52 protein-coding genes, 2 pseudogenes and 1 riboswitch (1 of these 55 only partly in view) are annotated in these 57671 nt (G+C 59.1%); of the genes and pseudogenes, 25 read left to right on the top strand and 29 right to left on the bottom strand.

What is annotated here, in order from left to right; translation table 11 throughout:
- A riboswitch (FMN riboswitch) is annotated at positions 1 to 13 on the top strand (it extends 157 nt beyond the left edge of the window).
- Between the two features lie 103 nt (positions 14 to 116).
- Positions 117 to 626 (top strand): 6,7-dimethyl-8-ribityllumazine synthase, encoded by a 510-nt coding sequence (locus tag VC35_RS20895; RefSeq protein WP_046042328.1) that lies wholly within the window; start codon positions 117 to 119, stop codon positions 624 to 626.
- 121 nt (positions 627 to 747) lie between these two features.
- On the opposite strand, the gene astE is transcribed toward VC35_RS20895, so the two are convergent.
- The 7 genes from astE to VC35_RS20860 form a co-directional block, all read right to left on the bottom strand.
- Positions 748 to 1758, bottom strand: a complete 1011-nt coding sequence (gene astE / locus VC35_RS20890) for a succinylglutamate desuccinylase (RefSeq protein WP_046042327.1) — start codon at positions 1756 to 1758, stop codon at positions 748 to 750.
- Between the two features lie 12 nt (positions 1759 to 1770).
- Positions 1771 to 2061 carry a hypothetical protein gene (locus tag VC35_RS20885; RefSeq protein ID WP_046042326.1) on the bottom strand — a complete coding sequence of 97 codons (291 nt, stop codon included), beginning with the start codon at positions 2059 to 2061 and terminating at the stop codon, positions 1771 to 1773.
- 61 nt (positions 2062 to 2122) lie between these two features.
- Entirely contained in the window at positions 2123 to 3469 is a 1347-nt protein-coding gene (gene astB / locus VC35_RS20880) for an N-succinylarginine dihydrolase (protein WP_046042325.1), read from the bottom strand.
- A gap of 163 nt (positions 3470 to 3632) precedes the next feature.
- A complete protein-coding gene (astD, locus tag VC35_RS20875; protein ID WP_185754822.1) occupies positions 3633 to 5102 on the bottom strand; it encodes a succinylglutamate-semialdehyde dehydrogenase in 1470 nt (489 codons plus the stop codon).
- Positions 5099 to 6124: an arginine N-succinyltransferase gene (gene astA / locus VC35_RS20870; RefSeq protein ID WP_046042323.1), complete on the bottom strand. Its 1026-nt coding sequence runs from the start codon at positions 6122 to 6124 to the stop codon at positions 5099 to 5101. The genes astD and astA overlap by 4 nt, the downstream gene beginning before the upstream one ends.
- A 70-nt stretch (positions 6125 to 6194) precedes the next feature.
- Positions 6195 to 7214, bottom strand: coding sequence for an arginine/ornithine succinyltransferase subunit alpha (gene aruF, locus VC35_RS20865; protein ID WP_046042322.1), 1020 nt, complete (start codon positions 7212 to 7214; stop codon positions 6195 to 6197).
- A 211-nt stretch (positions 7215 to 7425) separates the two neighbouring features.
- Entirely contained in the window at positions 7426 to 8646 is a 1221-nt protein-coding gene (locus tag VC35_RS20860) for an aspartate aminotransferase family protein (RefSeq protein ID WP_046042321.1), read from the bottom strand.
- A 507-nt stretch (positions 8647 to 9153) separates the two neighbouring features.
- On the opposite strand from VC35_RS20860, the gene VC35_RS20855 reads away from it, so the two are divergent.
- Positions 9154 to 13986: a dermonecrotic toxin domain-containing protein gene (locus tag VC35_RS20855; protein ID WP_404942367.1), complete on the top strand. Its 4833-nt coding sequence runs from the start codon at positions 9154 to 9156 to the stop codon at positions 13984 to 13986.
- 17 nt (positions 13987 to 14003) lie between these two features.
- Here the strand turns inward: VC35_RS20855 and argR are convergent, their stop codons facing one another.
- The 6 genes from argR to acs form a co-directional block, all read right to left on the bottom strand.
- On the bottom strand, positions 14004 to 14984 hold the full coding sequence (argR, locus tag VC35_RS20850) for a transcriptional regulator ArgR (protein ID WP_046042318.1): 981 nt from the start codon (positions 14982 to 14984) through the stop codon (positions 14004 to 14006).
- 113 nt (positions 14985 to 15097) lie between these two features.
- Positions 15098 to 15862, bottom strand: a complete 765-nt coding sequence (locus tag VC35_RS20845; RefSeq protein ID WP_046042317.1) for an ABC transporter ATP-binding protein — start codon at positions 15860 to 15862, stop codon at positions 15098 to 15100.
- 37 nt (positions 15863 to 15899) lie between these two features.
- Positions 15900 to 16598, bottom strand: coding sequence for an ABC transporter permease (locus tag VC35_RS20840; RefSeq protein WP_046042316.1), 699 nt, complete (start codon positions 16596 to 16598; stop codon positions 15900 to 15902).
- Positions 16595 to 17284, bottom strand: a complete 690-nt coding sequence (locus VC35_RS20835) for an ABC transporter permease (RefSeq protein WP_046042315.1) — start codon at positions 17282 to 17284, stop codon at positions 16595 to 16597. The genes VC35_RS20840 and VC35_RS20835 overlap by 4 nt, the downstream gene beginning before the upstream one ends.
- Before the next feature lie 91 nt (positions 17285 to 17375).
- The gene (locus tag VC35_RS20830) at positions 17376 to 18152 is read right to left on the bottom strand and encodes an ABC transporter substrate-binding protein (protein ID WP_046042314.1); all 777 of its coding nucleotides are present in this window, start codon (positions 18150 to 18152) and stop codon (positions 17376 to 17378) included.
- A gap of 701 nt (positions 18153 to 18853) precedes the next feature.
- Entirely contained in the window at positions 18854 to 20809 is a 1956-nt protein-coding gene (acs, locus tag VC35_RS20825; RefSeq protein WP_046042313.1) for an acetate--CoA ligase, read from the bottom strand.
- Between the two features lie 429 nt (positions 20810 to 21238).
- Here acs and VC35_RS20820 point away from each other — a divergent pair, with 429 nt between their 5' ends.
- The 8 genes and pseudogenes from VC35_RS20820 (at position 21239) to VC35_RS20790 (ending at position 29384) form a co-directional block, all read left to right on the top strand.
- Positions 21239 to 21502, top strand: a complete 264-nt coding sequence (locus VC35_RS20820; RefSeq protein ID WP_046042312.1) for a DUF2790 domain-containing protein — start codon at positions 21239 to 21241, stop codon at positions 21500 to 21502.
- A 190-nt stretch (positions 21503 to 21692) separates the two neighbouring features.
- A pseudogene (locus tag VC35_RS20815) lies at positions 21693 to 21887 on the top strand (hypothetical protein); the annotation flags it as partial.
- 530 nt (positions 21888 to 22417) lie between these two features.
- Positions 22418 to 23665, top strand: coding sequence for a ribonucleotide-diphosphate reductase subunit beta (locus VC35_RS20810; RefSeq protein WP_046042310.1), 1248 nt, complete (start codon positions 22418 to 22420; stop codon positions 23663 to 23665).
- Positions 23666 to 23841: 176 nt separating this feature from the next.
- Positions 23842 to 25218: an AAA family ATPase gene (locus VC35_RS20805; protein ID WP_052960572.1), complete on the top strand. Its 1377-nt coding sequence runs from the start codon at positions 23842 to 23844 to the stop codon at positions 25216 to 25218.
- Complete coding sequence (locus VC35_RS29075; protein WP_080925350.1) at positions 25215 to 26030, top strand: retron system putative HNH endonuclease; 816 nt, start codon at positions 25215 to 25217, stop codon at positions 26028 to 26030. Before VC35_RS20805 ends, VC35_RS29075 begins: the two co-directional genes overlap by 4 nt.
- A 393-nt stretch (positions 26031 to 26423) precedes the next feature.
- Positions 26424 to 26957: a BRO-N domain-containing protein gene (locus VC35_RS20800; protein WP_046042308.1), complete on the top strand. Its 534-nt coding sequence runs from the start codon at positions 26424 to 26426 to the stop codon at positions 26955 to 26957.
- 116 nt (positions 26958 to 27073) lie between these two features.
- Entirely contained in the window at positions 27074 to 27787 is a 714-nt protein-coding gene (locus VC35_RS20795) for an HNH endonuclease (protein ID WP_046042306.1), read from the top strand.
- A 340-nt stretch (positions 27788 to 28127) separates the two neighbouring features.
- Positions 28128 to 29384, top strand: a complete 1257-nt coding sequence (locus tag VC35_RS20790) for an IS256 family transposase (RefSeq protein WP_046042305.1) — start codon at positions 28128 to 28130, stop codon at positions 29382 to 29384.
- 90 nt (positions 29385 to 29474) lie between these two features.
- Here the strand turns inward: VC35_RS20790 and VC35_RS20785 are convergent, their stop codons facing one another.
- Together VC35_RS20785 and VC35_RS20780 are read right to left on the bottom strand one after the other, a co-directional pair.
- Positions 29475 to 32978, bottom strand: a complete 3504-nt coding sequence (locus VC35_RS20785) for an alkaline phosphatase family protein (RefSeq protein ID WP_046042304.1) — start codon at positions 32976 to 32978, stop codon at positions 29475 to 29477.
- Between the two features lie 44 nt (positions 32979 to 33022).
- Positions 33023 to 34798, bottom strand: coding sequence for a SulP family inorganic anion transporter (locus VC35_RS20780; RefSeq protein WP_046042303.1), 1776 nt, complete (start codon positions 34796 to 34798; stop codon positions 33023 to 33025).
- Positions 34799 to 34916: 118 nt separating this feature from the next.
- Here VC35_RS20780 and VC35_RS20775 point away from each other — a divergent pair, with 118 nt between their 5' ends.
- The 3 genes from VC35_RS20775 (at position 34917) to VC35_RS20765 (ending at position 36581) form a co-directional block, all read left to right on the top strand.
- Positions 34917 to 35882 carry a hypothetical protein gene (locus VC35_RS20775; protein WP_046042302.1) on the top strand — a complete coding sequence of 322 codons (966 nt, stop codon included), beginning with the start codon at positions 34917 to 34919 and terminating at the stop codon, positions 35880 to 35882.
- A gap of 119 nt (positions 35883 to 36001) precedes the next feature.
- Positions 36002 to 36319 carry a helix-turn-helix domain-containing protein gene (locus VC35_RS20770; RefSeq protein ID WP_046042301.1) on the top strand — a complete coding sequence of 106 codons (318 nt, stop codon included), beginning with the start codon at positions 36002 to 36004 and terminating at the stop codon, positions 36317 to 36319.
- Positions 36320 to 36329: 10 nt separating this feature from the next.
- Positions 36330 to 36581, top strand: coding sequence for an XRE family transcriptional regulator (locus VC35_RS20765; protein WP_080925349.1), 252 nt, complete (start codon positions 36330 to 36332; stop codon positions 36579 to 36581).
- Positions 36582 to 36642: 61 nt separating this feature from the next.
- On the opposite strand, the gene VC35_RS20760 is transcribed toward VC35_RS20765, so the two are convergent.
- A complete protein-coding gene (locus VC35_RS20760; protein ID WP_046042300.1) occupies positions 36643 to 37701 on the bottom strand; it encodes an MBL fold metallo-hydrolase in 1059 nt (352 codons plus the stop codon).
- A 214-nt stretch (positions 37702 to 37915) separates the two neighbouring features.
- Between VC35_RS20760 and VC35_RS20755 the strand changes: the two genes are divergently transcribed.
- Positions 37916 to 38527 carry a TetR/AcrR family transcriptional regulator gene (locus VC35_RS20755; RefSeq protein ID WP_046042299.1) on the top strand — a complete coding sequence of 204 codons (612 nt, stop codon included), beginning with the start codon at positions 37916 to 37918 and terminating at the stop codon, positions 38525 to 38527.
- Positions 38528 to 38651: 124 nt separating this feature from the next.
- Positions 38652 to 39182: a DUF1003 domain-containing protein gene (locus VC35_RS20750; RefSeq protein WP_046042298.1), complete on the top strand. Its 531-nt coding sequence runs from the start codon at positions 38652 to 38654 to the stop codon at positions 39180 to 39182.
- A 6-nt stretch (positions 39183 to 39188) separates the two neighbouring features.
- Here VC35_RS20750 and VC35_RS20745 read toward each other — a convergent pair whose 3' ends face one another.
- Entirely contained in the window at positions 39189 to 40130 is a 942-nt protein-coding gene (locus VC35_RS20745) for a LysR family transcriptional regulator (RefSeq protein ID WP_046042375.1), read from the bottom strand.
- Positions 40131 to 40145: 15 nt separating this feature from the next.
- Between VC35_RS20745 and VC35_RS20740 the strand changes: the two genes are divergently transcribed.
- Entirely contained in the window at positions 40146 to 40853 is a 708-nt protein-coding gene (locus VC35_RS20740; protein WP_046042297.1) for a CTP synthase C-terminal region-related (seleno)protein, read from the top strand.
- Positions 40850 to 41173 carry an antibiotic biosynthesis monooxygenase family protein gene (locus VC35_RS20735; RefSeq protein WP_046042295.1) on the top strand — a complete coding sequence of 108 codons (324 nt, stop codon included), beginning with the start codon at positions 40850 to 40852 and terminating at the stop codon, positions 41171 to 41173. The genes VC35_RS20740 and VC35_RS20735 overlap by 4 nt, the downstream gene beginning before the upstream one ends.
- A gap of 71 nt (positions 41174 to 41244) precedes the next feature.
- Here VC35_RS20735 and VC35_RS20730 read toward each other — a convergent pair whose 3' ends face one another.
- Positions 41245 to 41571: a DUF2025 family protein gene (locus tag VC35_RS20730; RefSeq protein WP_046042374.1), complete on the bottom strand. Its 327-nt coding sequence runs from the start codon at positions 41569 to 41571 to the stop codon at positions 41245 to 41247.
- Between the two features lie 211 nt (positions 41572 to 41782).
- Between VC35_RS20730 and VC35_RS20725 the strand changes: the two genes are divergently transcribed.
- The 3 genes from VC35_RS20725 to VC35_RS20710 all read left to right on the top strand — a co-directional run bounded on the left by VC35_RS20725 (position 41783) and on the right by VC35_RS20710 (position 44673).
- Positions 41783 to 42910: a glycerophosphodiester phosphodiesterase gene (locus tag VC35_RS20725; protein WP_046042293.1), complete on the top strand. Its 1128-nt coding sequence runs from the start codon at positions 41783 to 41785 to the stop codon at positions 42908 to 42910.
- A 153-nt stretch (positions 42911 to 43063) separates the two neighbouring features.
- The gene (locus VC35_RS20720; protein ID WP_046042291.1) at positions 43064 to 43369 is read left to right on the top strand and encodes a PepSY domain-containing protein; all 306 of its coding nucleotides are present in this window, start codon (positions 43064 to 43066) and stop codon (positions 43367 to 43369) included.
- A gap of 281 nt (positions 43370 to 43650) precedes the next feature.
- Positions 43651 to 44673, top strand: coding sequence for a transporter (locus VC35_RS20710; RefSeq protein WP_046042288.1), 1023 nt, complete (start codon positions 43651 to 43653; stop codon positions 44671 to 44673).
- Positions 44674 to 44727: 54 nt separating this feature from the next.
- On the opposite strand, the gene VC35_RS20705 is transcribed toward VC35_RS20710, so the two are convergent.
- Entirely contained in the window at positions 44728 to 45162 is a 435-nt protein-coding gene (locus tag VC35_RS20705) for a multidrug/biocide efflux PACE transporter (RefSeq protein ID WP_046042287.1), read from the bottom strand.
- A gap of 92 nt (positions 45163 to 45254) precedes the next feature.
- Here VC35_RS20705 and VC35_RS20700 point away from each other — a divergent pair, with 92 nt between their 5' ends.
- Positions 45255 to 46109, top strand: a complete 855-nt coding sequence (locus VC35_RS20700; protein ID WP_046042286.1) for a LysR family transcriptional regulator — start codon at positions 45255 to 45257, stop codon at positions 46107 to 46109.
- Between the two features lie 101 nt (positions 46110 to 46210).
- Here the strand turns inward: VC35_RS20700 and VC35_RS20695 are convergent, their stop codons facing one another.
- From VC35_RS20695 to VC35_RS20685, 3 genes are all read right to left on the bottom strand, one after another.
- Entirely contained in the window at positions 46211 to 47446 is a 1236-nt protein-coding gene (locus VC35_RS20695; RefSeq protein ID WP_046042285.1) for an RNA polymerase sigma factor, read from the bottom strand.
- Position 47447: 1 nt separating this feature from the next.
- A complete protein-coding gene (locus VC35_RS20690; protein WP_046042284.1) occupies positions 47448 to 47792 on the bottom strand; it encodes a YciI family protein in 345 nt (114 codons plus the stop codon).
- Positions 47793 to 47870: 78 nt separating this feature from the next.
- Positions 47871 to 48296, bottom strand: coding sequence for a YybH family protein (locus VC35_RS20685; protein ID WP_046042283.1), 426 nt, complete (start codon positions 48294 to 48296; stop codon positions 47871 to 47873).
- Between the two features lie 141 nt (positions 48297 to 48437).
- On the opposite strand from VC35_RS20685, the gene VC35_RS20680 reads away from it, so the two are divergent.
- Positions 48438 to 48923 (top strand): GNAT family N-acetyltransferase, encoded by a 486-nt coding sequence (locus tag VC35_RS20680; protein WP_046042282.1) that lies wholly within the window; start codon positions 48438 to 48440, stop codon positions 48921 to 48923.
- A gap of 145 nt (positions 48924 to 49068) precedes the next feature.
- On the opposite strand, the gene VC35_RS20675 is transcribed toward VC35_RS20680, so the two are convergent.
- The 3 genes from VC35_RS20675 to VC35_RS20665 all read right to left on the bottom strand — a co-directional run bounded on the left by VC35_RS20675 (position 49069) and on the right by VC35_RS20665 (position 50871).
- Complete coding sequence (locus VC35_RS20675) at positions 49069 to 49557, bottom strand: GNAT family N-acetyltransferase (RefSeq protein ID WP_046042281.1); 489 nt, start codon at positions 49555 to 49557, stop codon at positions 49069 to 49071.
- A gap of 98 nt (positions 49558 to 49655) precedes the next feature.
- Positions 49656 to 50141 (bottom strand): GyrI-like domain-containing protein, encoded by a 486-nt coding sequence (locus VC35_RS20670; RefSeq protein WP_046042280.1) that lies wholly within the window; start codon positions 50139 to 50141, stop codon positions 49656 to 49658.
- A gap of 67 nt (positions 50142 to 50208) precedes the next feature.
- Entirely contained in the window at positions 50209 to 50871 is a 663-nt protein-coding gene (locus VC35_RS20665; RefSeq protein ID WP_046042279.1) for a LysE family translocator, read from the bottom strand.
- A gap of 139 nt (positions 50872 to 51010) precedes the next feature.
- On the opposite strand from VC35_RS20665, the gene alaC reads away from it, so the two are divergent.
- The gene (gene alaC / locus VC35_RS20660) at positions 51011 to 52228 is read left to right on the top strand and encodes an alanine transaminase (RefSeq protein WP_046042278.1); all 1218 of its coding nucleotides are present in this window, start codon (positions 51011 to 51013) and stop codon (positions 52226 to 52228) included.
- A gap of 238 nt (positions 52229 to 52466) precedes the next feature.
- Here alaC and VC35_RS20655 read toward each other — a convergent pair whose 3' ends face one another.
- Both VC35_RS20655 and VC35_RS20650 read right to left on the bottom strand, forming a co-directional pair.
- Positions 52467 to 53819 carry a GntP family permease gene (locus VC35_RS20655; RefSeq protein WP_046042277.1) on the bottom strand — a complete coding sequence of 451 codons (1353 nt, stop codon included), beginning with the start codon at positions 53817 to 53819 and terminating at the stop codon, positions 52467 to 52469.
- 81 nt (positions 53820 to 53900) lie between these two features.
- Entirely contained in the window at positions 53901 to 54434 is a 534-nt protein-coding gene (locus tag VC35_RS20650; protein WP_046042276.1) for a gluconokinase, read from the bottom strand.
- Positions 54435 to 54649: 215 nt separating this feature from the next.
- Between VC35_RS20650 and gntR the strand changes: the two genes are divergently transcribed.
- Entirely contained in the window at positions 54650 to 55681 is a 1032-nt protein-coding gene (gene gntR / locus VC35_RS20645) for an HTH-type transcriptional regulator GntR (protein WP_046042275.1), read from the top strand.
- A 159-nt stretch (positions 55682 to 55840) separates the two neighbouring features.
- Here gntR and VC35_RS20640 read toward each other — a convergent pair whose 3' ends face one another.
- The gene (locus VC35_RS20640) at positions 55841 to 56089 is read right to left on the bottom strand and encodes a DUF6124 family protein (RefSeq protein ID WP_046042274.1); all 249 of its coding nucleotides are present in this window, start codon (positions 56087 to 56089) and stop codon (positions 55841 to 55843) included.
- Between the two features lie 389 nt (positions 56090 to 56478).
- On the opposite strand from VC35_RS20640, the gene VC35_RS20635 reads away from it, so the two are divergent.
- Entirely contained in the window at positions 56479 to 57114 is a 636-nt protein-coding gene (locus VC35_RS20635) for a glutathione S-transferase family protein (protein WP_046042273.1), read from the top strand.
- Positions 57115 to 57187: 73 nt separating this feature from the next.
- Here VC35_RS20635 and VC35_RS30370 read toward each other — a convergent pair.
- Positions 57188 to 57595, bottom strand: a pseudogene (locus VC35_RS30370) (methyl-accepting chemotaxis protein); the annotation flags it as partial.
- Positions 57596 to 57671: the final 76 nt, after the last annotated feature.

The following is a 57671-nucleotide window of genomic DNA, read 5'->3' as shown; positions in this document are numbered from 1 at the left end:
AGAGAGAACGGGATTGACAACAAAGGGCCGTCCGCCGGCATTCGTGCAAGCGTGCGTACCCTCAGATCCCCTTCGATTCATAACGCCCTGTTTTTCACACAAACAGGAGTCAGAACATGCAACCCACCGCAATCGACAGCAAAAGCAAACACCATCACGGCGAGCGCGTTGCGTTCATCCAGGCCTGCTGGCACAAGGACATTGTCGACCAGAGCCGTAAAGGCTTCGTCGCCGAAATGATTGCCCAGGGTTATCAGGAATCCGACATCGATTTCTTCGAAGTCGGCGGTGCCTTTGAAATGCCCCTGCACGCCAAGTTGCTGGCCAAGACCGGTCGTTATTCCGGCATCGTCGCGGCAGCTCTGGTGGTGGACGGCGGCATCTACCGTCACGAGTTCGTCGCCCAGTCGGTAGTCAGCGGCCTGATGCAGGTGCAACTGGAAACCGAAGTGCCGGTGTTCTCGGTGTCCCTGACCCCGCACCACTTCCATGCCGGCGAAGAGCACCAGAAGTTCTTCTTCGAGCATTTCCTGCATAAAGGCCAGGAAGCGGCGAAGACTTGTGCGGATACGCTGCTGAAGATCCGCTCGCTGCGTCGCAGTGAGCCGCGTGCGGTAGCCGTGTAATCACCGCAAAAACCTGTAGGAGCGAGCCTGCTCGCGAAGGCGGACTGTCAGTCGACGAATATGTTGACTGATACATCGCTTTCGCGAGCAGGCTCGCTCCTACATTGGTTTTGTGTTGGGCTTATGCCAGGTTTTCGTCCGTGGTCGGCACGACCAGGATGCCGGCACGCAAACCATTCTTCACCTTGGGGTTCGGGAAGATGATCCGTGCGCCCTTTTCCTCAATGATCCAGCGGGTGTTGGCGATGTCTTCCGCCAGCAGGTAACCCACTTCCAGCTCCGAAAAGTTCTCGATGTCCGCCGGCAGGTTCAGGCGGAAGCTGTCGCTGTGCTTGATGATTTCTCGCGCCACGCTGTACAGCTGCAAACCGTCCAGCGCGCCCTCAGTCAGTTCTGGTTCGGTGCCCTCGATGATCTGCTTGAGACGCTTCTCCAGCAGAGAGACGTTGACCCCGTCGTTCTGACCGAACGGCCGCGCCTTGCCCAACTCCAGGGTGAAGGCCTCGGCACCCAGCTTGTCGTAGGTATAGGAACTGAAGACGATCGATGGTTTGTTCTGCAGCAACACCGCTTCCATTCCAGCAGCCCGCAGGCGCGCCAGTTCCTGACGCGAATGCTGGCGGTCTTCCTTCCACGGATACAAGGCGAACTGCTCGATTTTCGAGCCACGAATCGCCGTGTGCAGGTCGTAGTGCAGGCGCTGGCGATCCGGCAGGCTGAAGAAGCTGGCAGCCAAACGCTCCAGCTCACAGGCGCGCAGGGCTTCGCAACCGCTGCTTTGTTCGTGACGGCCATTGAACAGCCGATTGACGTCCTGCTCGACAAAACGCTCGCCCTTGCGAATCGCTTCGGGATTACCGAACAGGAACAGAATACGTGCGCGCGGCTTCAAGTCGCCGCGGGCAATGTCGTGCAACAGACGATCGAGCAGCTCGATCGGCGCTGTTTCGTTACCGTGGATCCCCGCCGACAGCAGCAGGTCCAGGCCGTTGTCACGCGCTTCAGGTGGTCGGACTTCCAGCGCACCTTCGCTCAACCAGCGCATGCGCACGCCTTCGACAGTCAGTTGAGTCTTCTCCGCCGGTTCGCGGCCGGCGAGGGTCAGTTCAAGCAGTTTGCCGAGGGCGAGCATAGAGCGGTTTCCTTAGTGGTCGTGGTTGCAATCCGGGCCGTGAACGTGATCCTCGTCGTCGCCGAGTTCAGCCGGTTCCATCTCCAGTTGCAGACTTACCAGATTAGTCGCCAATGGGCGCAACAGCAGGTTGGCGTACTCGGCGTCACCTTCCTCGACGTCCACACCGATCAGTAACTGGCCACGGCCGTCCTGCTGGATCCACAGCTCTTTACCTTGCCACAGGACCGCGACGCGGGTGCAGGAAGTCTCCAGTTGCGTGCCGTCGGTGTCTTCAAGGATCAGCTGCAGGGTATCGCTCATGTCTTTACGCTCTCGTTTGAGATGAAGCAGCGCGCTGCGATGGGAAGCAGCGCGCCGTCGATCAATTGATCTGGAATGGATAAACCGCGCCCAGTTTAAGGATTTGCGTCAGTTCATCCAGTGCCGTCCGGCACTCAAGCAGCAATTGCGGGTCCGCCAGATCGTTTTCGGTCATGCGGTCGCGGTAGTGCTTCTCGACCCATTCGGTCAGTGTGCCGTACAACGGTGCCGTCATGATAACCCCTGGGTTGACGGCCGCCAGTTCGGTTTCGTTGAGTGCGACGCGCAACCGCAGGCAAGCCGGGCCACCGCCGTTCTGCATGCTCTGCTTGAGATCGAAGACTTTCACTTCGCGGATCAGGCCGCCGGAGCTGGTCAAACCCTGCAAGTATTGCCAGACACGCTCGTTGCCACGGCATTCTTCCGGCACGATCAACAGCATGGAGCCGTCAGGACGCGACAGCAGTTGGCTATTGAACAGGTAGGAACGAACGGCATCTTCCACGCTTACTGCGGAACGCGGTACGCAGACTGACTGAAATTTCCCACCGACTTTGGCGAGTTTGCTCTGCAGTTCAGCGAGCATCTGTTCGGTGTCGAGGAACGCGTCCTCGTGATAGAACAGCACTTCGCCATTACCGACGGCGATCACGTCGTTGTGGAACACGCCCTGGTCGATCACCGACGGGTTCTGCTGCGCGTAGACCACGCCGTCATCGCTCAAGCCGTGCAAACGGGCAACGGCCTGGGACGCTTCGAGGGTCTGGCGCGCCGGGTACTTCTGCGGTGCTGGGAAACGGGTGTCGAACGCGCTGCGGCCGAACACGAAGAACTCGACACCGGCTTCGCCGTATTCACGGCAGAAACGCGTGTGGTTGGCAGCGCCTTCGTCACCGAACTGCGCCACGGCCGGCAAGGCGGCGTGGTGGGCGAAGTGTTGCTGGTCAGCGAACATCGCCCCCAGCACGCGGCTGGTGGTCGGGTGCTCGATGCTGCGGTGATATTTGCAGTTGAGGTTGGCGGCGGTGAAATGCACGCGGCCATCAGCGGTGTCGGCGCTCGGGCTGACGGTGGCGGCGTTGGCCACCCACATGCTTGAGGCCGAGCAACTGGCCACCAGCAGCGGCATCGCGTCTTTGGCAGCGCGCTCGATCACTTGAGCGTCGGTGCCGCCAAAGCCCAGGCGACGCAGTGCGGCCACATCCGGGCGCTCTTGCGGTGCCAGTACGCCTTGCTGGAAACCCATTTCCATCAGCGCTTTCATCTTTGCCAGGCCTTGCAGCGCCGCTTCCTTGGGGTTGGAAGACTGCTGGCTGTTGCTCTGGGACGCGACGTTGCCGTAGGACAGGCCGCCGTAGTTATGGGTCGGCCCCACTAGACCGTCAAAATTGACTTCATAGGATTTCATCAGCGAGGCTCCACGAGAATCTGTTGTTATAGGCTTCAGTAACTGTTCTTTGAGACCGCGTAGCGGCCATCGCGAGCAGGCTCACTCCTACAGGATTTGTGTCGCACACAAAATGTGTGTCCACCATCGAACCTGTAGGAGCGAGCCTGCTCGCGATTGGGCATCACGCCATCTTCACGCCAGGCGTCAGGGCGGCAGGCATCACCAGGCTCGGCGTTTCCAGCGAGGCCACCGGGTACGCGCAGTAATCCGCCGCGTAGTAGGCGCTGGCGCGGTGGTTGCCCGAGGCGCCGACGCCGCCGAATGGCGCGCTGCTCGCGGCACCGGTCAGCTGCTTGTTCCAGTTGACGATACCGGCACGGCTTTCCAGCCAGAACTGCTGGTAGCGCGCTTCGGAGTCGGACAGCAGACCGGCGGCCAGACCGTAGGCGGTGTCGTTGGCTTCAGCGATCGCCGCTTCAAAATCAGCGTAGCGGATCACCTGCAGCAACGGGCCGAACAGCTCTTCGTCAGGACGATCGGCAACGGCGCTCACGTCCAGGATGCCCGGGGTCAGCAAGGCCGATTGAGCCTGAGGCTGAGTCATTTCCAGCAGCGCCACGGCGCCATTGGCCAGCAGATGTTCTTGCGCATCCATCAACGCTTTCGCAGCGCCAAGGGAAACCACCGACCCCATGAACGGCGCCGGTTGCTGATCGAAGGCACCGACTTCGATAGTCGCGCTGACCGCCACCAGGCGCGCCAACAACGTGTCGCCCCAAGCACCTTGCGGCACCAGCAAGCGACGGGCACAGGTGCAACGCTGGCCGGCAGAAATGAACGCCGACTGAATGATGGTGTACACCGCGGCATCGAGGTCAGCGACCTGATCGACCACCAGCGGGTTATTACCGCCCATTTCCAGCGCCAGAATCTTGTCCGGACGACCGGCGAATTGCTGGTGCAGGTGATTACCGGTGCGGCTGGAACCGGTGAAGAACAGCCCGTCGATGCCCGGGTTCGCCGCCAGGGCGATACCGGTTTCGCGAGCGCCTTGCAGCAGGTTCAATACGCCGGCCGGCAGGCCAGCTTCGATCCAGCACTTGACCGTCAGCTCGGCGACTTTCGGTGTCAGTTCGCTTGGCTTGAACAGCACGCTGTTACCGGCCAACAGTGCCGGCACGATGTGTCCGTTCGGTAGGTGACCCGGGAAGTTGTAAGGACCAAATACCGCCACCACACCGTGAGGCTTGTGGCGCAGCACAGCGGTGGCGTCGCCCAGGGGGCCGCTCTTCTCGCCGGTACGCTCGCGGTAGCTTTGCACCGAGATCGCGATCTTGTTGACCATGCTGGTGACTTCGGTCGCCGCTTCCCACAGGGGTTTACCGGTCTCTTCACCGATGGTGCGGGCCAGTTCGTCAGCGTGATTCTTCAGCGCGGCGGCAAAGGCTTCCAGAACCGAAATACGCTCTTCCAGGGTACGCCGCGCCCAGCCCGGGAACGCCTGACGCGCAGCTTGCACAGCCGACTCGACCTGAGCGGCGGTGGCACCGGCACCGGACCACAGCACCTGCTGGGTCACCGGGTTCAGCGACTCGAAGGTTTCGCCCCCACCTGCCAGCCATTCACCTGCGATGTAAAGCGACTTCATTATTTCGACTCCCGAGCTGCGGACAACGCCACGGCGCGCACTTGATCGCCAGCGTTGAGTTGAAGACGTTTGGCGGTCTGCGGATCGACCACCAGGGTGCCGGCGGCCAGACGTGCCGGTGCAGCAGTGATGCGGCAGTCCTCGCGCTTGCGGTTGTGAATGATGAATGGCGTGGCGTCGTCACCCGGTGTGCCGACGGCCAGCACCAGCGCCTGGCTGTCGCGCACGGCGCGGATCTTGCCGGTTTCGCATTCGATGGCCGGGCCGGCGTCGAAAATGTCGACGTAGCCCTGGTAGCTGAAACCTTCGCTCTTGAGCATGGCCAACGCTGGCTCGGTGTCCGGGTGAACATGACCGATCACGTTGCGCGCATCCGGCGACAGGAAGCAGGTGTACAGCGGGAATTTCGGCATCAGTTCGGCGATGAACGCCTTGTTGCCAACGCCGGTCAGGTAGTCCGCCTGGCTGAATTCCATCTTGAAGAAGTGCCGACCCAGGCTTTCCCAGAACGGCGAACGCCCGGCTTCGTCGGACACACCGCGCATTTCGGCAATGATCTTGTTGCCGAACATTTGCGGGAACTCGGCGATGAACAGCATCCGCGCCTTGGACAGCATGCGGCCGTTGAGGCCAGTACGGTAATCGGCGTGCAGGAACAGCGAGCACAGCTCGGAGTTGCCGGTCAGGTCGTTGGCCAGGAACAGCGTCGGGATTTCGCGATAGATGTTCAGCTCTTGTGAAGCGCTGACCGTCAGACCGACCCGGAAGTTGTACCAGGGCTCACGCAGACCGACGGCGCCGGCAATGGCGGAAATACCCACCACGCGACCGTCGTCATCTTCGAGCACGAACAGGTAGTCCGCGTCGCCCCGCCCGGCTTCGCCGCGAAAGGTCTTCTCGGCCCAGCCGACCCGATGGGCCAGCCGCTCTTCGTTGGCCGGCAAGGTGGTCAGGCCAGTGCCGGTGCTGCGGGCCAGGTCGATCAGAGCGGGTAAATCGCTGCTGCGTACGGGACGAACGATCATGCTATCTCCTCAAACGGGCCGCCTGCGCCACCCGTGAAACTTCGCTGCTTTCTAGGCATCAATTGCGACGTTAAACCGCGACCAGGCGCACGCTGGCACCCTCGCCGACGCCCAGGGCTTCGGCCGCTTCCAGGTCCAGGGTTACCGGTTTGCCTGGCGCGTAATCGAGCTCGAGCATCACAGCGCGGTAGTCCTGCAACTGGGCATTGGCCACCAGATACTGGCGACCGACACCCTTGACCGGTTCGCCGATCTTCACCGGCACCACACGGCTCTGGGCGATCGAACGGATCCCCGAGACACGGGCGTGCAAGGTCGGGCCGCCGTCGAAGATGTCGATGTAGTGATCGGTCTCGAAACCTTCGCGCATCAGGATGTCGAAGGTGATCTGCGCCCGTGGATGCACCTGGCCCATGGCTTCTTGAGCGGAGTCCGGCAGCAATGGCACGTAGATCGGGTAATGCGGCATCAGTTCGGCGAGGAACGTACGGCTTTTCAGCCCGCACAGACGCTCGGCCTCGGCGTAGTTGAGGTCGAAGAAGTTGCGACCGATGGCATCCCAGAATGGCGAGTCGCCGTTTTCATCGCTGTAACCGACGATCTCGGTCACCACGGAATCGGCAAAACGCTCCGGATGGCTGGCCACGAACAGCAAACGGCCACGGGAGTTGAGCTCCGACCACGGCGAACCCACCAGCTCGCGCTGCACATAGAAGCTGGTCAGCAAGCTGTTGCCAGTCAGGTCATGGCACTGCGAGAGCACGTGGATCTTGTTGTGAATCTTCAGCTCGCGGGAAGCGTGCACGAAGGTTTCGTTGCGGAAGCTGTAGAACGGCTCGGAGTAACCGGCCGACGCCACGATGGCCGAGCAACCGACCAGCTTGCCGGTGGCAGAGTCTTCGAGGACGAAGAAATAGCTTTCCTCACCGTTGAAACTCACTTCGGCGGCGAACGAGGCTTCGCTTGCGGCGATCTTGTCGCTCAGGCGTTCAACGTCATCCGGCAAGGAAGTGACACCAATCGGACTGTCCGCAGCCAGACGCTGTACCTCGCCCAGATCAGCCATTTGCGCAGGGCGCATCACCAGCATGGTGTCACTCCTTTTTCGAAAAACTCTTTGAGGAAAATAAGCCAGCCCTGCCTTTTGAAGACCTTGGTAGGAGCGAGCCTGCTCGCGATGGTGGGTCAGCAACAAAGATGTCGACTGACACACCATCGCGAGCAGGCTCGCTCCTACAGAAAAGCGGGACCGGCATCAAAATTGGGTTCGACGCCTGAAAGGTCAGGCATCGAAGGATCTATCAGGCTTGCGTCAGTTTTGCTGCGGCACGTTCGAAGCGGTCGAGACCGGCATCGATATCGGCGTCTTCCACCACCAGGCTCGGGGCGAAACGCACCACGTCCGGGCCGGCTTGCAGGACCATCAGGCCTTCTTGCTCAGCGGCGTTGAAGATGTCCTTGGCCTTGCCTTTCCAGGCATCGCTCAAGACGCAACCGATCAACAGGCCCATGCCACGAACCTTGGTGAACAGGCCGTACTTCTCGCCGATCTGCTCAAGGCGGGCCTTGAACTTGTCGTGCTTGGCGTTGACACCGGCCAGCACCTCAGGGGTGTTGACCACGTCGATCACGGCTTCCGCGACAGCGCACGCCAGCGGGTTGCCGCCGTAAGTGGTGCCGTGGGTGCCGACGACCAGGTGCTTGGCCAGGTCTTCGGTGGTCAGCATCGCCGCGATCGGGAAACCACCGCCCAGGCTCTTGGCGCTGGTCAGGATGTCCGGGGTCACGCCGTAATGCTGGTAGGCGAACAGATGGCCGGTACGGCCCATGCCGGTCTGCACTTCGTCGAAGATCAGCAGCGCGTTGTGCGCGGTGCAGAGCTCGCGGGCACCTTGCAGGTATTCCAGTTCAGCCGGGATCACACCGCTTTCGCCCTGGATCGGTTCCAGTACCACGGCGCAAGTCTTGTCGGAAATGGCGGCTTTCAGCGCAGCCAGATCGTTGTACGGCACGTGGGTGATGCCGGTGATTTTCGGGCCGAAACCGTCGGAGTACTTCGACTGGCCACCGACGTTCACGGTGAACAGGGTACGGCCGTGGAAGCTGTTGAGCGCGGCGATGATCTCGTACTTCTCGCTGCCGAAACGGTCGAAACCGACACGACGGGCCAGCTTGAAGGCGGCCTCGTTGGCTTCGGCGCCGGAGTTGCAGAAGAAGGCGCGGTCGGCAAAGGTGGCGTCGACCAACTTGTGGGCCAGGCGCAGGGCCGGCTCATTGGTGAACACGTTGGACACGTGCCACAGCTTGTTCGCCTGCTCGGTCAAGGCACCGACCAGCGCCGGATGTGCGTGACCCAAGACGTTGACGGCAATCCCGCCCGCGAAGTCGATCAGCTCGCGGCCGGACTGGTCCCAAACGCGGGAACCGGCGCCACGCACAGGAATGAATGCGGCAGGCGCATAGTTGGGAACCATTACCTGATCGAAATCGGCGCGTTGTACCGCAGCGTGCTCAACGGACATCGGAGTCTCCTGAAGAGAAAACACTCGCCTGAAACTGGCGAGCTTGGTGAGGATTGTAAGGACAGTTTTCAGCCCGGCCTTGCCGCCAAGCGACAACTTCTTATAGCGCAAACCCCGGATTTTCCCGGGTTTACGGCAATGCGACATATAGGGTCGCAAAGGCGCAGTTTAACTGGCGGCGGGCGTTTGCGGCAGGCTTGCTGCGTTGTAACTCTTGCCAATGGTCCGAGTGCGGTAAATATGTACCGCACAGCGTCCAGCTTCGCGGGTTTTCCTAGTGGCCTTTCAAATCCAACGGCCACTGACCCCATGATTACCGAATCTACTGCCACTGTTGCTTCCGACGCTTTCAGGCCGGACGCTCATTTCCAACATCTGCAGAATGTCATCCCCTCTTGGCTCCGTCAGACGGCGCCCCACAGACGCGAGGCGCTACGCAACATCACCCCCGCCCTGCCCGCCGGACTACGGGCGGCGTCGAAACCTCAGCACACGGAACTCGCCCGATTGATCGCCCGCCAGGTCGCCAGCCAGAACCAGGTCGACAAGGCGCTGGCCAACCTGCAGAACCCCGCGGATTTCGCCGAACCGCTGCTCAAGGCCGAACTCAAGCGCCGCTTTGGCCTGGATCTGAATGTGCGCGAAACGTTTTTGCGCCTCTACCTACCTGATCACCTGCCGTGGTTACGGCTGAAGTCCGGCGCTGCGCGCACCTGGACGGTATCGCTGCTGGACGCCGCACTGCACAACTTCGAAAGTGCCGAGACCCTTGCAGATGCGTTCGAGCCTGCCTCGACGTACATCACCGCGCCGTCTTCCAACGGGCAATTCCTGACCTTGCCGCAGATCCTGGAAGAAATGCCTGTCACGGTATTTACCGGCATGTGCCGGGAGCTGGACATTGGCCAGCGCTATAAAACCTATCTGGAAGACAATCTGAGTATCGGCAACCCGGTGGACTCGGCGCTGCTGCAAGGGAAAATCCGCGACAGCCAGAAATCCGCAATCACCGCTGCATTACACCTGGCGCAGATGCAAAACCTCCTGGGCAGCGGCACTCACAGCCTGATTCTCGGCCTGCTCGACAACCTGCCACATCTGCGCCTGCACAAGCAGCCATGGCGCTGTCATGACCTGACGATCCTCAACGCGTGCCTGACCGGCATCCTGCTGTTTGCCCCGGACCTGGAGCGCGCCCGGGAAGTGGTTCGCGTGGTGGCTTATATACCGGGCGACCCCGAACAGCCGATCAAGGAATACCCCTCGTCTGCGGCCTTCGCCGAGGAACTGGGCCGGCGCCTATGCGACCCCGCCTATCAACAGTTTTTCAGCCGCTTCATTAACCATGAGGATCGCGGTTACTTTTTCGCACAGTTGAACCACCTGCTTGCCCCGATCACCTGGCAACCGGTCCAGCCAGGCGATTCTCGTCCGACCTGGCGGGAACTACCCAACCCCCGTGCGAATCTGCAGATCGTGGCAACGCCTGTCACAGGAGAACTGTGGGCTCACCTCTACCAGAGCAAGCTCAACAAGATCCTCAACGATGCGCGAGTGATCGCGGTGTCCACTGCAACGGTCGACCAGAAAGCCCGTTGGGCGCTGTGGGATTCCTTCACGGAAATTGCCTCGGCACTGCTGAACATCGCCGCGTTCGTGGCACTGCCATTCGTGCCGTTTCTCGGTGAACTGATGCTGGGCTACATGGCCTACCAGTTGCTCGACGAAACCTTCGAAAGCGTGGTCGACTGGGCCGAGGGGCAGAGTCGCGAAGCCTTCGGGCACTTGATGGGCGTGGTGGAGTCCGCGGTGCAACTAGGGACCTTTGCCGCAGGGGGTGCGATCGCCGCCGGCGAATTTCGCTCGGTATTGCCCCGGGAGATCGTTGAATTCATCGACCGTTTCAATACGATAAAGCGGCCGAACGGCGATACCCGCTACTGGCAGCCGAACCTGATCGGCTATGAACACCCTGGTGTTTTACCCAAGGATGCAAAACCGGATGAGCTGGGGCTGCACCCACATCAGGGCAAAAGCCTGCTGTCCCTGGAAAACAAGCACTACGCCGTGAGCAAGGATCCGCTAACCGGCCAGTACCGCATCAACCACCCCACCCGCCCTGACGCCTACAAACCACAACTGCGACACAACGGCAGCGGTGCCTGGCAAACCGAACTCGACCAGCCGTTGAGTTGGGACCAGGCCGCCGTATTGCACCGTGTCGGCCCGGACATGCAGCGTTTTTCGGCCAGCACCCGCGGGCGCATCCTCAGCATCAGCGGCAGCCACGAAGATGTCCTGCGCAAGATGCATGTAAATGCCGGACAGGTGCCGCCGCTATTGGCCGACACACTCAAACGCTTCGGGATCGATCAGGACATACAAGCCTTTATCGATCAGATCGGCAGTGACCAGTCGGAACACCTCCTCAAGGCGGATCCGGTGACACAGCTGGAACTGCTCAATGAAAACGGCTACTGGCCGGCAAACAAAGGCCTGCGACTGATCGACGAAAATGCGCAAACCCTTTGGCAAAGCCCGGCGCCCGATGTGCCCGTCGTGCAAATCGATACCGCCCGCCTCACCGACGGCGACCTGCTGAAAACCTTTCTCCTGACCCTGTCGGACAGCGAAGCCAGAACGCTGATGGGCGAAGAGTTCGGTCACCCCTCCTCAACCCCGGAAAACCGGGCGCAGCGGTTGCGCCAGATACTCGCGCGGCTTGCCGAACAGAAACGGCAGACGCTGTTCGACCAGCGATATCGCCGACTCGAACGTGGTGCTCGCGCAGCCGTACAAGTGGTGATGGATGCCGAGCCCGGACTGCCACGCAGCGTTGCACAAGCGATTGTGGACACAGTAAGCGATCTGGAAATGCAACAGCTGAAAAGCTCAACCCTTGCCCCTCGCCTGGCCGAGCTGAGCCGGGAAGCCAGATTGCAAGTGCGCATGACTCGCGCCTACGAGGGGCTTGAATTGCCATCGACCGAAAACAACCTCGACACTGACCGGCTGGCCTTGCACACCCTGGAAAAACTGCCGGGCTGGACGACAGAGCTACGACTGGAAATCCGCCAGTACGCCCATGAAGGCGCGCTGATCGACAACCTTGGCCGTATCGATGCGCCCCTGCGTAAAGTGCTGGTGCTCAGAGAAGAAGGCTCGTATCAGGCCTTCGATCATGACGGTGAAGAACTCAGCGGCATGGGCTCGCTTTACACCTGCCTGCTACAGGCCATGCCGGACAGCGAACGCACCGCCTTGAATCTGAATATCGGTGAAGGTGAACGGCTCAAGCAGCTGATTCGCCAGCACGCCTTGAGCCGTGATGCATTGCGCGCGCTGCTGGCTCAACACCCCGACCTCAAACCCACTTACGACCCAAAGGTCATGCGCTTGCTCGGTGGCGGTGACGGGTATCGTCAAATGCCACGCAACACACCTACTTTGCAAAGTCGGGCGCAGACACTGTTTCCCCATCTATCCGCCGAAGAGCTCGACGCCTTCGTCGAACGCTTGCAGCAGCATCCCAGTGGACCACGAGCGGAGCTGAGTCGGCTCTTGACTCAACACGCGCAACTGCTGGAGACGCTTTCGTCCTGGCGCGATGAAATTCCGCTGTTCATTCCAGACTCGCAAATCAGGATCACGCCCGAGCAGTTCGCTGCGCAACAGCAAGTCCGTCGTCAATTCGCTATCGATCTGGCCCACTGCTGGCGCCAGCAATGGACCCTTCCCGAGACCGTTCTTGAAACAGCCGACTTCAACTTCTTCCAACCCATCATCGGCCAATTGCCGACACTGAGCTCCGACTTCAGCCGCATCACAATGCTAAGGATGGATGGAGGTAGCGCCACGCGGGGCATGCACGAATTTCTGCGCAGCTTTACCGGGCTACGCTCCCTGAAACTGCGCGACTTCAACCTTGGCCGCTTGCCGGACACCCTTCCATCGCTGCAACTCGAAGAGCTCATCCTGAGCAATTGCGCGATCACCCTCAGCCCCGAGAGCCAGGTCGGGTTCGCGGGACTGCATCGGTTGACCACAATGGACTTGTACAAGAACCCCTTGGGCCTGACACCCGATGTCGGCAGCATGCCCGATTTGAACTACATCGATTTATCGCAGACGGGCATCTCTGATCTACCGAGTGACTTGTTGACTCGTCCGCGCCTGCGCACCGCCCTGTTCAATGACAACCAGATCAAAGAACTGCCCAGCGCACTGTTCACACTGCAACAACGCACCCAAGAGGGCATCGACCTGGGCAACAATCCGTTTTCAAGCGCAACCCGTGAACGCCTCAAACAGCACTTCCAGCAAACCCGTCAGGACTTCGGTATCTTTGCCGAAGAAGCAGATATCCACCGCGTGCAAACGCTGTACCCCATGCTGGACCAGGAGGATGCCAGCAAATTCGTGTTCCTTTTACCCGGCACACTGGACGAGGGGCGAATCGCATTGACCCGTCTGGAAGCCGAACTCACCACCCTTGAAAACGACCTGTCGGCCTGGACCGGCAATATTCCAGCCGTCCACCCTCACAGCAATCAACCGTTCACTGCCCAGCAACTGCTGATCGAACATTCGACGCGGGACGCATTCAGAGAGTCCGTACTGCGCTGCTGGCGCCGAGAAACCGATCTGGATGATTTCAACGAATCGCTGCAAGCAACTACTTATGACCTGAGTCTGGAGACGCGGATTACCGGTAACCTGCCGACACTGAGCGCAGATTTCAGCCATGTTTCCCTGGTTTACCTGAGTAGCGAGAGCGGCCTGACCACAGGCGTCACAGGGTTCCTGGAGCGCTTCCCCAAACTCAAGACCCTCGTTATCAACGACTTCAGGCTGGGCGATATCCCGGAGGCAATCTTCCGGATGAGCGACTTGAAGTCGCTCAATCTCCTCGACTGCAACATCACCCTGACTCCGCAGTCGGTCCTGAACCTGGCCGAGATGGCCCGCCTGGAATTCATCGACTTGAGAAACAATCCGCTGGGGCTGGCTCCGGATATCAGCCAGATGACGGACCTGGCGACCCTGCAACTGGATAACTGCGGGCTCAGCGAATTACCCGCCGGACTGATGCAGCTCAAGAGCCTGGAAACCGTAGACCTGAGCGGCAACGCGATCAGTCAGATACCCGCCGACCTCCTCGAACTGCCGCTGGAGGTCGCCGAAAGCATCAGCCTGCGGGGTAATCCGTTCTCTGAGGAAAGCCTGCAAATTCTGCTTGAGTACTTCAGGCTGACTAGCGTCGATTTCGGAGTTCAGGAAGTAATCGAACGGGCAGAATTGGAGGTGTCGACGTCCGAGGCGTCCGAACCGGAAGATTGATCGGGATCAGGCGCGGATCAACCGCGCTCCGGCGGCACCGATGACAATTCGAACGGGCTGCTGCTGCGCCGCTGGTTGCGATCTTCCCGCGGCGTGGCACCGAAGAAATTGCGATAGGCGCTGGAGAAGTGCGGCCCCGAGGAGAAGCCACAGGACAGGCCGATCTGGATGATCGACTTGCTGGTTTGCATCAACATCTGCCGGGCCTTGTTCAAGCGCAGTTCCAGGTAATACTGGCTCGGCACACGGTTGAGGTATTGCTTGAAGATGCGCTCCAGTTGCCGACGGGACACGCACACGTGCTGGGCGATTTCGTCGGTGGTCAGCGGTTCTTCAATGTTGGCTTCCATGAGCAACACGGCTTGTGTGAGCTTCGGATGGCTGGAGCCGAGGCGATTCTGCAACGGAATGCGCTGGCGTTCGCCGCCCTCGCGAATGCGCTCGACCACCAGTTCTTCGGACACCGCACCGGCCAGTTCCGCACCATGGTCGCGGGCCAGCACCGCCAGCAACAAGTCGAGCACCGACATGCCGCCGCACGCCGTCAGGCGATCGCGATCCCAGTCGAACAGGTGGCTGGTGGCAATGACCTTCGGAAAGCGCTCGGCGAAATCGTCCTGCCAGCGCCAGTGCACGGCCGCGCGATAACCGTCGAGCAAGCCCAGCTGTGCCAGCGGGTAAACCCCGGCCGACAGACCGCCAATCACGCAACCGGAACGCACCAGTTGCTTGAGCGCACTGCTGAGCGCCGGCGCCAGTGCGGTCGGTGGTTCGTCTGCGAGCAGGAACAGTTTCTGGAAGTTCTCGAGCTTGCCAGTCCACGCCTCACCCGGCAATTGCCAGGCGCTTTCGGCTGGCGGTTCGGCCTGCAGGAACGACAGTTCGTAAACCACGTCCGGATGCACACGCTGGGCAACACGCAAGGCCTCCTCAGCCAGCGCAAGCGTCAGTGCTTTAGTGCTGGGCCAAATCAGGAAACCAATTCGATGGGCAGTCATGGTGGGCAATCCGAAGCGAAAACAGTGTTAAAAGCCAGAAGCGGCTGCAACCAAATTAGACCATCTGGCGCGCGCTGCGCAGCATGGCCTAATTTGGTGCGTAACGGGAGCGATTACTTCAGGCTACCCGAGAGGAATTGCTGCAAACGCTCGGATTGCGGGTTCACCAGCACTTCGCGCGGGTTGCCGCTTTCTTCGACCACTCCTTTGTGCAGGAACACCAGTTGGTTCGACACTTCACGGGCGAAGCCCATTTCGTGGGTCACCACGACCATGGTCCGGCCTTCCTGGGCCAGGGCCTGCATGACTTTCAACACGTCGCCGACCAGCTCCGGGTCAAGGGCCGAGGTTGGTTCGTCGAACAGCATCACCTCAGGTTCCATCGCCAGCGCACGAGCAATCGCCACGCGCTGCTGCTCGCCGCCGGACATGTGGCCAGGGTAAGCATCCTTGCGATGAGCCACGCCCACCTTGTTCAGGTAGTGTTCGGCTTTCTCGCGTGCTTCAGCCTTGGACATGCCCAGCACATGCACCGGCGCTTCCATGATGTTTTCCAGCGCGGTCATGTGCGACCACAGGTTGAAATGCTGGAACACCATCGACAGGCGCGAACGCATGCGTTGCAGCTGCTTCGGGTCGGCCGCCTTCAGCGCGCCGTCCTTGTTGGCCACCAGCTTCAGTTCTTCGTTGTTGAGCAGGATCTTGCCCGCGTGCGGCTGCTCCAGCAGGTTGATGCAGCGCAGGAAAGTACTTTTGCCGGAGCCACTGGAACCGATGATGCTGATCACATCGCCGGCTGCCGCTTTCAGGGACACGCCCTTGAGCACTTCGTGACTGCCATAGCGTTTATGCAGGTCTTGGACTTCAAGTTTGTACATGCTGTCGGTTCTCACAAAAACAGTCAGTCAGTGGTATTCAGTGCTTGCGCGGGGCCAGGTAGCCCAACCAGCGGCGCTCGGCCATCTTGAACAGCTTCACCAGGATAAAGGTCAGGCACAGGTAGAACACGCCGGCGGTGATGTACGCCTCGAACGGCAGGTAGAACTGGGCGTTGACCGTGCGCGCGGCACCGGTGATGTCGATCAGGGTCACGATGGACGCCAGACTGGTGGTCTGCAGCATCATGATCACTTCGTTGCTGTACTGCGGCAGCGCGCGGCGCAGGGCCGACGGCAGCAGGATGCGCTTGTACATCTTGACCCGCGACATGCCCATGGCCCTGGCCGCTTCGATCTCGCCGTTCGGCGTGGCGCGCAGGCTGCCGGCGATGATTTCGGCGGTGTAGGCGCTGGTGTTGATCGCGAACGCCAGGCACGCACAGAACGTTGCGCTGGACAGCCACGGCCAGAGGAAGCTTTCACGCACCGCTTCGAACTGCGCCAGACCGTAGTAGATCAAGAACAGCTGCACCAGCATCGGCGTGCCGCGGATCACGTAGGTGAAGAGCCAGGCCGACATGTTGACGACCGCGTTCTTCGAGACGCGCATCAAGCCCAGCGGCAATGCGCACAGCAAGCCGAAGAACAGCGACAGCGCGAGCAGTTTGAGGGTGGTCACCAGGCCGCCGAGGTACAGCGGCAAGGCCTCCCAAATGACGTTGTAGTCGAAGATCATAGATCAGCCGCCCTTACGCCTACCGAGTAGCGCTTCTCAAGGTGACGCAATGCCAGCAACGACACACTGGTGATCACCAGGTACATCGCCGCCACTGCGAGGAAGAAGGTGAAAGGCTCGCGGGTGGCATCGGCCGCCTGCTTGGCCTTGAACATCATGTCTTGCAGACCCACCACCGAAATCAGCGCGGTAGCCTTGGTCAATACCAGCCAGTTGTTGGTGAAACCCGGAATCGCCAGACGAATCATCTGCGGCACCAACACCCGGAAGAACACCTGGACACTGCTCATGCCGTAAGCCATGCCGGCTTCGGCCTGGCCCTTGGGGATCGCCATGAAGGCGCCACGGAAGGTTTCCGACAGGTACGCACCGAAGATGAAGCCCAGGGTGCCGATACCAGCGGCCAACGGGTTCAGGTCGATGTACTCGTCAAAGCCGAGCAGCGGCGCGACGCGGTTGAGCAGGTCTTGGCCGCCGTAGAAAATCAGCAGGATCAGCACCAGGTCGGGAATACCGCGGATTACCGTGGAATACAGGTCGCCCAGCCAGGCCAGCCAGCGCACCGGCGACAGACGCAGTGCCACGCCGATCAGGCCCAGAACGATGGCCATGGCCATGGACGACAAGGCGAGCTGAAGCGTCAGCCAAGCGCCATCGAGGATGACAGCCCCGTAGCCTTTCAACATGATTCAGGTCCTCGAAAGTTGGGATGAAAAAATGGCGCAAACCTCAGAGATCCTGTTGCTTGCGCCATTTCGGACTTGTCGCAGAGACGTGTTACTTGCCGTAGATATCGAAGGCGAAGTACTTGTCCTGGATTTGCTTGTACTTGCCGTTCGCACGAATGGCCGCGATAGCGTTGTTGAGCTTGTCCAGATCTTCCTTGTCGCCCTTGCGAACCGCGATACCTACGCCGTCACCGAAGTATTTGACGTCGGTGAACGCAGGGCCGACGAAGGCGAAACCTTTACCGGCGTCGGTTTTCAGGAAACCGTCATCCAAAAGCGTAGCGTCTGCCACGGTGCCGTCGAGGCGGCCGGCAGCCACGTCGAGGTAAATTTCGTTCTGCGAACCGTAAGGCTTGATCTCGGCACCCAGCGGGGCCAGGACTTCGCGGGCGAAACGCTCGTGGATCGAACCACGCTGCACGCCGATGTTCTTGCCCTTGAGCTCGGTCAGGCCTTCGCTGACCTGAGTGCCTTCCTTCATGACCAGGCGAGCCGGGGTGTTGTAGTACTTGTTGGTGAAGTCCACGGACTTCTTGCGATCTTCAGTGATCGACATGGACGACAGGATCGCGTCGATCTTGCGCACTTTCAGTGCCGGGATCAGGCCGTCGAACTCTTGCTCGACCCAAACGCACTTGACCTTCATTTCTTCACACAGTGCATTGCCGATGTCGTAGTCGAAACCAACGATGCTGCCGTCCGGCGCTTTGGAAGCGAACGGAGGGTAAGCCGCCTCGATACCGATTTTCAGAGGTTTTTCATCGGCGAAGGTTGGCATGGACAGCACGGACAGTGCCAGGGCGCCAAGCAGCACGAGTTTCTTCATCTTGGGACTCCATCGGTAAAGGGCAAAAACGGCAGAGTGAGCAACAGCCCAATATGCGAGTGAGTGGAACCGGAAAGCAGTGCTGCGTCCTACATTGCGTGTGCGAAATTTCGACACAGACAACGACGAGCGAGTGATCGGCATTCTAACGACAGGCCCGAGGCCGATATTTCTTCAATGCGACAACTAATTACAGAAGCACCGAGAAAGCCGTTTTAGCGCGTTGACAGCCCTGCAAAATCATGCAGGAGCAAAAGACATTGAACCGATCTATGTTGCAAATTGCGGGCCTATTATTGGCAAACCCTTCTAATCCGGCAAGCGCAGTGTAGTGGCTTACTTTTTTGAGGCGCATTTCGGGCACGGATTTGAGCCCAGGCGTTTCCCAATGCCCCGTATTGGCGTGATGCGGTTACACATTCAGTAACCTGAAAGAATACGGGTAACAGTAGGAATCGTCCTACGGCTGAAGCCGATATTTATTGGCTGTTGTTTATTGGGTGTCAGACAGATCGCCTTCGCGGGCAAGCCCGCTCCTACAGGGATTTGCGGTGTATAGGCGATCTGAAGCACACCACAAAACCTGTGGGAGCGGGCTTGCCCGCGAAGAGGCCCGCCCAGCCAACACAAAAACCCAGGCACAAAAAAGCCCCGCCAGGCTCAACACCTGACGGGGCTTTTCAGTGATTCAGAACCGCCGCTTACGCGACATTCATCGTCTTGTGGGTATCAATCAAATGCTGCACCACACTCGGATCAGCCAGGGTGGAGATATCACCCAACCCATCATATTCAGCCGTGGCAATCTTGCGCAGAATCCGGCGCATGATCTTGCCCGAGCGAGTCTTCGGCAACCCCGGCGCCCACTGGATCACATCCGGCGAAGCAATCGGGCCGATTTCCTTGCGCACCCAGTTTTTCAGTTCCAGGCGCAACTGCTCGTTCGGCTCTTCGCCGTTTTTAAGGGTGACATAGACATAGATGCCCTGCCCCTTGATGTCGTGCGGCACACCGACCACAGCCGCTTCGGCGACTTTCGGGTGAGCGACCATCGCGCTTTCGATCTCGGCGGTGCCCATGCGGTGGCCGGACACGTTGAGCACGTCGTCCACGCGACCGGTGATCCAGTAGTAACCATCGGCATCGCGACGGGCGCCGTCACCGGTGAAGTACATGCCACGGAAGGTCTTGAAGTAGGTGTCGACGAAGCGGTCATGGTCGCCAAACAGCGTGCGCGCCTGGCCTGGCCACGAATCGAGAATCACCAGGTTGCCCTCGGCCTCGCCTTCGACGATGTTGCCCAGGTTATCCACCAGTGCCGGCACCACGCCGAAGAACGGACGCGCCGCAGAACCTGGCTTGAGCGCATGAGCACCCGGTAGCGGGCTCATCATGTTGCCGCCGGTTTCGGTCTGCCACCAGGTGTCGACGATCGGGCAACGGGACTTGCCGACATTCTTGTAGTACCAGTCCCAGGCTTCCGGGTTGATCGGCTCGCCCACCGAACCCAACAGGCGCAGGCTGCTGCCATCAGCACCTTCAACGGCGGCGGTGCCCGAGGCCATCATGGCGCGGATCGCGGTCGGTGCGGTGTAGAGGATGTTGACCTTGTGCTTGTCGACGATCTTCGCCACCCGGGTGATGTCCGGGTAGTTCGGCACGCCTTCGAACAGCAGCGTGGTCGCGCCGTTAGCCAGCGGACCGTAGACGATATAGCTGTGGCCGGTGACCCAGCCGACGTCGGCGGTGCACCAATAGATTTCACCCGGGCGGTAGTCGAACACGCGCTCATGGGTCATGGCTGCGTACAGCAGGTAACCGCCGGTGGTGTGCTGCACGCCCTTCGGCTTGCCGGTGGAGCCGGAGGTATAAAGGATGAACAGCGCTTCTTCGGCGCCCATCTCTTTCGGCGCGCAAACGGTGCCCGCCACTTTCATCAGGTCCTCGAACCAGATGTCGCGATGCTGGTTCCACTTGATATCGCCACCGGTGCGCTTGCACACGATGACTTTCTGAATGCTGCTGGTTTCCGGATTGGTCAGGGCGTCGTCGACGTTGGCCTTGAGCGGGATCCTCTTGCCGGCACGAATACCTTCGTCAGCGGTGATCACCACTTTGGATTTGCAGTCGATGATGCGACCGGCCAGGGCTTCCGGCGAGAAACCGCCGAACACCACCGAGTGAATCGCGCCGATCCGGGTACAGGCCAGCATGGCGACCACGGCTTCGGGGATCATCGGCATATAGATAGTCACCACGTCGCCGCGGTGCACGTCCTGACCACGCAGGGCGTTGGCGAACTTGCAGACTTGCTCGTGCAGCTCGCGGTAGGTGATGTTGCGGCTTTCGGCAGGGTCATCGCCCTCCCAGATGATCGCAACCTGATCACCGCGCTCGGCCAGATGGCGGTCGAGGCAGTTGTAGGAAACGTTCAGGGTGCCGTCGGCGAACCATTTGATGTCGACATGGTGATCGTCGAAGGAAGTCTGCTTCACCGTGGTGAAAGGCTTGATCCAGTCGAGGCGCTTGGCTTGCTCGCGCCAGAAGCCGTCCGGGTTGACGACCGACTGCTGGTACATGGCCTTGTAGGTCGCCTCGTCGGTCAGCGTGTTAGCCAGAACCTCGGGACGAACGGGATACAGGGAAGCCGCACTCATCTTTCTTACCTCGGTGGAATAGTTGTTTTTGTATGACCACGTTTTAGCGGGGCCGGGCCTATAGAACCATTCGACGATGGTAGTAACAAGCCCCTACAAAATGTCGTGAAAAACCTTCAAACCCACTACCGCCGCGGTACCTGTGGGAGCGAGCTTGCTCGCGATGGGGCACTAAAGGACACCCACTTCAAGGCTGACACCCGCACAGATCGGGGATTGTTACAGGATCTGTCAAAAGTGTTTATCAAATCCACGGCTATATGGACGAGGCGCGCACACCTAAAATCAGCCACGCCAACAAGGCAACCTGATTAACCAAGTTGCAGCCCCCACGAAGGCAGTTAATCAAAACACCCTGGTACTGAAGTTCCACACGCAATCTCAAAAGGATTGCGTGCCCCCTTTCGACCTCTAAAAGGTAAATATTAAATGAAAGCTTTATTGGTTCTGGCCCTCAGCAGCGTGTGCCTGACCGCCATGGCCGGCGAGGTCCCGACTGATGTCGCCGAGCAACAACCGCCCATCGAGGAATACACTTACTCGATGAATCTGGACATCGCCAAAGTGATCTCCATGAGCGAAGCCCCGAACGTGTGTGAAGTCGTGCCAATGAAAATGGAATACGAAGATTCCCACGGCCAACGGCATATCCTGCGTTACAGCGCGATGGGCAACGGTTGCTCTAACGGCTGACCTCCTGCTTCACCCCTCCCCCAATAAGGTTCGACCCACCCGCCGCGATCAGGCAGATGAAGCGCCGAACCTTAATGATCGACCAGATCGATTGCTTTAAGCATTTATTTGCACTTTTTAATCGAAATAGTCGGAGCAGTATCAACTGCAACCCAAGACAAACAACACTTACGCAACTGGAGCAACGACCATGAAAACCCAACTGATCCTCGCCCTGACCCTCTCCGTCCTGGCAGCCAACACCTTCGCCGCCGATGGTTACGACCGCACCGGCTCGGCTGCTTACACCAGCGAAGCAGCTGTCGCTTCCGATGGTGCTGACCACACTGGCGCCGCCCGCCTCGCTGCAGATGGCGCTGATCACGTCGGTGCCGCTCACCTAAGCTGATCCGCCAGCGTGACTTCACAGCCCGACTTCGGTCGGGCTTAGTTGTGTCTGGAGCCTGAGAAAACCCCACCGAAACACAAGATGTAGTGAAAAAAGCCTTTTTTGGTTATTTCTTGAACAAAAATAAACCGGGGCAAAAAATCAGGAAAAAAAATCTTCCCCCACCAATGCCCTCCAAAGCCCTGTAAACCCTCACTCCGACCGAAAAACGGCCCCCGTCGACCGATCCGTGAGCCATTTCGCCGCACCACAGCACGCAAAACTTCCCTATAATGCGGCCTTAAACGGGCCTGCAATATTCCCTTACAGGGACGAAAAGCCAGTCTGAAGCCCCGCACAAGCGATCAACGCTTGCTGCGCCCATCAGTGGCTCTCGGAACCCCGTACAAAATTCTGTTTGATGCCTGCGTATAGCTGCCGCAAAAAACGATTCCTTTAGATCCAACGCGGCCAGTAAGGCCGTGTGAAAAACCGACCTATCCAATTTCACACGGGCACACTGGCCCTCACGCAGGAGACGACACGTCATGCTGAGCTGGGACGAATTCGACAAAGAAGACACGGAAGTAGCAGTCAAGGGCACTAACGCTGGCCACGCCACCGAAGCCAACATGGACCGTCTCGACAGCGCCGGCGGTGCCGCCGCCCTGGAAGCCCGTGCCGTAACCGCCGCTGACTCCGCCGCCGTTGCCCGCGCCAAAGCCGCCCTGGACTCCCTCGACGTCGCCGAAGGCCTCGCCGAACTCGAAGGCGCCTCCGCCCGTGTCGCCGTTGACGAAAAGCGCATGATCAACTGCCGCGCCGACCTCAACCAACTCGTACCTTTCAAGTACGACTGGGCCTGGCAGAAGTACCTGGACGGCTGCGCAAACCACTGGATGCCGCAAGAAGTCAACATGACCGCCGACATCGCCCTCTGGAAAAACCCGGAAGGCCTGACCGACGACGAGCGCCGCATCGTGATGCGCAACCTCGGCTTCTTCTCCACCGCCGACTCCCTGGTTGCCAACAACCTGGTCCTGGCCGTGTACCGCCTGATCACCAACCCGGAATGCCGCCAGTACATCCTGCGCCAGGCCTTCGAAGAGGCGATCCACACCCACGCCTACCAGTACTGCATCGAATCGCTGGCCATGGATGAAGGCGAAATCTTCAACATGTACCACGAGATCCCATCGGTCGCGAAAAAAGCCACCTGGGGCCTGAAATACACCCGCTCGATCTCCGATCCGAAGTTCGAAACCGGCACCGTCGAAACCGACAAAGAACTGCTGCGCAACCTGATCGCCTACTACTGCGTTCTGGAAGGCATCTTCTTCTACTGCGGCTTCACCCAGATCCTCTCCATGGGCCGCCGCAACAAAATGACCGGCGTCGCCGAGCAGTTCCAATACATCCTGCGCGACGAATCCATGCACCTGAACTTCGGCATCGACGTGATCAACCAGATCAAAATCGAAAACCCACACCTGTGGGACGCCGAAATGAAGGAAGAAGCTTCGCAGATGATCCTGCAGGGTACTCAGCTGGAGATCGAATACGCTCGTGACACCATGCCTCGCGGCGTGCTGGGCATGAACGCGGCGATGATGGAGGACTACCTCAAGTTCATCGCTAACCGTCGCCTGTCGCAGATTGGGTTGAAGGAAGAGTACCCAGGGACCACTAACCCGTTCCCTTGGATGAGCGAGATCATGGACTTGAAGAAAGAGAAGAACTTCTTTGAGACGCGGGTTATTGAGTATCAGACTGGTGGGGCTTTGAGCTGGGATTGAAACATTAACAACCGCGTCATCCCGCTCAAAAAAAGGCTGCCCATGGCAGCCTTTTTTTTTAAATCTGCTATAAGCTAACGCTTCAATTTCAAAAAAAGCCAAACCGCTAACCGACACTTCAAGTCAAGCGAGAATGCTAAAGAGCAATCATATAAATTCAGAGTTTGAGGCAAAACATGAAGTTAAGCGAACTTAAAATTTCAAACTACCGTTGCTTTCATGAGCTTAAACTCGACCTGAGTTCTCAATTAACCGTGCTAGTTGCAGAAAACGGTCAAGGAAAGTCAACATTACTAGATGCAATACGCATCGCACTGTGGCCGTTTATCAACAGTTTCGACCTAGCAAAATCCTCAACATTTAATGACCCACTTAACAGCATTTCAATTGAAGATATCCGACTCATCAAAATGACTGGCCGTGATATGGCTCGACAACTGCCTTCTTGTGTTAGCGCAAAAGGTGACTGGGGATTAGGTGAAAAAAATTGGACACGCATACGTGAAAGTGAAGCGAGAAAAACAAAAACAAAAGATGGTTATGGAACAAACATCCTAAGAGGATGGGCGCGAGACGTACAAGCACAAATTCGCGACCCAGATTTACCCCCCATTGATCTACCTGTATTTGGCTACTATGGTACCGGTCGCCTATGGGCACAAAAAAAATTAACCGAAGCAAAGACAAGCGAAAAAGACGATACAACAGGAAGTGATTTTTACATTAGAACGTTTGCATATCGAAACTGCATGGACCCCGCTTCTTCGTACAAGCATTTTCGGGAGTGGTTTATATGGGCATGGGAAAGCTATACCAATATGTCTGCGCAGCAGCATGTCACCGACCAAGAAAAATCAGATGCATGGAATCGAATAAAAGTCGTTCAAGATGTAGTCGACATCTTCCTAAAGGAAACGACAGGATGGCACACACTTGAATACAGTGTCGACAATGAAAGATCCTTAATCCTCAACCACGAAGAACAAGGGATATTAAAAGTCGACCAACTTAGCGATGGAATTCGAAGCGTACTTGCAATGGTAGGCGACATCACCTATCGCTGCATAAAACTTAACCCACACCTAAAAGAGCTTGCAGCAGTTAAAACCACCGGAGTCGTGCTAATTGACGAAGTTGATATGCACTTACACCCAAGCTGGCAACAACTCATTCTTAGCCAACTACAAAAAGCCTTCAAAAACATTCAATTCATTGTCACAAGTCACAGCCCGCAGGTTTTAACTACCGTACCGTCCGACTGCATTAAAATCATTAAACGCAATAAAATTTTTGCTGCACCTCCAGGTACCGAAGGGGCAGAACCAGAACGCCTACTCAAGCAGGTTCTTGGACTTCAAGAAGTACGTCCCCCGCACAACCGGGCAACACAAGAACTAAACGAATACTTAACATTGGTTTACAACGACCAATGGAGCAGTGAACGAGCATTAGAGCTACGTCAGATATTAGATCAGCGTTACCAAGGCAACGAACCTGAGCTAATGAATGCAGACCTCCGTATTGACAATCGCAAGTGGGAGCTTGGCGAATGAAGCGAGTGCTAAGGAAGGCGGAACCGCCAACGCTTACTGTATATCGCGCTAATGCACCACAAAGTACATGGCAGCAAATGAAGAATGACGCTATGTATGGAGGTCAAAACACCTACAATGACTGCCGATCACAGCTTATCGCTGATGCAGGAGGAATATGCGCATTTTGTGAAATAGATATCAGAGAAAACAACCCTTTGATGTGCCGTGTCGAGCATTTCCACCCAAAGGCTGACATCACTCCCGAACATAACTGGGCTCTCGACTGGAGCAATCTCTTTGCTGTATGCGCAGGCGGCTCTTATGCCCATGTAACAACAGCCGATCACTATATGGAACCAGCGAAAGAAAACTTAAGCTGCGATGCATATAAGGATCAAATGATAACCACTGGAAAACTTTCAATAGACTGTGATGGATGGATAATCAATCCCGCATTGATAATCACCTCCCCCATCTTGCTGAAAATAGAAATGCATACGGGCCGATTGATTCCGAATACCACAGCATGCGTAGAGCATCCTGCATGGCCTAACAACAAGCATGCTGATATGGAGACGCTCGTCCAAAACACCATTGACATGCTTAACCTTAACTGCGATCGACTAGCTCAATCCAGATTAAGAGTCATAAGAAACATAGAACACAACAAAAAGAGAGAAAGACAAGCTGGCCATACTGCGGAACAAGGGATGAATAACTTGGCCCGTCGTTACTTCACTCGCAGATGGCCTGCATTTTTTACTACAATCCGACTATGTCTTACGCCAGCCGCGGACCAATACTTATCTCAAATAAATTACCAAGGCTAGTTTATTACTACATATTTATTCAACACATAAGCAAAACAAAATTTAGCCATGCAGCTTGACGGCGTCATGTTGAGTCTCTAACCTCCTTATCCCGGCGCCTAAGAAACGCCTCAAGTAGCGGCCTGACCGCTCCCGAAAGATGCGGCTTTTTTGTGCCTACGGATTTCTCGTGGGCGTGAAAAACCTCTGCTATGTCGGGAGTGGGCTAATACAAGACCCGTAAGGGGAATATGTCCGGCCTTCTACTTGGGGTTTCTTAACTCCCGGCGCCTTAGCCCTAAGAAAGCTATCAAGTAGAGGTAATGGATATGCCTAAGCGTTTTCCCTTCTTATTGAAGGAAATCACCTACAGCTTCGCTGCTAAAAATATGCTTCCGACTCAGGAGGCTGACCATGCTTGATCCATACATCCCCACAGTCTTTACCCGACACAACCTCCCCCTCCATGCCCTCCTCCTGGAAAACCAACCATGGTTCTGCGCCCGCGATATCGGCCGCTTGATGGGTTTCCATCTAAGTGAGCGCATGGTCAACAAACTAGACAAAGACCAACACCGCCCGTTGTGGATTGAGTATTACCGGCAACCAGAAAAGCAGTTGATGCTCAGCGAGTCAGGTGTGTATGCGCTGTTGGTGTATCACTACGCACCAGGAAATCGGTTGCTGCGTAAGTGGATCACCCATCTAGTGGTGCCGGCCTTACGTGATGCGGAGCAGCCGGGTAATTCGGATCGGCCGATGTTGAGTTTGTTGGATTGGCCGGAGATGTCGCTGAGCCTGCTGCATTGGCAGGACGAAGGTTGGATTCGGCTTCGGGACATGCCTTATCTGTTGCTCGATCACACGCAAAAGCGGACGCCGGTGGTTAAGTCTTGGTGGCGGAAGGTTGCGCAGGTGTTTCAGTCGTCGAAGCATTCGATGGGTTAGGTGCCCTGCCTGTAGGACCGCCTGCAAGAACCCTCTCTTCTTTGTGTAGGAATTTTCGTAGACAGTCGTAGTGGCCACTCAGTATCGTCCGAGGGTATTTAACCCTCGGCGATTGTATGGATACGGAAAAAAGCAACGGTGATTGGAGTGAGGTAGAGATTCAGGCTGCGGTCGATGCCTATCTCAGCATGCTTTCTCGCGAGCAGAACGGTCAGGCGATCAACAAGGCTCATGAAAATCGCGTCCTGCGCGAGGGTGCTTTGGCCGGTCGGACCAAAGGTTCGGTTGAGTTTCGGATGCAGAACATTTCTACCGTGTTGGTTGAACTCGGGCGTGACCGCATTGAGGGCTACAAACCCGCCAAGAATGTCGGCGCCAATGTGGCGAAGAGCATTCGTGAAGCACTCAATGCTCCAGGTCCTTTAACTCCTGAAGACTTTGCCCCGACAGCCGACGAAGCGACACTGGAGCAGCGAGCTGCAAAGCTTGAGCGACAACCGATTAAAGTCGAGCCAAAAGGGATTGAGAGACCAGAGCAAACTCAGTCCAGCGGAAAGTCGTATGTTCGTGATCCGGAAGTGAGAGCGTGGGTTCGCCAACAGGCTGAAGGTAAATGCGAGGGCTGTGGCAACCCAGCTCCGTTTGAAAAGTCGGGCAGTCCGTTTCTTGAGGTTCATCACGTTAAGCATTTGGCACAGGAAGGCTCAGACCGCCCGAGCAATGCTGTAGCGCTGTGCCCGAACTGTCATCGGCGTTGTCACCACTCGAGTGATCGGGATGAGTTCACAGCTTTGCTTTATACAAAGGTGAAACGGTTGAAGCCCGAATAACCGAGCGGAACAAAAAACCGTGGCGAGGGGGCTTGTCGGAGCGCCGAACCGCCCCGTTCGGCTGCGCAGCAGTCGTCAATCCGGACAATTCGGTTTATCTGTTGCACCCGAGTTGCAGTATTTAGGGCCGCTTCGCAGCCCAACGGGGGCAAGCCCCCTCGCCACAAGGTTGGTGGTTGGCCTGGTTGCTGCGTTGGTCTTGCGAATCGCGAGCAGGCTCGCTCCCACAGGGGATCTGGGGCAGGCTTTAGAGTTTCGATGCTAAAGGGCCGCTGGAGGGTGTAATTAGTTTTGTGTAAACGGTCATTTGGCAGGAGACTGCCTACCCCAAGGAAATCCAATGACCGAGCCAAAATCCAAGCGCGCCAAACGAGTCAAACCTGATCCTGAACTGGTTAAATTGGCCGACAGCCTGCTGAGCAATTACAAAAAGCCCGAAGACCTCATCGGTGAAAACGGCCTGCTCAAACAGCTCACCAAGATGCTGGTCGAGCGGGCCCTTGAAGCCGAAATGACCGAACACCTGGGGCATGACAAAAGCGCAGCGATCACCAACGCTGCCGCCAATGCGCGCAACGGTCACAGCGGTAAAACCCTGAAGGGCGACTTCGGCGAACTGCCGCTCGACATCCCTCGCGACCGTCAGGCCTCCTTCGAGCCGCAGTTGGTCGCCAAGCATCAAACCCGCTGGACAGGCTTCGATGACAAGGTCATTTCTCTCTACGTGCGCGGTTTGAGTGTCAGAGAAATCCAGGCGCACTTGCAGGAAATGTACGGCACAGAGGTCTCTCCCAGCCTGATCTCGGCCATTACCGACGCGGTGAGTGACGAGGTCAAGCTGTGGCAAGCCAGACCGCTGGACGTGCTGTACCCGATCCTCTATCTGGACTGCATTCACGTCAAAGTGCGTGACGCTGGTGCCGTGCGCAACAAGGCGGTTTATCTGGCTATCGGCGTTAACATGGCCGGTCACAAGGAAGTGCTGGGTCTGTGGATCGCCCAAACCGAAGGCGCCAAATTCTGGCTGCAGGTGGTGACCGAACTCAAGAATCGTGGCGTGCAGGACATCTTCATCGCCTGCGTGGACGGCCTCAAGGGCTTCCCTGAGGCCATTGAAACGGTCTACCCGAAAGCCGTCGTTCAGCTGTGTATCGTGCACATGGTGCGCAACAGCCTGAATTTCGTGTCGTGGAAAAAACAGCGGGAAGTGGCGGCTGACCTCAAGTTGATTTACACCTCGACCACCGCCGAATTGGCAGAACAACGACTCTGCGAATTTGAAGCCAAATGGGACGCTGAGTACCAGTCGATCAGCCTGTCATGGCGGCGAAACTGGGCTCGAGTGATCCCGTTTTTTGATTATCCAGCCGAGATTCGCAAGGTGATTTACACCACCAACGCCATCGAATCGATCAACATGAGCCTGCGCAAAGTGATCAAAACGCGCGCCTCATTTCCGACCGATGACGCGGTGATGAAACTGTTTTATCTGGCCCTAAACAACATCAGCAAGAAGTGGACGATGCCGATCCGGGACTGGAAAGCGGCCTTGAATCGCTTCAGTATCCAGTTCGAAGATCGTCTGTTAACGGTTTAATAAAAATCCCGTTTACACAAAATCTAGGACACCCTCGGCCGCTGGATTTTTCCAGCGGCCCTTTTCTTTGCCTGCAATAAAGCTAAAACCTCACCTCCCCAACCCACTAATCCGCCAAGGACACACTGCCGCCCTCACCCCGCTCGGCCCAACAATCTCCGGTGTTTGCCCCAACGACCTCGCGCTCAACACACTCCCCACCCGCTCGATCAATTGATCAAACCCCAACGTCGCATCCTCCTGGTGCAATTTGCGTAGCTGCTCAACAAGGGCATAAGTGAACGCGCCATAGCTATTCGACCCCACCTCATACTCATTGGCTTTTTCGTTCTCCCGCGCGGCGTAGAGCATCAGGGGCATGTACGGGCCGTGGTGGCCGTAGAGTTTGCCTTGGCGCAGCAGTTGGGCTTTTTTCTCGGGGCGCAGGCCCGTGGCGGCGCCTTGGGTGGTGCGGGTTCGGGTGAGGCCGCGGGTTTTGTTGTCTTGTTCGCTGAAGTCGCGGCGGTCGGTGTCGACGGCGTAGACGCGGCGGTCCCAGTCGCCGGCGTAGGGGTCCCAGCGCAGCATGCGGTGGCGGATGTCGCTGGGTGGGGTGATGCCGCGCACGCGGCCGTTGCCGCGGGTCATGCCGCCGGCGTAGCAGCAGTCGAACATGACGGTGAGTTTGGCGCCGTGGCCGTCCGGGTCGAATGGCAGGTGGCTGTAGAACTGGCGGAACAGTTTGTCGGTGAAGTGGGTGCTGTCGTCGTCCCAGTCGAAGTCGTGGAGTACCAGGGTTTCGTCCATGCAATCGGCTTCGCCGCTGCTGCTGTAGACCGGTAACTGGGTGCCGTGGCCGGAGTAGAACAACACGCGCTCGTCCCCGGCACGGGCGCCTTCCACCAGCCATTCGAGGCGCTCGACGAAGTTGGCCCGGGTCGCTCGGGCGTCGTGCAGCAAACGGATGTCGCCGGCGTCGTAGCCGCTTTCCTGGAGCATGCGGCTGATCAGGTAGGTGTCGTTGATGCAGCCGTCGAGGCGTGCGCTCGGGTCGAGGTAATCGTTGATGCCGACCACCAGGGCGCGGCGTTTGCGTTGGCCGCTGCGGGACAGGAACGCAGGCACTTCCAGTGCCCGTGCCGCCACCACGTCGCGGGCCAGTTGCGGCCACAGGCCGGTCTGGCTGGTGGGTGACGACAAGTAGGCCTGGGCGGCGTGATTGAGGTCGAGCAGGTCATCGCGCAATGGCAAGGTGAATTCGGTTTGCAGGTCGACTCGCGCGGAATCCGGCGAGGTGATCGGCCGGGTCAGCAAGCCGTCGTTGGGGTTATGGAGGTGGAACCAGCGGCGGATGCCTCGGCCGTTTTCACTCAGGCGCAGGACCCGCCCGCCCCACACCTCGCGCATCACCAGCGGCAGTGCGATCGGTGAGCCGAAGCTGACGAACACTCGGCCATCGATGCGCTTGAGTGCCGATCCTTTTTTCGCCACCGAACGGCGCAGGGCGTCGTAGCCGATCAGGCTGCCCAAGCCTTGGGCGAAGATGATCTGTGGATTGAATGCCTCGATCTTTGCCAGCAGATGTTGAGTCAACTCCGTGCGCAAGTCGGCGTCTTCGATCCATTGCACGAGGGCGCCCACCGTGGTGCGCAACATCTGGTTGACCGGCAGGCCCCAACTGCCGAAGTTCTCGTCGGCCTTGCCCCTGGCATCGGCCCTCAGCATCGCCAGGCCTCGGGTGATCTGGGCGAAGTCCGGTCCTTCCTTGAGCTGGTCATCGAAGCACAGAAAGTCGATGTCCTGGTCATCGATGGGGCGACCGTTCTGTGCCAGTTGAGCACGGATCAAGATGCGCCATTGTTCCTGCCAGTTCGCATCGATGCCGCCCTGCCCGCCTGCTGCCCGGCTGAACCCGACACCGGGCAGGCACAGGATGCGCAGCCGTGTTGGCGCGACCTCCGATCCCGGCTCGACCAGGGCTTTGCTGGCAGGCGCCGCAACTGGAGGCACCGTTTGCCCTTGGGCGGTGACCATCAGATCCTGCAGGCGCCGCAGTTTCGCCTCCAGGCTGTCCGCACTGGGCGCGGCAGGCGTGAGTGCCGCCTGCCCCGGATCAGCCAAGGCACGGCTGCGGTTGCCGAGAAAACCGCTGACCCATTGGGCGCTGCTCTTCCAGATCTGCTCTGGATCGAGTCCGTCGAGGTAACCGGTGGCGCTGTCCACCACCTGTCGACTTTGGGTCGCCAGTTCGGACTCGATCAATGGCAACCCGGCGCGACTCGGCACCACGGTGGCTGCCAATGTCGGCGCAGCCGTAACGCTCGGCGCGGCACGCCAGATGGCTGCATTGCCGAAGTGCTGCGCGGCGACCACCCGTGGGCCGAGGGCACTGCGGGGCAATTTGAAATGATCGCAAAGAAAGGCCAGCAAACTGGTGTGATCGTAGTGCTGCGCCTGGACATCGCCCGTCCAGGGGATCAAACCCGGCTTGAGCCACGGCGAAGCCAGGATCGCCGGTACACGAACGCCGAGGCGGGTGAAGGGATTTTTCCAGGGCACATCGACCGTTGAACCGGTCGCCACGCAAGTTGGCGGCACCACGTGGTCATGGAAGCCGCCATGTTCGTCGTACAGCAGCACGAACAGGGTTTTGCTCCAGACTGCGGTATTGGCCGACAAGGCGTTGAACACCTCACCGACAAATTGATCGCCAAAGCGCAAATCTTCAGGTGGATGATGGGACACGTTTGGCCCGAGTTTTCCGTTGAGCAGGCCATAGCTCGGCTCGATCCAGGACAGTTCGGGGAGCTTGTTACCGGCGACGTCCGACTTGAAATCCTCGATGCTCAGGTGCTGCAAACCACCCTTGACCAGCGCCGCCAGCGGGACGGCGCCGTCGGAATAAATGCGTGCGTCATGACCGTTGTCGCGCAGCAGCGAAAAAATGCTCTCGCCGCCAAATTGTGCGATCAGGCTTTTGATGCCGGCCAGTACCGTGCCGGTGGAGGGCATCAGCAGATGACCATTGCAGCTGCCGAGCATGGCAAAAAATCGGTTCGGCCAGGTCGGGCCTGGCACCGAGGAAAACCAGCGGTCGCACACGGTGAAGTTACGCGCCAATCCGTGGATGGCCGGCAGCGTATCCTTCGCTGGCGTAGCGCCGAACGGGATGTAGTTCATCGCCCGTTGCGCCATGGATTGCGACCAGGTTTTGTACACCTTCAGGTCGGTGCGGGCCTTGTCGTAGGCGTCCTGGGCAAAACCATTGAGCGTGGGGTTGGCCGGGCTGGTCTTGAACGAAACGCCCAGTTGTTTCTCCACGTTGACGAACTCGTGGCCAAGGTCAAAACCCTCGCTGTTGCTCGGCGGCAGTGCCGGAGGCAGAGGGGGCGGCGGCGCCCACAGGCTGTAGTTCTCCGGGAACTCCGAGGCCTGGGTGATCACCGTCGAATTGCCATTGGCCAGCTTCAGCGGGTTGGTGCTGGGCGCCTTGCGGTTGATACCGTCACACGCGGGATTGATGCTTGTGTAATCCCCCAGCAAATGGTCGAACGAACGGTTTTCCATCATCAGCACGACAACGTGCTCAATCCCTGCGGGCCAGTTGTTCGGCATGGTTCGCTCCTTGATGTGAAGTCTCTATTTCGATCTCGTGGGTTTCACGGCAATCGGTTCCCTTCATCTTCCCGCTGATAGTTCGCCACATAACTATCCACAGCCGTCCCAATCGTAGGAAAAAACGCCGTCTCCCCCAACCGCGCAAACAACCCGAACCGCTTGAGTTTGTCCTTGACCGGGTCTTTCATCTCGGCAATGCACAACTCGATACCCGCCGCGTGCAGGGTATCGTCCAGTTCGGCCAGCATGTCGGCGGAGGTCACGTCGACGCTGGTGACCGGTTCTGCGGCGACCACCAGCCAGCGCACGGGCGTGGGCGATGCCGCCACGGCGTCCAGCACGCGGTCGCTGAACAGCTCGGCGTTGGCGAAGAACAAGGGTGCATCCCAGCGAAACAGGACCAGGCCGGGGATCAGGCTCGCGTCGGGGTAGCGTTTGATGTCGTGGTAGCCCTTGACCCCGTCGGCGCGGCCCAATACCGCGGAGTACGGGCGCCACGCATCCCAGAGGAATTCAACGATCGCAATCACGATGGCCAGGCCGATGCCCTCGATCGCGCCGAACACGGCCACGCCGACCGTGCAGACGATCGATAGCCAGCATTCCCAGCGCTGGATGCGATAGATCCGCCGCAGGTCGGCGATCTCGATCAGGCCAATGGCCGAGGCGATCACGACCGCCGCCAGGGCGCTGGACGGTAGATGTTGCAGCAGGTTCGGTGCCACCAGCAGCAGCAAGGCAACCGCCAGTGCGCCGACGACGCCGGTCAGTTGGGTTTTGGCGCCGGCGGCCTCGGCCACGGGCGTGCGTGACGAGCTGCTGCTGATCGGGAAGCCTTGGAAAAAACCGGCCGCCAGGTTGGCGATGCCGAGGCCCACCATTTCCTGGTTCGGGTTGACGTAGGTTCGGGTCCTCGCCGCATAGACACGGGAGAGCACGCTGGTGTCGGCGAACGAGACGAGTGCGACGGCGCAACCGCCGATCAACACCGGGACGATGTCGGCGCTGGTGATCCAGGGGATGGCGAAACCGGGCAAGCCTTGGGGGAGCGAACCGAGGACCTTCACGCCGGCGCGTGTCGCAAGGTCGAGCACTCCCACCGCGACCGTCGCGCCAACCACGGCGATCAGGATGCCCGGCAACCGCGGCCATCTTTTGAGCAGCAGGATCGCCGCCAGGGTGAGCCCGCCCACCGTGAAGGTGGTCCAGTTGACTTTTCCCTCCATCACCGCCGAGGCGATGGCCCATATGTTTCTCAATGGGCCGTCGGATTCGATCGAAAAGCCGAACAGCTTGGGCAACTGGCTGATCAATACGGTCAGTGCGATGCCGTTCATGTAGCCGTAGCGGATCGGTTTGGACAGAAGCTCGGTGATAAAACCCAGGCGCGCCATACCGGCCAGGATACACACCGCTCCCGAGACGATCGCCATCATCCCCGCCAGGGCGACGGCACGCTGCGGGTCGCCGCCGGAGAGTGGAATGATCACGGCAAGGATGACCGCCACCAGGGAAGAATCCGGCCCCATCACCAGAATGCGGCTGGGGCCGAACAAGGCATAGAACAGCAGCGGAACGATGGTCGCATAGAGGCCATAAATGCCGGGCACGCCCGATGCCACCGCATAGGCGATACCGACGGGCACCAGCATCGTGGTCAGCACCAGGCCGGCCACGAGGTCGTAACGCAACCATGCCCATTGGTATTCGCGCAGCATGCCCAGCCCCGGTAGCCAACGGCGCCAACCGGTCTGTTCATCCCGGCGGGCTATCCGGCCCGGCTCCGGGAGCGGGGGCGAAGCATCTGTTTGGCTCATGAACCGCGCTCTTTGATGGACTGTGCAAACTCCGGGATATCGAAGTGATCTCAGTGTAGCTATTGCTTCGAATGCGCCATCACTGGAAGCTGTTCATCTAAAGGATTTGGAAGCCGACATGAAATTCGACCTCGCCTATTGCCTCAGCCTCAACGACAAGTTGTCGATCTACGACGTGCGGGATCTGAATTTCGACGAAATGATGGATTTCGACTCCGTCAGGGAACACTTCCAGTGCCCCAACGATGCCTGTCGCCTGGCGTTCGATGCCACCAATGAGCTGGGCACGTTCAACGCCAAGAATGTGAACTATGTGCGCACGCCGCACTTCAAGAACCTGCCGAGTACGCGGCATGTCGAGGGGTGTCCTTATGTCAGCTTGAAGACGCCGGCGTCGGGTGTGGACGAGGCGGAAACGGATGACAGCCGCGAGGAAAATTTCCCGTCGGAATTGTTACTGACTCGGCGTGAGTATGTGCGTAAGCCGTCCAGCCCGGTGGTGATTGCCGATGAGGTTCGGGATGAGCCATTGGCGCGTAAGGCGGCTAGCAATATCGAACAACCGAGTAGGGAATCGGCCCCGGACAAGACCAGCGTCTTTGCCCATCCGGTGGAGTGTTTCGTGTCGAATTTCGACGACAAGGACTTGCTCAAGCGCGTGCCGCTGAAGATTGGCGAGCACACCGCGCCTTACGGATCGTTTTTCAAGAAGATCGAGTACCTGCAAGACAACAAGGGGCTGATTTACTGGGGCAAGGTCAAGGTGATCAAGGACTACACCCAGAGCTTTCGCATCGACTTCGAGAAGAAGGTCTGGTTCGAGAAGAAGCCTTACTCGGTCAATGTCTACCTGAGCAAAAAACTCATCGACAGCTACCGCAAGCGCAAGGCGTTCCTGGAGGAGATCAAGCACGCCATCGAGAGCGGGCGGGAGCTTTACTGCTTCTTTTATGGGGTGACGCCTGAGCTGAAGCAGGTGCCGAGCAAGAAAAACCCCGAGCAGACGTTCGGGGTGTTCAGCGCCAACATTGAAAACCTGGATCACTTTATTGTGCGGGAAGCGCCGGGGTTGGTGGGCAAATAAGCGCAGTGCCATTCGTCTGGCTGAAAAGAAAAATCAAAAAATGCGTTTGATCCGGGCTCAAAACAACTGTACAAAAACACAGTATATTTTGACCAACACTCTCGAGCCCGGAGAACACCATGGCCTCTCAAGCGATGAAAATCACCCTGGAACGTATCGCCCTCTTCCAATTCACCCCGGCCCACTGCGCCCAGGCCCGAGCGATGCTGGGCTGGAGTGTGCAAGAGCTGTCGCGGGAATCCCGGGTCTCGGTGGATGCCATTCAACGCTTCGAGGCCCGCCAGGAGGTGCTGGATGTCACTCGCCTGGCGCTGGCCTATCGGTTCGAATCGGAAGGGTTGGTGTTCTTCCCGGGGTTTGCGCCGGGTCGAGGGATGAATGTGAAGGGGTCGACGCCGAATCCGGTTGGTCGGGCGGATTTTGCGATGGTGGAGTGAGGATCAACAGATGAACGAAATCGACGATGGCGAAAACTGCGTTTATCAGGCACTGGGCATTCCCGATGCTGGTGATATGCGAGCCAAATCTGAATGCGTTATGAAGATCGGCCTACTGCTGGAAAGCGGTCGATTGAGTAAGACTGATGCTGCGCAGAAGCTCGGATTGTCTGCCGAAGAACTAAACGAAATACTGCGAGGGAAGTTTCGCGACCTGAGCGTGGAAAAGATCTCGGGGTTCCTTGAGCAGTTAAAGAACTAGCGTGGCTAACTGATTTAGTTGAGCTCCCAAGCCGGTCCGCAGACCGGCCGAGACCACAACTTTACGCGTTCTGCACCACCACCCGATCACTCTCCCCTTCCACCGCCAGCCACCACGCCCCACCACGCCGAGGATGCATCAAGTTGAACGCTTCTCCCATCTGCGGTGTGGTGATCGACACGTTGCGTTCCCAGGCCAGGGCCAGGATGCGATCGAAGGGTTCGTACCAGGCGTGCATCGACAGGTCGAAGGTGCCGTTGTGGATCGGCAGTAGCCAGCGGCCCTTGAGGTCGAGGTGGGCTTGCAGGGTTTGTTCGGGTTGCATGTGCACGTGCGGCCAGTCGACGTTGTAGGCACCGGTTTCCATCAGGGTCAGGTCGAATGGGCCGTACTGTTCGCCGATGCGTTTGAAGCCGTCGAAGTAGCCGCTGTCACCGCTGAAGAAAATGCGTGTGTCGCCGTCGATCATCACCCACGAGGCCCAGAGGGTGCTGTTGCTGTCGAACAGGCCACGGCCGGAAAAGTGCTGCGACGGGGTGGCGATGAACTGGATGCCATCGACTTCCGTGCCTTGCCACCAATCCAGTTGGCGGACTTTGCTGGCGTCGATGCCCCACTTGATCAGGGTGTCGCCTACGCCCAATGGGGTAAGGAAGTGTTTGGTCTTGTCCGCGAGCTTCAGCACAGCCTGGTAATCCAGGTGGTCGTAGTGGTCGTGGGACAGGATCACCGCTTCGATCGGTGGCAATTGTTCCAGGCTGATCGGTGGCTGGTGGAATCGCTTGGGGCCGGCCCATTGCACGGGCGAGGCACGCTCGGCGAAGACCGGGTCGGTGATCCAGAATTTGTCGCGCAGCTTGAGCAACACTGTGGAGTGGCCCAGGCGATAGACACTGTGGTTCGGCGCAGCGATCAGCGCGGCTTGAGTCAGGGCTTGCACCGGGACGGGTGCACTTGGGCGGGTGTTTTGCGGTTTGTGGAACAGCGCGTTCCACAGGATGCCCATGGTTTTGCCAAAGCTTAAACGTTGAACCGGTGTGAAGTTTTGATACTGCCCTTGAGCCTGTCGGGACGCTTCAGGTGTGGAGGCGTTGTCCGCCGGGGAGTTTGAATTGGCCATAACTGAATGACTCCAGAAAAACCGCGCATGACGCGATTTTCCGCTTTGGGACGATAAATGGCCAAGGCACGCACGCATCAGCCGGACTTTCTATTTTTGCTGGGCAGGATTAACAAAACATTACACTGCACAGTGTAGTTTCTAGGTTGCATCAAAGTCGATGACAAGTAAACTGCTGAGTGTAATTCCCCCTTCTCCCTGCCGAAGCGTACTTATGACAGCTCCACAGCGCCTCACCGACCGAAAACGCCAAGCGATCATTCAAGCCGCGATCAACGAATTCCGTGACAACGGTTTCGAGATCACCAGCATGGACAAGATTGCTGCCACTGCCGGGGTGTCGAAGCGCACGGTGTACAACCACTTTCCCAGCAAAGAAGAGTTGTTCGCCGAGATCCTCAATCAGTTATGGATCCGGGTGACGGCAGAACAGGAAACGGCCTACCGTCCCGACCTGCCATTGCGCGAGCAATTGCGCGGATTGCTCATGGCCAAGCTGCAAATGTTGGGCGATGACAATTTTCTCGACCTGGCGCGGGTGGCGATAGCGGCGACGATTCATTCCCCGGAGCGGGCGCAGGATATGGTGGCGCGAATGGGCGAACGCGAAGAAGGGCTGACGGTTTGGATTCGTGCCGCTCAGGCCGATGGTCGGTTGAAAGCCATTGCCCCTGATTTTGCCGCACAACAGGTGCAGGGGCTGCTCAAGTCGTTTGCCTTCTGGCCGCAGATTTCCATGGGCAAGCCTGGCTTGTCACCGGAAGAACAACACCAGGTGGCCGAGTCCGCGCTGGACATGTTTCTGGCCTGCTATCAGTTGCAATAAATGACAAGTTCGACGGTGGTGGCGACGGATTGATGGCTCTGATTTGAATGTGCGATGTGTTTCAGAATGAAACCGGCGCTGAGGCTATAGTGAGCTTCAGTCCCAGCGCCAGACAGAGAGCATCATGACCACCAGCCACGAAACCGCCCCCCACGTCGATCACCTGCGTTTCCATCGCCCTCATGCCCACCTGGCACCGACCTTTGGCAATGACAAGTTTGCCCTGCGCGCCGAAGCCTTTGCGCGGTTCTTCGGCACACCGACTTTTCTCGGTGCACAAACGCTGATCGTGGTCGCCTGGGTATGCCTCAACGTGTCCGGTTTCACCCACTTCGATGTGTACCCGTTCATCCTGCTCAACCTGGCCTTCAGCCTGCAATCGGCCTATGCCGCGCCATTGATTCTGTTGGCCCAGACGCGTCAGGCCGCACGGGACAAAGCCCAATCCGATGCCGATGCGCAGCACCGCGAAGCGCTGGCGACCGCCAACAGTGAGCGACAGGCACAAGCCGCGAAAAACACCGCGCAACTGCTGGAGTTGCTTGAGCAGAACACCCGGCTCACGGAGATGACCAAGGCCCTCACCGAGCGCATCGAAAACCTGACCACGGAAATGCACCAGCACTTCGTGCGCAAGGATGAGCCCAAGACCTGAACAGTTTCACGGCAGTTTCAGCGCCCGCCCCAACTCATCGAACAAGGTGACCACCGAGCGCAAGGCGCGGCAGTCGGGACGGGTCAGCAGCCACAGCGCGGTGTCGTATCCACGCAACGGTTCGCTCAGCGGCTGTAATCCGTCGCCGATCAAAAAGTCCGGCAACGCCGCTACACCCAGCCCCGCCCTGACCAACTCGGTCACCGACAGCATGCTGTTGCAGCGATAGCCCGGCGTTACGCCCGGCAAGGCTTGGCGACGCCAGGTAACGGTCGGGTGATCAGGCAGGAAGTCATCCGGGGCGATCCAGGTCAATAAGGCCAGGTCAGTGCTATTGACCGATTGCAGGTATCGCTCGCTGGCGCACACGCGGTAGGAAATATCCGCCAGCCGCCGTCCCACCAGATGCTCCGGTGGCGTGCGGGTCAGGCGCAGGGCGATATCGGCATCTCGACGGCTGAGGTTGGCAAAATCATTGGATGTGCTGAGTTCGAGGGTCAGCGCAGGATAGTTCGGCATGAACTGCGCCAGCGCCGGCAACAGCAAACCTTGCAGGACCGAATCGGTACAGGTCAGGCGCACGACGCCGCTGATCACTTCACCGCCCTGCTCCACACCGATGCGCGCCGCCTCCAGCGCCTGCTCAGCGCGCTCGGCCTGTTCCGCCAGGGACTGCGCCAGGGTGGTGGGCAGGTAACCGGCGCGGCTTTTTTCGAACAGTTGCTGACCCAGCGCAGCCTCCAGCCGGCGCACCGCTCGAAACACCGTCGAGACATCCACCTTCAGCAGTTGCGCAGCCCGGGCCAGAGAGCCGCCGCGCACCAGCGCGAGGATCAGGGCCAGGTCGGGGTAGTCCAGTCGATAGTGCGTTGCTGCATTGATCACTTGGGAAAACGCCAATATTGAGTGCGTGAACGCCAATCTATAGTGGGCACCAGCAATCAACAAGTGCAGAGGCCCCACATGGAAACCCGCCCGATTCGCATCGCCCTGATCGGCGACTACGACCCGCAAGTCACCGCCCACCAGGCCATTCCCGTCGCCCTCGAACAGGCCGCTGAACACAGTGGCCTGAACGTGCAATGGCAATGGCTGGCCACCGATGAAATCCACGCCGAGACACCGTTGCACACATTCGACGGTTTCTGGTGTGTGCCGGCCAGCCCTTACCGGAGCATGGACGGTGCATTGCTGGCGATTCGCTTTGCTCGCGAACAGCGGCGACCTTTCCTCGGCACCTGCGGTGGTTTTCAACACGCGGTGCTGGAATATGCGCGCAACGTGCTGGGCTGGTCGGATGCCGAACACGGCGAGACAAATCCCGATGCAGCACGGGCACTGCTGACGCCGCTGTCGTGCGCGCTGGTGGAAGCGGTCGATACGATTCATTTGCTTGAGGGTTCGATGCTCGCCCAGGCGTACGAAAACACCGAGATTCGGGAAGGCTATCGCTGTCGTTATGGTGTGAACCCGCAATTCGAGGGGGAGCTGCTCAAGCGCGAACTTCACGCCGTCGGCCACGATTCGGAACACGGACTGCGCGCGGTCGAACTCAGCGGTCATCCGTTTTTTGTCGCGACCTTGTTCCAGCCCGAGCGGGCTGCGCTCAAAGGCGTCTTGCCGCCGTTGGTTGGCGCCTTTGTCGAAGCCTGTGCGGGGCACTCGTCATGATCGCCGATACACCAGCTGCGCCTTATTACGCAGTGATCTTCACCTCACTGCGCACCGAGGGTGACCAGGGTTACGCCGAAGCGGCCGCACGGATGCTGGAACTGGCCCGTGAACAGCCGGGGTTTCTCGGCGTGGAATCGGCTCGGGGCGAGGATGGGCTTGGGATTACGGTGTCGTACTGGGCCAGTGAAGCGGCGATTCTGGCGTGGAAGCTTCATCCTGAGCACAGTGCGATTCGCGAGCGTGGGCGCTCGACCTGGTATGCGCGGTGTCATACGCGGGTGTGCCGGGTTGAGCGGGCTTACGGGTTCAGTCTGTAAATGATGGGGTGTTATTTAGGCCGTCTTCGCGGGCAAGCCCGCGAAGAGGCCAGAACAGTCAGTGCAAAAACTCAGCCCCGAACCAAACTGCGAACCGCCGAAATCTCCGGCACTTCACGCCGGTTCATGTACACCCGCAAAGGCTCGGTGATGTTGATCCGGTCATCGATGTTCTGGTCCAGCAGCAACTGAATCAATTCGCGCTTGAGCATCATGGTCTGCTCGGGCCCCGCGGCCCAGACGAATTCGCTGGTCGGGATGATGCCGTCGTCCGCCACGTCCATGCCAAACGAGTCTTCGCTGAAGCGCACGATGTAGTGCCCGGTCTTGCGGTTGAGGCCGACGAAGCCTTTGAGTTGGTCGGCAGCCTGGCAGATGAGCTGGGAAGTGATGCGCATGGTAAACCCCGCAATGGTGATCATTGGTTTGCACGCAGGGCCTGCGTTTCCCTCTGCCGGGGAAATTGCAGGGCCCCAGCGTACTGCAAACGGGCGCACAAAAACGCTGACGAAAATCAGCTTTAGACAGGTTTATGTCGGTCTGACGATAGCGCCTGCAAAGATGAGTTGTTAAAAGGGACCGCTCACTTATTGCGAAAGGATCTCGACCATGCCCGCAACCTTTACCAAAAGCGCCCTGTTACTGAGCCTGTTGCTCGGCCTCGGTCACGCACAGGCCGCCAGCGAACCCGCCCCCTCGGCACTCGCGACCCGTTTGGGCATTCCGCATCCAGCGGTGATCGCCCACCGTGGCGCGTCGTTTGATGCGCCGGAATCCACCGCCGCCGCCTACAAGACTGCCCGCGACCTGGGCGCCGACTACCTGGAACTGGACCTGCAGCGCAGCAAGGATGGCGTGCTGTTTGCCCTGCACGACAACAATCTGCAACGCACCACCGACGTCGCGACAAAATTCCCCGAGCGCAAGGACAGCCCCGCCAATGCGTTCACCATGGCCGAACTGAAAACCCTGGACGCGGGCAGCTGGTTCAATGCCGCGTACCCGGATCGCGCACGTCAGGCCTTCGCGGGTCTGAAGATTCTGACCCTTGATGAAATCATCGACATCGCCGAGGGCAACAGCCTGCACAAGCCCGGCCTGTATATCGAGACCAAGGAGCCCAAGCAGTTTCCCGGCATCGAACACGACCTCAGGGAAAAACTTCAGGACCGGGGCTGGCTGAGCCCGACCGCTTCGAAACTGGCAAAAAGCGAGCTGGCGGTCGGCCAGGGCAAAGGCAAGGTAGTCCTGCAGACCTTCGAGAAGAGCAGCCTCGAACTGCTGCAAAAGGAGATGCCGAAGGTGCCGAAAATCCTGCTGTTGTGGGTCGGCGAAGGCAGTATCGAGCCCAAGTCCAAGGTGACATTTGCCGAGTCCGGCGAAAAGGATAAAGCCGCTTACTACGCCAGACAGCAACCGAAGGACAAAGCCGAATTCCAGAACTGGGTCGACTACGCCAAGGCCCAGGGCGCCATTGGCACTGGCCCGTCCGCCGCTCTGACCCAGGGTGGCGACCAGAGTTACTCGGATCTGGTGCAACCCTGGATGAACCGGTACACCCACGACCAGGGCCTGCTGGTGCACGTCTACACCATCGACGATGCGGTGGACTACCGGAAAGTCATGGACGCCGGTGTCGACGGCATCTTCACCAATCGTGCCAGTGAGTTGTTGAAGTTCTATAAACGCCCGGCCGCGGCGAGTGTCGATCAAGTGTTGAAGAACAACGGCTATTGAGCCTTGCCTGGCATGACACCGAGGTGCCTGCATCGCGGGCAGGCTCACTCCCTCAGAGGGTTGATGCAGGACATGTCGGGGGTTTTAAGGGTGGATTAAGTTACACAAGGTAACCTGATCTCACTTGAACGAATCACCCAAGGAAAGAAGCCCATGAAGACTCTGACTGCTTTGTTTACCGCTGCAACCCTGACGCTCACCGCCGGCCTGGCCCAAGCCGATGTGCGGGTCGATCAGATCCCGCAACTGGTCAAGGACGGCAAGATCAAGCCACTGGAAGACCTGAACAAGATCGCGCTGGATCTGCACCCGGGTGCAACGATTACCAAGACCGAGCTGGACAACCACTTCAACGGTTACGAGTACGAAATCGAACTGCGTGACGCCAAGAACGTCGAGTGGGATGTGGAAATCGATGCCTCCAACGGCAAGGTCCTGGAAAACAAACAGGACAAGTAATCCCGAAACAGACAAAAGCCGCACGATGGGAACATCGTGCGGCTTTTGCGTTTTCGGGATTCAGGTCCAGATCCTGACCATGGTCTGACTCCAATAGGGCTGATGTTCACCACGTCATCATCACCCCCATGCCCGCACTTGAGATCGACTGTGTACCGACTCGGTAAGCAACCCGGTACGCAGCCATGTGTAGCGTCACAAAAGCGTCACCCCCGCTTGCGATGATGCCGCTCAAGTGAACCTGTAAAACACGTGACAGGCGCCTCCCCTTGCGAGTCCTCATGAACCACAGCATCGATCAAAGCCATCGCGACACGGATCTGTTCGGCCTGCTTTACGGTTTCAGTTTTCGCCCCGGTGAGGCCGGTCGGGAAATCAATTCCGCCGAGGCCTTGCAGTACCTGCAACAGCCGGAGAGCGACGAGCAGTTTCTCTGGCTGCACCTGAACCTCGCCCACGCCGCGTGCGAGCGCTGGATGAAAAGCCATCTGGAATTGCCCGAGGAATTTTTCGAAGCGCTGCACGAAGGCTCGCGCTCGACGCGCATCGAGCATGTCGACTCCGCGCTGCTGGCGGTGGTCAACGACGTGGTGTTCAACCTCAGCAACATTGTCTCCTCGGATGTATCGACCCTGTGGGTGTGCGCCCGCAGCCAATTGATCATCAGCGCACGCCTGCAACCGCTGCACTCGGTGGACAAATTGCGCTCGTCGGTGAAGGCCCGGGAGTGCTTTCGCTCCCCGTTGGAGCTGTTGGTGCACTTGCTGCGCGACCAGGGTGAAGTGCTGACCCAGATCGTGCGCAAGACCAGCCAGAGCGTGGATCAAATCGAAGACCAATTGCTGTCCTCGCGGTTGTCGACCAACCGCGCCGAACTGGGCGCCAATCGCCGGGTGCTGGTGCGATTGCAACGGCTACTGGCGCTGGAACCGGGCTCGTTGCTGCGCCTGCTCAACCGGCCGCCGCAATGGCTGCAAAAGGAAGACGTGAAGGAGCTGCGCAAATCCACCGAGGAGTTTGCGCTGATCATCAACGACCTCACGGCGCTGGGTGAGCGGATCAAGCTGTTGCAGGAAGAGATCGCCGCCAACATCAACGAACAGACTAACCGCACGCTGTTCACCCTGACGGTGGTGACAGTGCTGGCGCTGCCGATCAACATCATCGCCGGTTTCTTCGGCATGAACGTCGGTGGTATTCCGCTGGCCGGTGATCCGGAGGGTTTCTGGATCCTGGTGGCGCTGGTCGCGACCTTTACCGTGATCGCCGGGCGCTGGGCGTTTCGCAAGCAGCAGGATTATTAACGTCTGCTAACCCCTGTGGCGAGGAAGCTAGCGCCCTCGCCACAAAAACGGTACTTAGCAAACCTCGCGAGTCACCAGCATCCGCTCCCGAACCACGTCATACGCCCAGTGGTAGACGTAGGTGTACGGCAGGAAGAACAGCAACACACCGATATCCAGCAGGAACGCTTGCCACAGGCTGACATTCAGCCACCAGGCGATCAGCGGCACGCCGAGGGCGACCAGCCCGCCTTCGAACAACAGCGCATGCACCACGCGGACCCAGGCGTTGTGTGCGATGGCGAGGCGCTTGAGCAGCCGATCGAACATACCGTTGAAGACCACGTTCCAGGCCAGGGCCAGGCCGGCGATGAGGACGGTGACCATGCCCATTTCCATCATCGGTTTCTTCATGATCCAGGCCAGCAACGGGGTACAGATCAGGATGGCCAGCAGTTCGAAGCCGATGGCTTGAAAAATACGTTCAGTAATGGATTTGTTGGCGCTCATGGCCGAATTCCCTTGAGTGACTGTGTGGTTGCCATGATCCGTCATCACACCGATACTTCATAACCAATAACCATCGATCAAGGCGATAGTTCATGGCCTCTCACGAAGTGTTGCTGGCATTTGTCGAAGCCGCGACCCAAGGCTCGTTTTCCGCCGCGGCGCGCAAATTGGGCCGCAGTCAGTCGACCATCAGCGCGGCGGTGGCCAGCCTGGAAATCGACCTGAACCTGACCCTGTTCGACCGCAGCAGCCGCAAACCCGGCCTGACCCCGGCCGGGCACGTCATGCTGCAACGGGCCGAAGACATCCTGGCTGCCACCAGTCGCCTGGAAATAGCCGCCAGCCAGCTGTCGCAAGGGGTGGAAGCGAAGCTGACGGTGGCGCTGTCCGACACCTATCAGTCGGACCGCTTCGAAGCCGCCCTCAGTGCCTTCGAGCAACGTTATCCGGACCTGGAGCTCGAATGCCTGATCGCCGAATGCGATGACCTGATGTCGCTGGTGCAAAGCGGACGAGCGCAGATTGCCTTTGCCGAAATGCAGGACAGCTACCCGCCGGACCTGGTCAGCTCGACAGTGGACGAGCGTACGGAAATCGCCTTGTTCGTGTCCCCGGCACATCCGTTGGCGACAGTGGACTATGTCGACCGGGACGTACTGCAGCAGCACCGCGAGCTGCGTCTGGCCACCATCATCAATCCCTATGAAAGTCGGGCGAAGGGCCGCGTCTGGTCGGCGCCGAGTTATCTGATGCTGCTGGAAATGGCCCAGGGCGGATTCGGCTGGGCGCCGTTGCCCCGCTGGCTGGTCGAGCGGTTCGGGCCCGACACGTTGCGGGAACTGGTGGTGCGCGGCTGGCCGAAAACGGTGTCGGTGGATGCGTTGTGGTCGCGTCTGAATCCGCCGGGGCCGGCGGGGAGCTGGTTGCTGGGCAAGATGCTGGAATAGCGGCGCGGCCATTCGCGCGCAGGCTCGCTCCCACAGGTATCGAGTACGCCATCAATCCCTTTCGGAGCGAGCTTGCTCGCGATGAGGCCAGTACGGCCGCATCAATCCAGTGCCTTGAGCCGCTCTTCGATAAACCGCCGCTCCGGCTCCTGTCGGGTCAACGCCAGCGCCCGTTCCCACGCCGCCCGCGCCTCTTGCTTGCGGCCCAGTTGCCGACAGAACTGCGCCCGCGCCGAATGCGCCAGGTGGTAGTCGAGCAGTTCTCCCCGCTCCAGAATGGCGTCGACCAACGTCAGACCCGCCAGTGGACCATCGCGTTGCGAAATCGCCGCCGCACGATTCAACTCGATCACCGGCGACGGCACCGCCCGCAGCAGGACGTCATACAGACCGACAATCTGCGGCCAATCGGTTTCCCCCGCCGTCGGGGCTTCGGCGTGTACCGCCGCGATCGCCGCTTGCAGGCAATAGGGCCCGAATCGTCCCATGGTCAGCGCCCGCTCGACCAACGTGCAGCCTTCACTGATCAACCCGGCATCCCACAGCGAACGGTCCTGCTCGTCCAGCACAATCAGCTCGCCGCTCGCCGAGGTCCTGGCCGGGCGGCGCGACTCGTGCAGCAGCATCAACGCCAGCAAGCCCATCACCTCCGGCTCCGGCAGCAGTTCCACCAGCAACCGGCCGAGACGGATCGCTTCGCGGGTCAAATCCTCGCGGATCAGTTCGGCCCCGATGGACGCCGAGTACCCCTCGTTGAACACCAGGTAAATCACCCGCAATACGCTGTCCAAACGCTCGGGTAACTCGGCGAGTGTCGGCACTTGATAAGGGATTTTCGCGTCGCGAATCTTCGCCTTGGCGCGCACGATGCGCTGGGCGATGGTGGCCGGGGCCGAGAGAAAGGCCCGGGCGATCTCTTCCGTGGTCAGGTCGCAGACTTCCCGCAGCGTCAGCGGCACTTGCGCGTCGGCCGCCAGGGCCGGGTGGCAGCAAGTGAAGATCAGCCGCAGGCGATCGTCTTCCACGTCCTCATCACTCCAGTTGGCCTGTTCCAGCGCCTCCAGTTGCGCGATCAACAAGGGCTGCGACGCGGTAAAACGCGCGCGCCGGCGCAAGGCATCGATGGCCTTGAAGCGCCCGGTGGACACCAGCCAGGCCCGCGGATTGTCCGGCACGCCATCACGCTGCCAGCGTTCGACCGCGATGAAAAACGCCTCGTGCAAGGCCTCTTCGGCGAGGTCGAAATCCCCCAGCAAGCGAATCAGAGTCGCAAGAATCCGCCGCGAGTCTTCGCGATAGACCCGCTCGACCTGCGCCTGAACCGGCAGCCCCGGCATCTTAAGGATTCAACTGCCGAACGGGGCGCACTTCGACACTGCCGACCCGGGCCGCCGGAATGTTCCCGGCGACCTGGATGGCTTCGTTGAGGTCCCTGGCATCGATCAGGTAGAAACCGGCCAACTGCTCCTTGGTTTCAGCAAACGGGCCATCGGTGATCGACATCTTGCCGTTGCGCATGCGCACCGTAGTGGCGGTCTGTACCGACTCCAGCGCCTCGGCGGCGACCATCCGGCCACTGCCCTGGATCGACTCGGCATAGGCCATGCACTCTTCGTCCTTCGGGCTTTCCGGCAGCGAATGCAGCAGGTGCTCATCGCTGTAGACCAGGCATAAATACTTCATGAACGTCTCCTGATTCGAACGGATCAACTATGGCCGTGGATTGGCCATTTGGCGCGGCGCCCCGACAAATAACATCGATCAGGGTTTCAGATCGAACAGGACGGTGCCGCTCATCATGTCGAACGGCGCCGACCAGTGCTCATGGACGATCTGCCACAACCCGTCTTCCTGGCGATAGCACGCACTGCCGCGCATCCAGCAGGCCTGGGTTTCGCCCTTGTCGTTGGTGCCGCCGCAATGGGCCAGCCAATGGGCGAAGGCGATCTCCTGGGACGCCTCGATGCGGATGTCCTGGAACTCGAAAATGTGCGGACCAGGGCACATTTTCATGCAATCTTCCCAATGCGCGCGGTACGCCTCTTTGCCCTTGAATTGCAAGGCCTTGACCGCGTCGAAGGAGACGATGTCGTCGGCATACAGGGTCATGATTTTATCTACGTCCTTGGCCATCATGGCCTGACGATAGGTTTCGATCAGGTTCTGGATCTGGGTTTGCGCATTCATGGTGGTTCTCCGTGGTTTTTATTGGAAGACACCCTTAGTCGTCCGGCGATCCGGCAAATCGACAGACGAAATAAAAATAAACCATAAAGCCAAACTCGCTAGAATCCGAGGCTCATTTTCAGTTGGAAACAGGACACGCCAGTGACAGCCCGACTTGTGCCTTATGAATGCCTGAATGTGCTGCAACGCCAGCAGGTCGAGGCTATTGAAGTGCATTCGGAACAGATCAAGTTCTCGGGTGACATCCACGGCGCCTTGCACACCTTGTTGTCCAAGCCCGGCCCCGGAGTCAAGGGGTTCGCCCTGCTGGCCGAAGATGTGCCTGTCGCTTTCCTGCTGCTCAAGCGCCCGCCGGTGTTGCCGGCCTGGGCCGATGAGCACAGCGCCACGCTGCATGCCCTGCAAGTCGACCAACGTGCCCAGGGCAAGGGCTACGGCAAGGCCTGCCTGCAGGCGCTGCCCGAAGCGGCGCGCCTGGCCTGGCCGGAAATCAGGGGGCTGGAGTTGTCGGTGGACGCCGACAACGAGGCTGCGATCGCCCTGTACGCCAGGTTTGGCTTTGTCGACAGCGGCGAGGCGTACAAGGGCCGGATCGGTTATGAGCGGCGGATGGGGTTGGTGTTTTGACTGCGCGTTAGTTTTTTGCAGACATTACTGATACAACACCGCCCCCTGTAGGAGCGAGCCTGCTCGCGATGGAGTGTCAGTCGACACCACTTATGCTGACACACCTTCGCGAGCAGGCTCGCTCCTACAGGGGATCTACGTCGGATCAGAGTTCGAGCACCATCTCATGCCACGCCATGCCGCCATGGTCGGACGCCGAAGGCTTGACGTAGGCAAAGCCGAAACCGGCATACAACGGAATATGCCGCTCCTTGCACATCAGGTTGATGGTGACCTTGCCCATCCCACGCATGCGCTCGATGAACTCGCCCATCAGGCGCTTGGCCAGGCCTTGGCCCTGATAATCCGGGTGCACCACCACCGACATGATCACCACGTGCGGCCCGGCCGGGTCGTGGCCGATCAGTTCCTTGAACGCCTCGTCCGACATTTCCACCTGGAACGCCGCACCGGAATTGATGAATCCGGCGACAACCCCGTCCACTTCCGCGACGATAAAACCCTCGGGCCAGGTGGCGATGCGGGTGGCGATCTTCTCGCGGGTCGCGGCTTCGTCCCCTTCATAGGCAAGGGTTTCGATGGCAAAGCAGCGGTCCAGGTCGGCGGGGGTGACGTTGCGGATGACGGTGTTCATGGCAGCTCGGAATCAGCGTGGGAAAGGCTGGGGATGATAAATCAGCCGCCGTGGGACATCGAGAGACGAATCGGCTGATCCGCCTCTCGATACACGTATCACGCCTTGATCGGCAGCCAGATTTCCAGCTTGCCGGTGTTGAGCTTGGGGTTGAAGTCTTCGCTGTAGCGCTCGAACTCCGGGGCCGCCAATAGCTCATGGCCGGACTGCGGCAGCCACGTGCCATGGATGTACTGGAAGGTTTGCGGCAGGGTGTCCAGCGGTCCCTTGTGTTCAAACACCACGTACTGCTGCGGCTGAACTTCTACCCAGCGGTAGGTTTCCGGCAAGTCGTCGAGCTTGCTGATCTCGACGCCAGCGATGTAGTCGAAGCCGCCCTTGCCGTCGAAATTGCAGCAGACGCCGTAGGTGACTTCGCCTTTTTGGCCAGGAATGTGGCCCATATGCGGGATGAATTTTTCCCAGAGATCGGGAATGCCTTGGGTGGTTTGCTGGGTAAATTGTCCGCCCAGCCCTGCAATCAGCAGGAAGTGCCCGTGTTCGAAGCGCGGTTGCGTCAGTTCGACGCGTGCTAACTCATCCATGACTCGACTCCTGACGCATAAAAATGGGTTCGGCTGGGAGTATAGAAGCCAAACCCGATTCGCCCAATTACAGTGCGTGCAATTGCTCGACGGCAGCGGCGCCAACGAACTCGTTGTAACCCGATAGGATCACATAGACCGCGAAATAGCAGAAGATCGCCGCCGATGCCATGTAGGAATAACGCAGCAGCTTGTCCCCCAGCAACTTGCCGCCATGGCTCGCGGCGAAGCACAGCCCGGCCGACCAGAGCAGCCCGGCACAGAGGAAACCGCCGAGAAACAGTGCCGAGCTGAGCGGGCCACCGCCACCGGAACGGGCGATCAAGGTGCCGCCCACCGCGGCGAACCAGAGAATCGCGCTGGGCGAAGACATGGCCAGGAAAATCCCGCGGAAAAACTCCTTGCGGTGGGAATTGTTCCCGACCTCCGCCGTCTCGGCCAGCAGCGCCTCGTGGTGAATCGCCGAATAGATCATCTTCGCTGCGAAGTACACCAGCAGCGCCGAGCCACCGATCCACAACACCCAACGCACGCTTTCGTACTGCAGCAACACGGTCATGCCGGCCAGCGCCAGTACCGCGTAGATCAGGTCGCCGACGCAGGTCCCGAGCCCCAGGGCAAAGCCCTGGAAATAGCCGCGCTGCATGGCCAGGGTGATCATCGCGATGTTGGCCACACCGATATCCAGGCACAGCGAGAGACTCAGCAAGAAGCCGCTGGTAAATTCCATCGAACCCTATCCTTCGGACAAATTTGTTTACATTGAGGCTGGACAGTCTGCCACAGCTGCCCTTACATTCCGCCACAGGTCACCGCAGTGACCAGCGTCGCTCGGACGGTTCCGGGCGCTTACGTTATCCGAGGCAACAATGGCCGAACAAGGTTCGCCGCGCCGCTTTGCGCGCATAGATCGACTCCCCCCTTACGTTTTCAACATCACCGCCGAGCTGAAGATGGCCGCCCGTCGTCGTGGCGAAGACATCATCGACTTGAGCATGGGCAACCCCGACGGCGCCACGCCGCCGCACATCGTCGAAAAACTTGTGCAGGTCGCCCAGCGCGAAGACACCCACGGTTACTCCACCTCCAAGGGCATTCCGCGCCTGCGCCGGGCGATTTCCAACTGGTACAAGGATCGCTACGCGGTCGACATCGACCCGGAAAGCGAGGCCATTGTCACCATCGGCTCCAAGGAAGGCCTGGCGCACTTGATGCTGGCCACCCTCGACCAAGGCGACACCGTACTGGTGCCGAACCCGAGCTACCCGATTCACATCTACGGCGCGGTGATTGCCGGCGCCCAAGTGCGGTCGGTGCCACTGGTGCCGGGCGTGGATTTCTTCGCTGAACTGGAGCGGGCCATTCGCGGCTCGATCCCCAAGCCGAAGATGATGATCCTCGGCTTCCCGTCCAACCCCACCGCCCAGTGCGTGGAGCTGGATTTCTTCGAGCGAGTCATTGCCCTCGCCAAGCAGTACGATGTGCTGGTGGTGCACGACCTGGCCTACGCCGACATTGTCTACGACGGCTGGAAAGCCCCGTCGATCATGCAGGTGCCGGGGGCCAAGGACATTGCGGTGGAGTTTTTCACCCTGTCCAAGAGCTACAACATGGCCGGCTGGCGCATTGGCTTCATGGTCGGCAACCCGGAACTGGTCAACGCTCTGGCGCGAATCAAGAGCTACCACGACTACGGCACGTTCACCCCACTGCAAGTCGCGGCCATCGCGGCGCTGGAAGGCGATCAGCAATGCGTGCGCGACATCGCCGAGCAGTATCGGCAGCGGCGTAACGTGCTGGTCAAAGGCCTGCATGAACTGGGCTGGATGGTGGAAAACCCGAAAGCCTCGATGTACGTCTGGGCCAAGATTCCCGAGGCTTATGCGCACCTGGGCTCGCTGGAGTTTGCCAAGAAACTGCTGGCCGAAGCCAAGGTGTGTGTCTCGCCGGGCGTCGGGTTTGGCGAATACGGCGATGATCACGTGCGCTTCGCCCTGATCGAAAACCAGGACCGGATTCGTCAGGCCGTGCGCGGGATTCGCGGGATGTTCAGGGCGGATGGGCTAGTCAACAAATCCAACGCCTGACACAAAAACCTGTGGCAACAACATTCCTGTGGCGAGGGAGCTTGCTCCCGCTGGGCTGCGAAGCGGCCCCCAATCCGGGCACCTCATTTCGCCATAGAGATGCGGTTGACGGGTTTACGACTGCTTCGCAGCCGAGCGGGAGCAAGCTCCCTCGCCACAAAATGCATCCACTGACAGAGATCTATTTCACCCACAAAAAAACCGCATCGCTGCGGTTTTTTTGTGTCTGTCGAATCGCTTAGACGAACAGCGACAACAGCAGGATGAAGCACAGGCCAACCACGGAGAGGATGGTTTCCATCGCGGTCCAGGTCTTGAAGGTTTCGGCCACGGTCATGTTGAAGTACTGCTTGACCAGCCAGAAACCGGCGTCGTTGACGTGGGACAGGATCAGGGAACCTGCACCGGTGGCCAGCACCAGCAGCTCACGGTTCACACCCGGAATCATCCCCACCACCGGCACCACGATGCCGGCGCCAGTGATGGTCGCCACAGTCGCCGAACCGGTCGCGATACGGATCACCGCCGCCACCAGCCAGGCCAGCAGGATCGGCGAGATCTGTGCGTTCACCGCCATGTGGCCAATCACGTCACCCACGCCGCTGGTCACCAGCATCTGCTTGAAGCCACCACCGGCACCGATGATCAGGATGATCGCGGCGGTCGGCGCGAGGCTCGCATCCAGCCATTTCATCATTTGGCTGGAACCGATGCCCTGCTTGTAGCCGAAGGTATACAGCGACAGCAGCAATGCCAGCAGCAACGCCGAAATCGGGTGACCGATCAGGTCCATGAAAGCGCGGAAGATGTTGCCATCGGGCAGCACCACGTCGGCAAAGGTTTTCAGCAGCATCAGGAACACCGGCAGTAGCACGGTCACCAGCGTGATGCCGAAGCTCGGCAGTTCAGCCGAATCGGTTTCGCGTGCCAGTTGATCCACCAGCTCCTGGTTCGGATGACCGGGAATGTGCTTGGCAATGAACGTACCGAAGATCGGGCCAGCGATGATGGCGGTTGGCAGCGCAACGATCAGGCCGTACAGAATGGTCTTGCCGATGTCGGCACCGAACACGCCGATGGCCAGCAACGGACCCGGGTGCGGCGGCACCAGGCCGTGAACGGCGGACAGACCGGCCAGCAGCGGGATACCGATCTTGATGATCGACACGCCGGTGCGGCGGGCCACGATGAACACCAGCGGAATCAGCAGCACGAAGCCGATTTCGAAGAACAGCGGAATGCCGACCAGGAACGCGGCGAACATCATCGCCCACTGCACCTTGTCCTTGCCGAAGGCGCGGATCAACGTCTGCGCAATCTGATCCGCACCGCCTGATTCGGCCATCATTTTGCCGAGCATCGTGCCCAGCGCGAGGATGATGCCGACAAAGCCAAGCACGCCACCGAAGCCGTCCTGGAACGCCTTGATGATGGTGCCGATCGGCATGCCGGAGGTCAGCCCGAGGAAGGCTGCGGCGATGATCAGTGCGAGGAATGGGTGCAACTTGAACTTGGTGATCAGGACGATAAGCCCGATCACCGTAACCACTGCATCGAGCAGCAGGAACGTCTCGTGGGACATGCCAAACATTAGGGGTGTCTCCTGGTTGTTGTTGTTATTAAAGCGGGTTGATCAGAAGTCGTGAGGACAGCGCTGTCTTTGCAAACACAGTCATACCGCCTGCTTCAGGCCATGCGCCTGCCACCAGACATGAGCCTGGGCTGCCAGTTGTTCGACGCTATGGGTCGAAGCATCCAGCGCCAGGGTCAACGGCTCGCCGACCGGCGATTCGAGGGTGGCGAACTGGCTGTCGATCAGGGTCGACGGCATGAAGTGGCCTGGCCGATGGGACACACGGTCGGCGGCGACTTCGGGGGTCAACTCAAGGAACACGAAGCCCAGGCGCGGCAAGGCACTGCGCAGACGTTCGCGATAGACGTGCTTGAGCGCCGAACAGGTCAGCACCGGGCGCTGGCCCATGGCGTCGACACGGCGCAGTTCATCGCACAGGCTGTCGAGCCAGCCGGCACGGTCTTCATCGTTCAGGGGAATACCCGCGCTCATCTTTTCGATGTTGGCGGCAGGGTGAAAAGAGTCGCCTTCAATGGCAGTGGCGCCGCTCAAGTGGCATAAGGCCTCGCTGACGCACGTCTTGCCGCAACCGGCAACGCCCATGATGACCAGGGCGGTGATGGGATGATTCATGTAACACCTCAGCGCGCAGACAGCGCTACCTTTGCCAGTTATGACACTAGACCAAAAGCAGAAGTTGCCGACGCCTTTCTTGTCATTTTATGGGTTGCAGCAGGTTAGGTCCCGACACCAAAAAGCAAGGATCAGGCGAACCCTCGCTCACGCATTTGCAGCTGCATCGAGACAGCGCTACCTTAGTGCCTTGAATTTTGTTTGGCAAGCCGTCGATGAACACAACCAAGAACGATAAAAATACCCGTACCACTGGCCGCCCTACCCTGAACGAAGTTGCCCGACTGGCCGGCGTCAGCCCGATCACCGCCTCCCGCGCCTTGCGGGGCGTCAGCACCGTGGCCACCGAACTGGTGGAAAAGGTGCAGAAAGCGGCGCTGGAACTCAACTATGTGGTCAACCCCGCCGCCCGCGCCCTGGCCTCGGCCCAGAGCCATTCGGTGGTGGTGTTGGTGCCTTCATTATCCAATTTGCTGTTCATCGATACCCTGGAAGCCATTCATCAGGTTTTGCGCCCCAAGGGTTTCGAAGTGCTGATCGGCAACTTCCATTATTCGCGCGATGAAGAAGAAAACCTGCTGCGCAACTACATGGCCTATCAGCCGCGCGGATTGTTGCTGACCGGTTTCGACCGCACCGAAAGTTCGCGGCGGATGATCGAAGCCAGCAACATTCCTTGCGTGTACATGATGGAACTGGACAGCGCGGCCGGGCTCAATTGCGTTGGTTTTTCGCAACTGGCTGCCGGCGAAACGGCTGCCGAACACTTGCTGTCTCGCGGCCGCAAGCGCCTGGCCTACATCGGCGCGCAACTGGATCAGCGCACCTTGCTGCGCGGCGAAGGCTTCCGCAAAGCCCTGCAAAAGGCCGGTTTGTATGACCCGGACCTGGAAGTGCTGACCCCCCGCTCCTCCTCCGTCGGCCTCGGCGGCGAGCTGTTCCTGCAACTGCTGGCCAGTCATCCGGATGTCGATGCGATCTTCTTCGGTAACGACGACCTGGCCCAGGGCGCCTTGCTCGAAGCCATGCGCAATGGGATCAAGATCCCCGAACAGGTGGCGATCCTCGGCTTCAACGACTTGCCCATGTCCGAACACATGGTCCCACGCCTGAGCAGCATCAACACCCCGCGCGAAGCCATCGGCCGCCGCGCGGCGGAGCAGATGCTGACGCTGATGGCCGGCAACACTGTGGCCAAGCCGGTGCAGGACATGGGGTTTGAGTTGAAGGTGCGGGAGAGTACATAAGCGAGACACATATCCATTGTGGCGAGGGAGCTTGCTCCCGCTGGGTTGCGAAGCGGCCCCAAAACCTGCGTTCCCGGTGGATCTGGTACACCGAATGTCATGGTTTACGACGGCTACGCCGCCGAACGGGAGCAAGCTCCCTCGCCACAGTTTCCGCGATTAATCCTGCGGATCGAGGTTATCCAGCACACGATTCACCGCCAGTTCAGCCAGCATGATGATCTGTGCGATCGCCAATGCCGTATTGCGCTGGCTACCTTCCAGAAAAGCAGCAAAGTCATTGGTCATGACACTCGCCGAGGCCAACGATTCGCAGGCGTGCGCCAACAGAGTCTCGTTGTTGATGCCGGGTGAGATGGAGAACATTGGGCTGGGATTGCGTGGGGGGGTGGGCGTGGGTTTGAACATGGCAATGCTCCTAGAGTGATGGAGCTGCCACAGTTCGCTGCTAGACGAAAAACAAGGTGGCAGCCGTGCGCGGGCTAGCAGACCAGGACTCTAGAACCCGGTAGACCCGAAGGTCTTCCCACGCACAACCGCCATAACGTGAACTGACAGGCAAGATCACGAAGGATGGACGTCATGCGTCTAAAGTATCCAGGCTGCTAGACCCGATCGCTGAATTTGCAGCGACACGGAACGATAGAGTCCGGATACCAGGCGCACAAGCCGGCGGATTCTGGCGTAGTTGTAGGCAATGACGCAAGAAATCGTAGGTAGCGAAAACCTGCCGAAACGCCTTTCCTACAGACCACTCCTACAATTACACATACGCCATACGCGATGGAGTTGCTCAAATGGAACACACACTGAAGATTCTCGGCAAAGCCTCGTCCATCAACGTCCGAAAAGTCCTGTGGACCTGCGAGGAGCTGGGCATAACCTACGAACGCGAGGACTGGGGAAGTGGTTTTGCATCTACCCACAGCCCCGAGTTCCTGCGCTTCAATCCCAACGCACAGGTGCCGGTGATCATCGATGAAGCCGGCGTGTTGTGGGAATCCAATACCATCTGCCGCTATCTGGCCGGCAAACACCAACACCAGCACGATCTGCTGCCCACCGAACCGGCGGCACGCGCCCGGGTGGAACAGTGGATGGACTGGCAAGCCACCGAGCTCAATCCTTCCTGGAGCTATGCGTTCATGGCGCTGGTGCGCAAGGACCCGGAGTTCCAGGACGCCCATCGCCTCGAAGTCGGCATCCGCGGCTGGAACCAGAAAATGGGCATCCTCGAACATCAACTCGCGACCACCAAGGCGTATGTCGCCGGACCACGCTTTTCCCTGGCAGACGTTGTCATCGGTTTATCGGTCAATCGCTGGCTGATGACGCCGATCGACCGGCCTGACTTCCCCGCTGTCGATGAGTATTTCCAGCGCCTGGCGCAGCGTCCGGGGTTCCTCAAGCACGGCTGCAACGGCTTGCCCTGAATGGCCACAGGTTGCTGCCCACCACACAATAAAAAAGTGTCCCTCTACCGGGACCCTTTTTCATTTGCCGCGGCTAGTTCAATTGCAACGTCGAATTGAACTGACTGATCGCATCCACCACATGCCGCGAACCCTGCTGGATTTCCAGAATCACCTCCCCTGCCTCGTTCGCCAATTCAACGCCGAGCCCGGTTCGACTCAGACTCGATTGCATGCTCGACACCGCACTCAACGACAAATCGTGGTTCTTGCGCACCACCTCGACAATCTCCAGCGTCGCCTGACTGGTGCGCGCAGCAAGGCTGCGCACTTCATCGGCCACCACCGCAAACCCGCGCCCGTGCTCACCGGCGCGGGCCGCTTCGATCGCCGCGTTTAGCGCAAGCAAGTTGGTCTGATCGGCAATGCCACGAATGGTCTGCACGATGGTGCCGATGATGTCGGACTGTTTGCTCACGGCGTCGATGCTCAATGCCGCCTCGTTCAAGTCCCGGGAAATGTCCTGGATGATCTGCACCGTCTGCTGCACCACCTCGGAACCCTTGCGCGCACAGACG

This window comes from Pseudomonas fluorescens, from assembly GCF_000967965.1.
GTDB classification, from domain to species: Bacteria; Pseudomonadota; Gammaproteobacteria; order Pseudomonadales; family Pseudomonadaceae; genus Aquipseudomonas; species Aquipseudomonas grandcourensis.
The sequence above is the reverse complement of the archived record's forward strand: the minus strand, read 5'-3'. Positions and strand labels throughout refer to the sequence as shown.

Coding starts and splice junctions, on each gene's coding strand:
- VC35_RS20895 (WP_046042328.1), top strand. CDS start 117: ATGCAACCCACCGCAATCGACAGCAAAAGCAAACACCATCACGGCGAG.
- astE (WP_046042327.1), bottom strand. CDS start 1,758: ATGCTCGCCCTCGGCAAACTGCTTGAACTGACCCTCGCCGGCCGCGAA.
- VC35_RS20885 (WP_046042326.1), bottom strand. CDS start 2,061: ATGAGCGATACCCTGCAGCTGATCCTTGAAGACACCGACGGCACGCAA.
- astB (WP_046042325.1), bottom strand. CDS start 3,469: ATGAAATCCTATGAAGTCAATTTTGACGGTCTAGTGGGGCCGACCCAT.
- astA (WP_046042323.1), bottom strand. CDS start 6,124: ATGATCGTTCGTCCCGTACGCAGCAGCGATTTACCCGCTCTGATCGAC.
- aruF (WP_046042322.1), bottom strand. CDS start 7,214: ATGCTGGTGATGCGCCCTGCGCAAATGGCTGATCTGGGCGAGGTACAG.
- VC35_RS20860 (WP_046042321.1), bottom strand. CDS start 8,646: ATGTCCGTTGAGCACGCTGCGGTACAACGCGCCGATTTCGATCAGGTA.
- argR (WP_046042318.1), bottom strand. CDS start 14,984: ATGACTGCCCATCGAATTGGTTTCCTGATTTGGCCCAGCACTAAAGCA.
- VC35_RS20845 (WP_046042317.1), bottom strand. CDS start 15,862: ATGTACAAACTTGAAGTCCAAGACCTGCATAAACGCTATGGCAGTCAC.
- VC35_RS20840 (WP_046042316.1), bottom strand. CDS start 16,598: ATGATCTTCGACTACAACGTCATTTGGGAGGCCTTGCCGCTGTACCTC.
- VC35_RS20835 (WP_046042315.1), bottom strand. CDS start 17,284: ATGTTGAAAGGCTACGGGGCTGTCATCCTCGATGGCGCTTGGCTGACG.
- VC35_RS20830 (WP_046042314.1), bottom strand. CDS start 18,152: ATGAAGAAACTCGTGCTGCTTGGCGCCCTGGCACTGTCCGTGCTGTCC.
- acs (WP_046042313.1), bottom strand. CDS start 20,809: ATGAGTGCGGCTTCCCTGTATCCCGTTCGTCCCGAGGTTCTGGCTAAC.
- VC35_RS20820 (WP_046042312.1), top strand. CDS start 21,239: ATGAAAGCTTTATTGGTTCTGGCCCTCAGCAGCGTGTGCCTGACCGCC.
- VC35_RS20810 (WP_046042310.1), top strand. CDS start 22,418: ATGCTGAGCTGGGACGAATTCGACAAAGAAGACACGGAAGTAGCAGTC.
- VC35_RS20805 (WP_052960572.1), top strand. CDS start 23,842: ATGAAGTTAAGCGAACTTAAAATTTCAAACTACCGTTGCTTTCATGAG.
- VC35_RS29075 (WP_080925350.1), top strand. CDS start 25,215: ATGAAGCGAGTGCTAAGGAAGGCGGAACCGCCAACGCTTACTGTATAT.
- VC35_RS20800 (WP_046042308.1), top strand. CDS start 26,424: ATGCTTGATCCATACATCCCCACAGTCTTTACCCGACACAACCTCCCC.
- VC35_RS20795 (WP_046042306.1), top strand. CDS start 27,074: ATGGATACGGAAAAAAGCAACGGTGATTGGAGTGAGGTAGAGATTCAG.
- VC35_RS20790 (WP_046042305.1), top strand. CDS start 28,128: ATGACCGAGCCAAAATCCAAGCGCGCCAAACGAGTCAAACCTGATCCT.
- VC35_RS20785 (WP_046042304.1), bottom strand. CDS start 32,978: ATGCCGAACAACTGGCCCGCAGGGATTGAGCACGTTGTCGTGCTGATG.
- VC35_RS20780 (WP_046042303.1), bottom strand. CDS start 34,798: ATGAGCCAAACAGATGCTTCGCCCCCGCTCCCGGAGCCGGGCCGGATA.
- VC35_RS20775 (WP_046042302.1), top strand. CDS start 34,917: ATGAAATTCGACCTCGCCTATTGCCTCAGCCTCAACGACAAGTTGTCG.
- VC35_RS20770 (WP_046042301.1), top strand. CDS start 36,002: ATGGCCTCTCAAGCGATGAAAATCACCCTGGAACGTATCGCCCTCTTC.
- VC35_RS20765 (WP_080925349.1), top strand. CDS start 36,330: ATGAACGAAATCGACGATGGCGAAAACTGCGTTTATCAGGCACTGGGC.
- VC35_RS20760 (WP_046042300.1), bottom strand. CDS start 37,701: ATGGCCAATTCAAACTCCCCGGCGGACAACGCCTCCACACCTGAAGCG.
- VC35_RS20755 (WP_046042299.1), top strand. CDS start 37,916: ATGACAGCTCCACAGCGCCTCACCGACCGAAAACGCCAAGCGATCATT.
- VC35_RS20750 (WP_046042298.1), top strand. CDS start 38,652: ATGACCACCAGCCACGAAACCGCCCCCCACGTCGATCACCTGCGTTTC.
- VC35_RS20740 (WP_046042297.1), top strand. CDS start 40,146: ATGGAAACCCGCCCGATTCGCATCGCCCTGATCGGCGACTACGACCCG.
- VC35_RS20735 (WP_046042295.1), top strand. CDS start 40,850: ATGATCGCCGATACACCAGCTGCGCCTTATTACGCAGTGATCTTCACC.
- VC35_RS20730 (WP_046042374.1), bottom strand. CDS start 41,571: ATGCGCATCACTTCCCAGCTCATCTGCCAGGCTGCCGACCAACTCAAA.
- VC35_RS20725 (WP_046042293.1), top strand. CDS start 41,783: ATGCCCGCAACCTTTACCAAAAGCGCCCTGTTACTGAGCCTGTTGCTC.
- VC35_RS20720 (WP_046042291.1), top strand. CDS start 43,064: ATGAAGACTCTGACTGCTTTGTTTACCGCTGCAACCCTGACGCTCACC.
- VC35_RS20710 (WP_046042288.1), top strand. CDS start 43,651: ATGAACCACAGCATCGATCAAAGCCATCGCGACACGGATCTGTTCGGC.
- VC35_RS20705 (WP_046042287.1), bottom strand. CDS start 45,162: ATGAGCGCCAACAAATCCATTACTGAACGTATTTTTCAAGCCATCGGC.
- VC35_RS20700 (WP_046042286.1), top strand. CDS start 45,255: ATGGCCTCTCACGAAGTGTTGCTGGCATTTGTCGAAGCCGCGACCCAA.
- VC35_RS20695 (WP_046042285.1), bottom strand. CDS start 47,446: ATGCCGGGGCTGCCGGTTCAGGCGCAGGTCGAGCGGGTCTATCGCGAA.
- VC35_RS20690 (WP_046042284.1), bottom strand. CDS start 47,792: ATGAAGTATTTATGCCTGGTCTACAGCGATGAGCACCTGCTGCATTCG.
- VC35_RS20685 (WP_046042283.1), bottom strand. CDS start 48,296: ATGAATGCGCAAACCCAGATCCAGAACCTGATCGAAACCTATCGTCAG.
- VC35_RS20675 (WP_046042281.1), bottom strand. CDS start 49,557: ATGAACACCGTCATCCGCAACGTCACCCCCGCCGACCTGGACCGCTGC.
- VC35_RS20670 (WP_046042280.1), bottom strand. CDS start 50,141: ATGGATGAGTTAGCACGCGTCGAACTGACGCAACCGCGCTTCGAACAC.
- VC35_RS20665 (WP_046042279.1), bottom strand. CDS start 50,871: ATGGAATTTACCAGCGGCTTCTTGCTGAGTCTCTCGCTGTGCCTGGAT.
- alaC (WP_046042278.1), top strand. CDS start 51,011: ATGGCCGAACAAGGTTCGCCGCGCCGCTTTGCGCGCATAGATCGACTC.
- VC35_RS20655 (WP_046042277.1), bottom strand. CDS start 53,819: ATGTTTGGCATGTCCCACGAGACGTTCCTGCTGCTCGATGCAGTGGTT.
- VC35_RS20650 (WP_046042276.1), bottom strand. CDS start 54,434: ATGAATCATCCCATCACCGCCCTGGTCATCATGGGCGTTGCCGGTTGC.
- gntR (WP_046042275.1), top strand. CDS start 54,650: ATGAACACAACCAAGAACGATAAAAATACCCGTACCACTGGCCGCCCT.
- VC35_RS20640 (WP_046042274.1), bottom strand. CDS start 56,089: ATGTTCAAACCCACGCCCACCCCCCCACGCAATCCCAGCCCAATGTTC.
- VC35_RS20635 (WP_046042273.1), top strand. CDS start 56,479: ATGGAACACACACTGAAGATTCTCGGCAAAGCCTCGTCCATCAACGTC.